The 53,939-nt window shown below is 68.5% G+C and carries 48 protein-coding genes and 1 tRNA gene; 30 read left to right on the forward strand and 19 right to left on the reverse strand.

Going from position 1 to position 53,939, the window contains the following annotated elements; genetic code table 11:
- On the forward strand, positions 1-185 hold a 185-nt coding region (locus EDJALFJO_RS35470; RefSeq protein ID WP_233149778.1), incomplete at its 5' end, for a hypothetical protein.
- A gap of 119 nt (positions 186-304) precedes the next feature.
- Here the strand turns inward: EDJALFJO_RS35470 and EDJALFJO_RS34190 are convergent.
- The 5 genes from EDJALFJO_RS34190 to EDJALFJO_RS09750 all read right to left on the reverse strand — a co-directional run bounded on the left by EDJALFJO_RS34190 (position 305) and on the right by EDJALFJO_RS09750 (position 3,912).
- Positions 305-643: a hypothetical protein gene (locus tag EDJALFJO_RS34190; RefSeq protein WP_088284623.1), complete on the reverse strand. Its 339-nt coding sequence runs from the start codon at positions 641-643 to the stop codon at positions 305-307.
- A 108-nt stretch (positions 644-751) separates the two neighbouring features.
- Positions 752-1,447: a response regulator transcription factor gene (locus EDJALFJO_RS09735; RefSeq protein WP_088284625.1), complete on the reverse strand. Its 696-nt coding sequence runs from the start codon at positions 1,445-1,447 to the stop codon at positions 752-754.
- Positions 1,444-2,901 carry a cell wall metabolism sensor histidine kinase WalK gene (locus EDJALFJO_RS09740; RefSeq protein ID WP_158220363.1) on the reverse strand — a complete coding sequence of 486 codons (1,458 nt, stop codon included), beginning with the start codon at positions 2,899-2,901 and terminating at the stop codon, positions 1,444-1,446. The genes EDJALFJO_RS09735 and EDJALFJO_RS09740 overlap by 4 nt, the downstream gene beginning before the upstream one ends.
- Positions 2,902-3,004: 103 nt before the next feature.
- Positions 3,005-3,274, reverse strand: a complete 270-nt coding sequence (locus EDJALFJO_RS09745) for a hypothetical protein (RefSeq protein ID WP_143448412.1) — start codon at positions 3,272-3,274, stop codon at positions 3,005-3,007.
- A gap of 137 nt (positions 3,275-3,411) precedes the next feature.
- On the reverse strand, positions 3,412-3,912 hold the full coding sequence (locus EDJALFJO_RS09750; protein WP_198950169.1) for a nitroreductase/quinone reductase family protein: 501 nt from the start codon (positions 3,910-3,912) through the stop codon (positions 3,412-3,414).
- 715 nt (positions 3,913-4,627) lie between these two features.
- On the opposite strand from EDJALFJO_RS09750, the gene EDJALFJO_RS09755 reads away from it, so the two are divergent.
- The gene (locus EDJALFJO_RS09755) at positions 4,628-5,887 is read left to right on the forward strand and encodes a hypothetical protein (protein ID WP_143448413.1); all 1,260 of its coding nucleotides are present in this window, start codon (positions 4,628-4,630) and stop codon (positions 5,885-5,887) included.
- A gap of 301 nt (positions 5,888-6,188) precedes the next feature.
- Here the strand turns inward: EDJALFJO_RS09755 and EDJALFJO_RS09760 are convergent, their stop codons facing one another.
- On the reverse strand, positions 6,189-6,392 hold the full coding sequence (locus tag EDJALFJO_RS09760; RefSeq protein WP_088284633.1) for a hypothetical protein: 204 nt from the start codon (positions 6,390-6,392) through the stop codon (positions 6,189-6,191).
- 114 nt (positions 6,393-6,506) lie between these two features.
- Between EDJALFJO_RS09760 and EDJALFJO_RS09765 the strand changes: the two genes are divergently transcribed.
- From EDJALFJO_RS09765 to EDJALFJO_RS09780, 4 genes are all read left to right on the forward strand, one after another.
- Positions 6,507-8,051: an IS1380 family transposase gene (locus EDJALFJO_RS09765; protein ID WP_369812508.1), complete on the forward strand. Its 1,545-nt coding sequence runs from the start codon at positions 6,507-6,509 to the stop codon at positions 8,049-8,051.
- 248 nt (positions 8,052-8,299) lie between these two features.
- Positions 8,300-9,391, forward strand: a complete 1,092-nt coding sequence (locus tag EDJALFJO_RS09770; protein ID WP_088284637.1) for a hypothetical protein — start codon at positions 8,300-8,302, stop codon at positions 9,389-9,391.
- Between the two features lie 29 nt (positions 9,392-9,420).
- Complete coding sequence (locus EDJALFJO_RS09775; protein WP_088284639.1) at positions 9,421-10,959, forward strand: hypothetical protein; 1,539 nt, start codon at positions 9,421-9,423, stop codon at positions 10,957-10,959.
- Complete coding sequence (locus EDJALFJO_RS09780; protein ID WP_088284641.1) at positions 10,956-12,260, forward strand: AAA domain-containing protein; 1,305 nt, start codon at positions 10,956-10,958, stop codon at positions 12,258-12,260. Before EDJALFJO_RS09775 ends, EDJALFJO_RS09780 begins: the two co-directional genes overlap by 4 nt.
- On the opposite strand, the gene EDJALFJO_RS09785 is transcribed toward EDJALFJO_RS09780, so the two are convergent.
- On the reverse strand, positions 12,253-15,009 hold the full coding sequence (locus EDJALFJO_RS09785) for an ATP-dependent DNA helicase (protein ID WP_088284643.1): 2,757 nt from the start codon (positions 15,007-15,009) through the stop codon (positions 12,253-12,255). The genes EDJALFJO_RS09780 and EDJALFJO_RS09785 overlap by 8 nt on opposite strands.
- A gap of 99 nt (positions 15,010-15,108) precedes the next feature.
- Here EDJALFJO_RS09785 and EDJALFJO_RS09790 point away from each other — a divergent pair, with 99 nt between their 5' ends.
- Genes EDJALFJO_RS09790 through EDJALFJO_RS09800 form a run of 3 tightly spaced genes read left to right on the forward strand, consistent with a single transcriptional unit; the run spans position 15,109 to position 20,813 of the window.
- On the forward strand, positions 15,109-16,938 hold the full coding sequence (locus EDJALFJO_RS09790; RefSeq protein WP_088284645.1) for a site-specific DNA-methyltransferase: 1,830 nt from the start codon (positions 15,109-15,111) through the stop codon (positions 16,936-16,938).
- Positions 16,938-19,682 carry a DEAD/DEAH box helicase family protein gene (locus tag EDJALFJO_RS09795; protein ID WP_088284647.1) on the forward strand — a complete coding sequence of 915 codons (2,745 nt, stop codon included), beginning with the start codon at positions 16,938-16,940 and terminating at the stop codon, positions 19,680-19,682. The genes EDJALFJO_RS09790 and EDJALFJO_RS09795 overlap by 1 nt, the downstream gene beginning before the upstream one ends.
- A 57-nt stretch (positions 19,683-19,739) precedes the next feature.
- On the forward strand, positions 19,740-20,813 hold the full coding sequence (locus EDJALFJO_RS09800; RefSeq protein WP_088284716.1) for an integrase core domain-containing protein: 1,074 nt from the start codon (positions 19,740-19,742) through the stop codon (positions 20,811-20,813).
- Positions 20,814-21,218: 405 nt separating this feature from the next.
- Here the strand turns inward: EDJALFJO_RS09800 and EDJALFJO_RS09805 are convergent, their stop codons facing one another.
- On the reverse strand, positions 21,219-22,901 hold the full coding sequence (locus tag EDJALFJO_RS09805; protein WP_088284649.1) for a UvrD-helicase domain-containing protein: 1,683 nt from the start codon (positions 22,899-22,901) through the stop codon (positions 21,219-21,221).
- A 3-nt stretch (positions 22,902-22,904) separates the two neighbouring features.
- A complete protein-coding gene (locus EDJALFJO_RS09810; protein WP_088284651.1) occupies positions 22,905-24,515 on the reverse strand; it encodes an ATP-dependent endonuclease in 1,611 nt (536 codons plus the stop codon).
- Here EDJALFJO_RS09810 and EDJALFJO_RS34900 point away from each other — a divergent pair.
- The 3 genes from EDJALFJO_RS34900 (at position 24,444) to EDJALFJO_RS09830 (ending at position 27,521) form a co-directional block, all read left to right on the forward strand.
- Positions 24,444-24,731: a hypothetical protein gene (locus tag EDJALFJO_RS34900; RefSeq protein ID WP_198950171.1), complete on the forward strand. Its 288-nt coding sequence runs from the start codon at positions 24,444-24,446 to the stop codon at positions 24,729-24,731. The genes EDJALFJO_RS09810 and EDJALFJO_RS34900 overlap by 72 nt on opposite strands.
- A gap of 921 nt (positions 24,732-25,652) precedes the next feature.
- Positions 25,653-25,829, forward strand: a complete 177-nt coding sequence (locus EDJALFJO_RS34195; protein WP_158220364.1) for a hypothetical protein — start codon at positions 25,653-25,655, stop codon at positions 25,827-25,829.
- Positions 25,830-27,116: 1,287 nt separating this feature from the next.
- A complete protein-coding gene (locus EDJALFJO_RS09830; protein WP_088284659.1) occupies positions 27,117-27,521 on the forward strand; it encodes a hypothetical protein in 405 nt (134 codons plus the stop codon).
- Between the two features lie 77 nt (positions 27,522-27,598).
- Here the strand turns inward: EDJALFJO_RS09830 and EDJALFJO_RS09835 are convergent, their stop codons facing one another.
- Positions 27,599-27,994: a hypothetical protein gene (locus EDJALFJO_RS09835; RefSeq protein ID WP_088284661.1), complete on the reverse strand. Its 396-nt coding sequence runs from the start codon at positions 27,992-27,994 to the stop codon at positions 27,599-27,601.
- Positions 27,995-28,172: 178 nt separating this feature from the next.
- Between EDJALFJO_RS09835 and EDJALFJO_RS09840 the strand changes: the two genes are divergently transcribed.
- Positions 28,173-29,384 carry a helix-turn-helix domain-containing protein gene (locus EDJALFJO_RS09840; RefSeq protein WP_233149781.1) on the forward strand — a complete coding sequence of 404 codons (1,212 nt, stop codon included), beginning with the start codon at positions 28,173-28,175 and terminating at the stop codon, positions 29,382-29,384.
- 44 nt (positions 29,385-29,428) lie between these two features.
- Here the strand turns inward: EDJALFJO_RS09840 and EDJALFJO_RS09845 are convergent, their stop codons facing one another.
- The 3 genes from EDJALFJO_RS09845 to EDJALFJO_RS09855 form a co-directional block, all read right to left on the reverse strand.
- On the reverse strand, positions 29,429-30,907 hold the full coding sequence (locus EDJALFJO_RS09845) for a hypothetical protein (protein ID WP_088284665.1): 1,479 nt from the start codon (positions 30,905-30,907) through the stop codon (positions 29,429-29,431).
- Positions 30,907-31,200, reverse strand: a complete 294-nt coding sequence (locus EDJALFJO_RS09850; protein WP_088284667.1) for a hypothetical protein — start codon at positions 31,198-31,200, stop codon at positions 30,907-30,909. Before EDJALFJO_RS09850 ends, EDJALFJO_RS09845 begins: the two co-directional genes overlap by 1 nt.
- 167 nt (positions 31,201-31,367) lie before the next feature.
- Positions 31,368-31,871: a hypothetical protein gene (locus EDJALFJO_RS09855; RefSeq protein ID WP_143448417.1), complete on the reverse strand. Its 504-nt coding sequence runs from the start codon at positions 31,869-31,871 to the stop codon at positions 31,368-31,370.
- Positions 31,872-32,192: 321 nt separating this feature from the next.
- Between EDJALFJO_RS09855 and mobC the strand changes: the two genes are divergently transcribed.
- Complete coding sequence (gene mobC, locus EDJALFJO_RS09860; RefSeq protein WP_088284671.1) at positions 32,193-32,567, forward strand: plasmid mobilization relaxosome protein MobC; 375 nt, start codon at positions 32,193-32,195, stop codon at positions 32,565-32,567.
- Positions 32,564-34,183 carry a hypothetical protein gene (locus tag EDJALFJO_RS09865; RefSeq protein WP_088284673.1) on the forward strand — a complete coding sequence of 540 codons (1,620 nt, stop codon included), beginning with the start codon at positions 32,564-32,566 and terminating at the stop codon, positions 34,181-34,183. Before mobC ends, EDJALFJO_RS09865 begins: the two co-directional genes overlap by 4 nt.
- On the opposite strand, the gene EDJALFJO_RS09870 is transcribed toward EDJALFJO_RS09865, so the two are convergent.
- Positions 34,122-34,721 carry a hypothetical protein gene (locus EDJALFJO_RS09870; protein ID WP_143448418.1) on the reverse strand — a complete coding sequence of 200 codons (600 nt, stop codon included), beginning with the start codon at positions 34,719-34,721 and terminating at the stop codon, positions 34,122-34,124. The two genes, EDJALFJO_RS09865 and EDJALFJO_RS09870, sit on opposite strands and share 62 nt — an antisense overlap.
- Before the next feature lie 147 nt (positions 34,722-34,868).
- Here EDJALFJO_RS09870 and EDJALFJO_RS09875 point away from each other — a divergent pair, with 147 nt between their 5' ends.
- Positions 34,869-35,708, forward strand: a complete 840-nt coding sequence (locus EDJALFJO_RS09875; RefSeq protein WP_143448419.1) for a serine hydrolase — start codon at positions 34,869-34,871, stop codon at positions 35,706-35,708.
- Positions 35,709-35,730: 22 nt separating this feature from the next.
- Here the strand turns inward: EDJALFJO_RS09875 and EDJALFJO_RS09880 are convergent, their stop codons facing one another.
- From EDJALFJO_RS09880 to EDJALFJO_RS09890, 3 genes are read right to left on the reverse strand one after another with little or no spacing between them, the layout of a single operon-like run.
- The gene (locus EDJALFJO_RS09880) at positions 35,731-36,093 is read right to left on the reverse strand and encodes a DUF6547 family protein (RefSeq protein WP_088284679.1); all 363 of its coding nucleotides are present in this window, start codon (positions 36,091-36,093) and stop codon (positions 35,731-35,733) included.
- A complete protein-coding gene (locus EDJALFJO_RS09885; protein ID WP_088284681.1) occupies positions 36,090-36,587 on the reverse strand; it encodes a DUF4913 domain-containing protein in 498 nt (165 codons plus the stop codon). The genes EDJALFJO_RS09880 and EDJALFJO_RS09885 overlap by 4 nt, the downstream gene beginning before the upstream one ends.
- Positions 36,584-36,790 (reverse strand): helix-turn-helix domain-containing protein, encoded by a 207-nt coding sequence (locus EDJALFJO_RS09890; protein WP_158220366.1) that lies wholly within the window; start codon positions 36,788-36,790, stop codon positions 36,584-36,586. Before EDJALFJO_RS09890 ends, EDJALFJO_RS09885 begins: the two co-directional genes overlap by 4 nt.
- 166 nt (positions 36,791-36,956) lie before the next feature.
- Between EDJALFJO_RS09890 and EDJALFJO_RS09895 the strand changes: the two genes are divergently transcribed.
- From EDJALFJO_RS09895 to EDJALFJO_RS33350, 8 genes are all read left to right on the forward strand, one after another.
- A complete protein-coding gene (locus EDJALFJO_RS09895) occupies positions 36,957-37,250 on the forward strand; it encodes a hypothetical protein (protein ID WP_143448420.1) in 294 nt (97 codons plus the stop codon).
- A 224-nt stretch (positions 37,251-37,474) separates the two neighbouring features.
- The gene (locus tag EDJALFJO_RS09900; RefSeq protein ID WP_143448421.1) at positions 37,475-38,053 is read left to right on the forward strand and encodes a hypothetical protein; all 579 of its coding nucleotides are present in this window, start codon (positions 37,475-37,477) and stop codon (positions 38,051-38,053) included.
- Positions 38,050-39,240 (forward strand): hypothetical protein, encoded by a 1,191-nt coding sequence (locus EDJALFJO_RS09905; protein ID WP_143448422.1) that lies wholly within the window; start codon positions 38,050-38,052, stop codon positions 39,238-39,240. The genes EDJALFJO_RS09900 and EDJALFJO_RS09905 overlap by 4 nt, the downstream gene beginning before the upstream one ends.
- A complete protein-coding gene (locus EDJALFJO_RS09910; protein ID WP_088284691.1) occupies positions 39,237-40,718 on the forward strand; it encodes an SCO6880 family protein in 1,482 nt (493 codons plus the stop codon). Before EDJALFJO_RS09905 ends, EDJALFJO_RS09910 begins: the two co-directional genes overlap by 4 nt.
- Complete coding sequence (locus tag EDJALFJO_RS09915; protein ID WP_143448423.1) at positions 40,715-42,130, forward strand: hypothetical protein; 1,416 nt, start codon at positions 40,715-40,717, stop codon at positions 42,128-42,130. Before EDJALFJO_RS09910 ends, EDJALFJO_RS09915 begins: the two co-directional genes overlap by 4 nt.
- 173 nt (positions 42,131-42,303) lie before the next feature.
- A complete protein-coding gene (locus EDJALFJO_RS09920; protein WP_158220367.1) occupies positions 42,304-43,914 on the forward strand; it encodes a type IV secretory system conjugative DNA transfer family protein in 1,611 nt (536 codons plus the stop codon).
- The gene (locus tag EDJALFJO_RS09925; RefSeq protein ID WP_088284698.1) at positions 43,911-44,945 is read left to right on the forward strand and encodes a transglycosylase SLT domain-containing protein; all 1,035 of its coding nucleotides are present in this window, start codon (positions 43,911-43,913) and stop codon (positions 44,943-44,945) included. The genes EDJALFJO_RS09920 and EDJALFJO_RS09925 overlap by 4 nt, the downstream gene beginning before the upstream one ends.
- 254 nt (positions 44,946-45,199) lie before the next feature.
- Positions 45,200-47,677 carry a hypothetical protein gene (locus tag EDJALFJO_RS33350; RefSeq protein ID WP_143448424.1) on the forward strand — a complete coding sequence of 826 codons (2,478 nt, stop codon included), beginning with the start codon at positions 45,200-45,202 and terminating at the stop codon, positions 47,675-47,677.
- Between the two features lie 268 nt (positions 47,678-47,945).
- Here the strand turns inward: EDJALFJO_RS33350 and EDJALFJO_RS33355 are convergent, their stop codons facing one another.
- On the reverse strand, positions 47,946-48,482 hold the full coding sequence (locus EDJALFJO_RS33355) for a hypothetical protein (RefSeq protein WP_143448425.1): 537 nt from the start codon (positions 48,480-48,482) through the stop codon (positions 47,946-47,948).
- 124 nt (positions 48,483-48,606) lie between these two features.
- On the opposite strand from EDJALFJO_RS33355, the gene EDJALFJO_RS09930 reads away from it, so the two are divergent.
- From EDJALFJO_RS09930 to EDJALFJO_RS09960, 6 genes are all read left to right on the forward strand, one after another.
- Entirely contained in the window at positions 48,607-48,942 is a 336-nt protein-coding gene (locus EDJALFJO_RS09930) for a helix-turn-helix domain-containing protein (protein WP_143448426.1), read from the forward strand.
- A 78-nt stretch (positions 48,943-49,020) separates the two neighbouring features.
- Complete coding sequence (locus EDJALFJO_RS09935; protein ID WP_088284702.1) at positions 49,021-49,503, forward strand: hypothetical protein; 483 nt, start codon at positions 49,021-49,023, stop codon at positions 49,501-49,503.
- Between the two features lie 624 nt (positions 49,504-50,127).
- Positions 50,128-51,021 (forward strand): DUF2637 domain-containing protein, encoded by an 894-nt coding sequence (locus tag EDJALFJO_RS09945; protein ID WP_088284706.1) that lies wholly within the window; start codon positions 50,128-50,130, stop codon positions 51,019-51,021.
- Positions 51,018-51,884, forward strand: a complete 867-nt coding sequence (locus EDJALFJO_RS09950; protein ID WP_088284708.1) for a bifunctional DNA primase/polymerase — start codon at positions 51,018-51,020, stop codon at positions 51,882-51,884. Before EDJALFJO_RS09945 ends, EDJALFJO_RS09950 begins: the two co-directional genes overlap by 4 nt.
- Before the next feature lie 84 nt (positions 51,885-51,968).
- Positions 51,969-52,202: a helix-turn-helix domain-containing protein gene (locus EDJALFJO_RS09955; RefSeq protein ID WP_088284710.1), complete on the forward strand. Its 234-nt coding sequence runs from the start codon at positions 51,969-51,971 to the stop codon at positions 52,200-52,202.
- A gap of 28 nt (positions 52,203-52,230) precedes the next feature.
- On the forward strand, positions 52,231-53,568 hold the full coding sequence (locus EDJALFJO_RS09960) for a site-specific integrase (RefSeq protein ID WP_088284712.1): 1,338 nt from the start codon (positions 52,231-52,233) through the stop codon (positions 53,566-53,568).
- Between the two features lie 24 nt (positions 53,569-53,592).
- Here EDJALFJO_RS09960 and EDJALFJO_RS09965 read toward each other — a convergent pair.
- Positions 53,593-53,665, reverse strand: a tRNA-Arg gene (locus EDJALFJO_RS09965).
- Positions 53,666-53,939 lie beyond the last annotated feature (274 nt).

Here is a 53,939-nt window from a genome sequence, read left to right on the forward strand (position 1 = left end):
AGGACGGCGACGACGACGCCGAGCAGCGACAGGGGCAGCAGCACGGTCGCAGCGTGGACGACGAGCGGGTGCAGGGGCAGACCCATGGGAGCACGGACCTCTCCGGTCGGAACGAGCAGGGACCGTTCGGTCCCGGTGTGAGAAGCCTTTCGCTCCGCTGTGAGCCGGTCCTTAGACCTGGATGAGAGACCTCTCATCCAGCGGCGGGCTCATAGCGCCTGACGGGTCGAGGCCCCGCCCCTGATGGGGACGGGGCCTCGAGCCCGGGGACGGGGCGCGCCCCGGGCCTTCAGTGCGGCTCGAGTCAGCTCCGCGAGCCTTCGTCGTCGGAGTGCTCGCCATGGGAGTCACCCGAGGACCCACGCTCGGTGGAGTCGTCGGAGCCGTGCTCGGTGGAGTCGTCGGAGCCGTGCTCGGTGGAGTCGTCGGAGCCGTGCTCGGTGGAGTCGTCGGAGGGCGTGCCGGACCGGTCGTCGCTGCGCACCGAGGGCGGTGACGTGTCGTCCGAGCCGCTCGTCAGCCGGACCGTGGACAGCGGCGCTGTCGCGCTCGCCGGGGCGAGGGCGACGAAGGTGCCGCCGCCGGCGACGACGGCGGCAGCCACGGCGGCGAGACCGAGAACGAAGGTCTTCCGGGGAGTCATGGGATGGTCCTTTCATAGGGGCAGGCGCCCTTCGGCGCTGCACCAACAGTCAGACCGCGCCATGAGACGGCCGGGAGAGCGCGGTGAGAGCACTCTCATCCCACGCCGTCACTGCATGTCGTCGTTCCGCTCCGCCCCGGTGACGAGCCGATACCCCGCGCCGCGGACGGTCTCGATGATGTCCGTGCCGAGCTTGCGGCGCAGGTACCGGACGTAGACGTCCACGACGTTCGAGCCCGGCTCGAAGTCGTACCCCCAGACCCGGTCGAGCAGCTGTGCCCGGGACAGCACCTGACCCGGGTTGCGCAGGAACGACTCGGCCAGCGTGAACTCGCGAGCGGACAGCTCGACCCGGCGGCCGGCGACCGTCGCGTGCCGCGCCCGCAGGTCGAGCTCGAGATCGCCGCTGCGCAGCACCGTCGCCTCGCCGGCGCCGGCGCCGCCGGTGGCGCGCAGCCGCAGCCTGATCCGGGCGAGGAGCTCCTCGAACCGGAACGGCTTGCTCAGGTAGTCGTCCGCGCCCCCTTCGAGGCCGGCCACGGTGTCCGCGACCGAGTCCCGGGCGGTGAGGATGATGACCGGCACGCTGTTGCGTGCCTCGCGCAGCCGCCGCAGAACGGTGAACCCGTCGAGCCCGGGCAGCCCGATGTCGAGGACGACGAGGTCGTGGATGCCTGACATCGCCTGGTCGAGGGCCGACGGCCCGTCGGGAGCAACCGTGGTCGTGTACCCGGCTGCGCGCAGGCCCTTGACGACGAACTGCGCGATCCTCGCCTCGTCCTCTGCGACGAGCACGCTGGTCACCGCGGGCCCGTCCCGTCGCCGGACCCGGTCGTACCGCCGGCGTCTCCTGCGGCAGGTGCGGCTCCTGCCCGCGCCGGTGCTCGGGCAGGTGCAGTGGGCGGTGCGGTGGACGCAGCGGGTACCAGGGCCACTCCCGGCAGCCGGATGGTGAAGACGGCCCCGCCTGCCGGGGCGTCGCCGACCGACACGGTTCCGCCGTGCGCCGCGGCGATGCTGGTGACGATCGACAGGCCCAGCCCGGAGCCTTCGCCGGTCCCGCTGAACCGTTCGAAGATGCGGTCGGCCTCGTCCGGCGGGACGCCCGGTCCGCTGTCGCGGACCCACAGCTGCACCGTGCCGCTGCCGACCGCGGCGCCGACGCCGATCTCCTCACCCTGGGTGGTGTGCTGGACGGCGTTGACCGCGAGCTGCAGGAGCGCCTGGGTGATCCGCTGTGGGTCCAGGACAGCCGTCCGGCCGGTCAGGGCGTCGACCGTCCAGCGGCGCCGTCCAAGGGCTGCGGCCTTCTCCACGGCATCGATGACGAGCTGATCCAGATCAGTGGGCCGGGTGCGGACGAAGTCCGGCCTGCCGGCCTTGGCGAGCACGATGAGGTCGTCGACGAGACGGCTCATCCGGTCCAGCTCGTCCAGCACCAGGTCTCGCGTCTGGTCCACGTCCTGCCGGTCGGCCGTGTCGAGGACCTCGAGGTGCCCGCGCACGATGGTCAGGGGGGTGCGCAGCTCGTGACCGGCGTCGTCGAGGAATGTCTGCTGGACCTCGAACGATGTCTGCAGCCGGTCGAGCATGGCGTTGACGGTGCGGGCCAGGGCGGACACGTCGTCGCGTCCGCTGACGGGGACCCGACGGCTCAGATCCCGCGCCGACAGGTCCTCGGCCGCCGACCGCAACCGGCGAAGCGGCAGCAGGAGGCGGCCGGCGACCACCCAACCCGCAGTGCCCACCGCGATCAAGGACAACGCGGACAGCAGGGCGTACTGCCTGGCGGCGGCCTCCACCCGGGCCGTCGCCGGCCCGACCGCGACCGCGACGACCAGCGTCCCTACCTCCGGGCGCCCGGAGACGCGGACCTGCAGAGCGGTGAACACCACCGGACCGCCCGACGTGTCGACGGTTCGGACCTTCGTGGGGGCATCGGCGGCCAATGACCGCACCACCGCCATCACCGCCGGCTCGTCCTCGAGCCGGACGGGTCGGCGTCCGGTGGGGACGAACCTCGGTCGTTCGTCGACCAGGGCCAGGAACGTCTCGTGCTCGGTGGGGACCTGCCGCTCAAGGGCGGCCTCCAGGAGCGTGGCGACATCCGCCCCCGCCCGGTCGCCGTCGATGAACTGGCGGAACTCGTGGCTGTCAGCGGTCACCGTACGGATCGCGTCGTCACGGACCTGCCGCCGCTGAACCACGGTGAAGACCCCACCCGCCACGGCCATCCCGGCCGCGGACAACAGCAGCATCGTGACCAGGATCCGGACCCGCACACCAGGGACGCGGCGCCTGACACCCGGGTACAGGCCCCTAGCCATGATCGTCGTCAGTCATCGTCGTCAGTGATCGCCGTCAGTCATCGTCGTCGAGGGTCTCGACGGGCTGCGGGACCTCCTCCGGGTCGTCGGCGGCGTCGTCCGAATCGGGGAGTGCGCTGCCCGACGGCGCACCCGACGGCACCGTGGAGGGTGTGGGGCCGGTCGATGCCGTCCCGCTGGTGGTCGTCGGAGTCACGACGAGTGCCGGTGACAGCACGCCCGGCTCGTCCTGGCCCGGCCCGACCGCAAGGGCGAACACGGCACCGGCAGCAGCCAACCCACCGAGAAGCCCGGCCGCGACCATGACCGCCGTCCGTTGACCGGGCACCATCCGGATCGCCTCCCGCCTCAGCCGAACGCTCTGGCTCCGCCAGGGTAGATCACGCGTCGGAAGCCGTAGAGGGTGCGCGGGGTCCTGCCGAGACGCGGACATGACGGACCTCAGCGGGCTGCCGGTCGGGTCGGTTGTGGTGGTTGAGCGCGTACGCGGAAGACCGGTGTCGCCGCGGCGACAGCAGCGAACGCCTTCAATGGGGCGTGCCGGTCCACTCCGATGTGCGGCCGGCCGCCGGGCGCCACCTGGACGTACCGCTGGATCACCCGGGGCCGCAGTGCCTGTGGCACCTCCTCGAGGGTGACCGCCTCGATCACGCCATGGCGAAGTGTCGCGAGGTGGTCGTTAGCCCGCACGTTCGCGACCCAGTTGACGCGATCGCCGAGCATCGACACGAGGTAGCGCTCGCCGTCCAGTTCGGCCAGTACCAACGGCACGGCGGCAGTGCGTCCGCTGACCCGGCCGGGCACCTCCAGCGTGACGAGTCGGCGTGGCATCACCCCGCGGGCGTGCAGCCACGCGGACAGCCTGTTCTGCCATCGGGCCCAGGCATTCGGCCGGCCACCGCGGTACATCCAGCGGTGGTAGTCCCCTCGCGCCATCGTCATGCCTCCGGTCCTGTGCCGCTTCGAGCCCGCTGTTCCGTGGCCCAAACTTCCACGTGACGCGGCGCAGAGGCCCGGCCCAAGGTCGCGGCGTTCTCACCGGCACGCGCATGATCGGCTCGAAGCGAACCACCGGAGAGTACGGTCACAAGGCCGTTCGAGTCGGTGACCGCGGATGCAGAAACCGAGTGCTCACGTCCGGTCATGTGAGCCTGTGTAGGCGTGAGGGGGGGTGGCCGGCCGGTGTCATGGGGCGAGCGCCGCGATCCTAGGACTCCTGGCAGGCTCGGTGTGGCTGACCTCGAGCGACGATGATCGTGCGGTTTGAGCGGATCCTGTTGTGACCACCAAAGTGACCACTTGACCCGAAAACGATGCATGAAGCCAATGATCGACGACAAAGGTGCAGGTCAGACGTGCCCCCGAGAGGACTCGAACCTCCGACACACGGTTTAGGAACCGATGCTCGTCCTGTTTGGGTGGGTGGTCGTAGGTGGGGTCCGGGTGGGTGTTCGTGCTGTTCAGAGGCCAGATGGCGTAGGAACGGCTCCGGTCCTGGAAGGTCGCTGCGGGAGGACGTAGTGACCACCAAAGTGACCACCGGCGAGAGCAGTGCTCTGGACGCCGGGAGGGGGTCGTTCCGTTCCCCGTCAACCGGCCCGCTCGCCGACCTGGACGTCGGCTTGGAGCGGGCTCGATGTCTGGAGCCTCGGACGTGATGACTCTTTCAGCTTCCACCCAGATCGTAAGTCACCAAGACGACGGTTCGTCGCTGGCTGTGCCGGCGGCGGCCGAACGCGGCGCCCCCTGCGGCCAGATCGGCCCGGATGACGGCGCGCCGGGCGACACGGTCGTCGGCGCCGAGCGTGACCTGCTGGTCGTGGAAGACCGGTTCGCGATCGTCCCGGAGTGGCTACTCGACGCGGACGTCTCCGACGTGGCGGTCCGGTTGTATGCAGTGCTGCTGCGGTACGGGCAGACGTCGGGGGCGAGGATGCCGAGCCGGCGGCTGCTGGCGCAGCGGCTGCGGAAGCGGTCCACCGACACCGTCGACCGGGCGATGAAGGAGCTCGTCGCGGTCGGGGCGGTGGTGGTCGAGCGGCGCCGGCGTGGACCGGTCAACCTCACCAATCGGTACGTCGTCCGGACCGCCGCGCCTGGCGCGAGCGCCAGCAAGCGGTCCGGGGCTCCAGGGGTCTTGTCGGGAGGAGCCGCCTGCTCGGGCATGCGAGGTGGCGGGGGAGGGGGTGGCCGCAGATCTGCGGCCACCCCCTCGCAGCTGTCGGTCCCCCGCACGGCCGCGACCGCGGGTGCCCGCGCGGGTGTGGATGGGGGTGGCCGCATTTCTGCGGCCAGGGGTAGCCGCATTTCTGCGGCGAGGGTGGCCGCAGGTGTGCGGCCCGACCCAGAGTTCTTGACCCAGAGGAAGAACCCTCCTCCCCGCCCCTCCACACCGTCGACGGCCGGCGGTCGCGGGCCGCGGCGTTCGAGCGAGCTGGCCGAGAGGCAGCGTGCCGCGGTCCTGGACGTCCTCGGCCATCCTGACTTGGCGGACATGGCCGCCCGGTGTCACGACCTGCGTGCCGAGGTCGGGCTGCCGGCCCGGTTGTGGACCGAGAGTGCCCTGCTCGACGTCCTGGCCGACGCCGTCCTCGAGCGTGGCATGACTGCGAGCATCGCTGTCCCGGCCCTGCTCGCGTTGGCCGCCGACCCAGCCACCCGCAGCCCAGCACGCCTGGCCTGCCCCGGCCCCTGGTGGGAACTGCCCGCGACCGGCAGGACAAGCGACGTGGCGGACGCCGCGGCCTCGAACGAGCTGGCCTTGCTGGAGGCGCGGCTGGCGGAGGCTGACGGTGACCGGGTTCGGCTGCAGCGGCTGGCCCGCGAGCAGCTCCGGGAGGAGCGGCACCCGGTCACGCGCCTGGCGGTGGCCCGTCGCGCCTGCGCGCTGCTGCCATGCAACGTGGCGCGGCCGTGAGCGCCGAGCGCCCCGCCGGTGCGCAGGTGTCTCGGGGCGGCCCGTCGGCACTGGGCAAGTTCCCGATGACGCACCACGTTGAGTGCGTCGCGTTGCTTACGAAAACCGGCGTTGACCTGCGGTGATGCGATTTGGGTCGTCGGGGTCGACTCCGCAAAACCGGCCTTAAGGCTCGCTTTGGGCTCACTTTGAGATCGCGGGCTCGGCTTCTGACGCCTCGATCGCGCCGCCATGACTGGCCGCCGTGATGGGCTGAGGGCGCGTAGAACGGCCCATAGACGCCTCAGACCCGGATCCGCAGTTAGCCGCCGGGGCCGTTGCTGATCAGTGTCTTGAGTAGGTCGGCGGTGGCTGAAGGGGCGTGCTGAGCGATCAGGACCGAGGTTGTGAGCACGCCTATCACCTTGATGAGGGTGATGAAGTCGGTCGGGGGACGTCCCATGAACCACCAGGCCCCGAGGGTGGTGATGGTGATGACGATGAAGGTCGTCAGGGCGTGGTTCATATCGACTCCAGAGGGCCGGCGGCTGTGTCTGGAGCCAGGCTGATGCAGGGGCAGAGCTAACCCTGGTCATTCATGATCGGTCGCGTGTTGTGACCGTGTAACGGCAGGAAGTGCCTGTCCCGCAGTGGATTCTGGACTTGTCTAAGGTCCCAGAGCACCGCGAAGAGAGGCACTTCCCGCGTGAAGGCTACATCGAGGCGTCCGTGGTCGGTGGTGACCGCGGACGGGACCGGGGTCGTGTCGCACGCCGGGGTCGCGTTGCTGCGTGAGCTCGCCGAGCGGACCGGGTTGCGCGCCGAGTATGCGCTCGCGGTCGACGGGGTCCGGTCCCGCGGCGGGGGCCACGATCCGGGGCAGGTACTGGTCGACCTGGCGGTGATGCTCGCCGACGGCGGGGAGGCGATCGGGGACATCGCCGGCCTCGGGCAGCAGCCCGACTTGCACGGCCCGGTCGCCTCACCACCCACGGCGTGGCGGGTCCTCGCCGGTGTCGACGAGCGACGGCTGGACGGCCTGCGCAGGGCCCGGGCGGCGGCCCGGGAACGGGCCTGGCTGGCCCGCGCAGAGGTCACCGGTCGGGTGCTGCCGCCGTCGCGGGCGGCGGGCCGGGACCTGGACTACGTCGTGGTCGACATCGACGCCACCCTCGTGGACGTCCACTCGGACAAGGAGCTGGCGTCGGCGAACTTCAAGTCCGGGTACGGCTTCCATCCGATCCTGGCGTTCTGCGACAACACCAACGAGGCCCTCGCGGGCATCTTGCGGACCGGCCGCGCCGGGTCGAACACGGCCGCCGACCACATCGCGTTGCTCGACCTGGCCCTGGCCCAGCTGCCCGACGCGGCCCGGACGGGACGGATCCTGGTCCGCACCGACGGCGCGGGGTTCTCCCACGCCTTCGTCGACCACCTCGTCGAGACCGGGCTGGAGTACTCGACCGGGTACGCGGTCACCGACGACGTCCGCGCCGCGCTCACCCTGCTCCCGGCGTGGGCGTGGACAGCCGCGGTAGACGCCGATGGTGGCCACCGTGACGGCGCCGAGGTCGCCGAGATCACCGACGTCCTCGCCGAGGTGCAGCGGCTACGCGCCGCCGAACGCCGGCGCGCCCGCGCGAAACAGGTCGCCCTCACCGGCGCCAAGCCGCCCAAGGCCACCCCACGACGTGAGTGGCCGACCGGGATGCGGGTCCTTGTCCGCCGTGAACGCCCGCACCCGGGCGCCCAGCTCGACGTCTTCGAGGAACGCGACGGGTACCGCTACCAGGCCGTCGCGACCAACACCCGCGTCGGGCAGCTCGCGTTCCTCGGAGCCAGACACCGCGCCCACGCCCGCGTCGAGGACCGGATCCGGCAGGCCAAGGACGCCGGCCTCGGACGCCTCCCGTCCCGCGTCTTCGCGATCAACCAAGCGTGGCTCGAGCTCGCCCTGACCGCCGCCGACCTGCTCGCCTGGACCCAGACCACCCTGCTGGTCGACGATCCATCGCTGGCGCGGGCGGAGTGGAAGACGATCCGCTACCGCCTCCTGCACTCCGCCGCCCGGATCACCCATGGCAGCCGCCGCGTCTACCTACGCCTCCAGCACGACTGGCCTTGGACCCTCGCCCTGCAACACGCCTTCACCGTCCTGCGCCGCATCCCCGTCCCGAGCCGCTGACCCAGCATCTGCGCTGCGTCGCCGTCATCGTCCGCGCCCCGCCGCGAGCCCCGCACTCGTCCCGAGCCCCCTGGAGAACTCGACCACCACGTCGAGCGGCCAGACCTGCCCACGGATCCCAGTCACGGCGACAAGATCAAATCGACGCGCTCAGGCCGCCTCGTGAATGACCGGGGCCAACCGGCTCGATTCCGCGGCCTAGTGTCGGACGAAGTCGTTAGCCTCTCCTGGGAAGGTGGAGGTGAAAGGTGACAGGCCAGAGCGCAGAAGCGCCGAGCGTCGACGAGATCCGTGAGGAAGCTCGCCGCAACACCCGAGGCAGGTTTGAGCAGTGGGCGAAGAACCCCACCTGCGACGCGAACACTCTCTCGGCCGTCCACAATGTTCGCCTGGACGAGGCAGCGAAGGCTGTTGGCCTCGAGGTGAGTTTCGGTCAGTCGCCATTCGCGATTGCCAGAGGGAACCGGTTCGAGGCTGGGTTGTTCCATGACGATGCCCAGAAGCTTCGCCAGGCGTTGGAACGCAAGAAGTGCTTGCCGGACGGATCCTCGGGACTCCTCGATCTCCGACTCAAGCTCAACGGCGGTACTCGGGTAACGACGATCGATCAGGCCCTTCGGAAGACCGAAGACTGGCTTCGGCGTATCGCTGCCGACCCTGCATCGGCTGAGTCGATCGTCGCGGCGCCAATGATCAAGATCCCCAAGGGCGTGATTCTCCCCGAGGCGCTCCTCATCATCGACGCGGTCACTGTGACGACCACGGTTGATGGTCGGCCGCGGGTGACGGTCGGCGAGGTCAAGGTCTTTCCCGACCGCGGCGGACACACCGACCCCCAGCAGCTCGCCTCCGCGCGCGCCCAAGCCGGCGTCTACGAGCACGCGATGCGGCTCGCTGTTGACGCCCTCGGGCTTACTGACGAAATCGAGATCTCGACCCACGGGTTCCTCGTCTTCACCTGGCCGGGTTCGAACTCACCGTCCGTCCGCGCCAATGAAGACCTGACCTATCAGGCCATCCGCGCCGAGCGCGGATTCGATCGGTTGGAGCAGGTCGCTCTCGGAGTGGTCCGCGACGATGACTTCTCTGCAGATAACCCCGCGTTGATCAAGCGTGTGCTCGATGCGCCTACGGACTACTCGGAGGCCTGCTTGTCCTTCTGTGACCTGGCGCCACGGTGCCATGCCAGAGCCACGGCGGCAGACGACCCAATCCTCCTCGGCGGTGAGGTCGCCCGGTTCCTCGGCGAGACCACCATCTCGCGAGCACTCGAGCTCATGGCCGGGGTCGAGCCTGCCGACGACCGCGAGGCAGACCTCCAGCGCCAGTTGGTCGGCTAATGACTTCAGTACGAGCGATCGCTCGCAAGTTGGAAGCGTGGCAGGCCGGTCGTCCGCTTCAGCGGTACGACACGATCCACCACGCGATCATGCCGCCCGATCAGGCCATGATCGTCGCCTTCGTCCGGATGGCCGGTGAGTCGCGGCCCTGGGGCATCGCCTGGGGCACAGTCGGCTCGCAACCACGCATCGAGTCCGTGCCCGACGGCCGTGTCCGCGACGACGTCGCCGTCCTCTGCGCGACGTTCGCGGAGGAGCTGCTGGAGCACCTTCGTGTGCACAACTGGACCTTCGACCCGGTTCCTCAGAAGCCCGAGCTGGGGGACTTACGTCAGGTCTGGCTGCCAAACGGCCAGCACATCGCGATGCTGCACCAACTCAGCTACACCTACTCGCAGACCAAGTTCGGCGGCGAGAATCAGGACATCCTCCGTGCTCTGGGGCGCGTTGCCGGCTGGATGTTCCGCGACACCTCGCGGGTCGGCAACCAGCATGTCATTAGCGCAAGCCAACTCTTGGGCGACTCATATGTGTTCCCCGCTCAGGATGCCCGCACTGCTCACCTTGGGTACCAACTCGCATGGCTTACCACTCAGGGTGACCGTGACGCCCGATTGTTGGCAGCAACAGAAGCTGAGGGTCTCACCGTCTCCCCAACGCTCGATCCGACGCTTGAGCGCGATGACCTCAGTGAGCTCGTGACCGCGTGGCAGGAAGGTCGCCGCGAAGGCGGTGACGTCAGCGAGGCCGCAGGCGCGATCTCCGCCATCTTGCACGAGGAGTTGCTGCGTCGCTGGAAGCTGACGGAGCAGGCATATGACCTGATGGCCAACAACGACCGGCCGATGAATGGTGGCGTCGGCGAACTCGTGACGAAGGCACACGCTGAGTTCTGGTTCCAGCACCAGCGGATCGAGCTTCGCCTCAACGACCCAAGCCAGGGCCCTGCCTTTGTTGCCCATCCGGAGACCGACTTCCACGGCTCCGCGGCTGCTTCCCGATACCTCATTCACTCCGCAGCCGACGAGGCGTACGTCGGCTATCTCATCCACGACGACCCAGCGCTGTTCCGTGAGGCACTTGACGACGGCCGCGCCTTCGAATCCCACGTGGTTGGGGTGTACGACGTTGGGGTCGGCCGATCGACCGTCCCCCGATGGGTAGTCCGCCTGGACCCGACGCTGCCGCACCGACTCCGCGAGAATGCCCGAGTGGCTCCCCACGGCTCCCGGGGACATGAGGCCACCATTGTCGAGATCGGCGCGACAGACGGCGATCTTCTGGTGACGGTGGAGTGGACCGGTCGGAAGACCAAGCCGCTTCTCGGGCCGATCATGGCGAAGCCCGCCGACAAGGCGTGGGTTGGGGTCGATGTCGCCTTCGTCCAATCGGATGCCGCCAGCCTCACACAGCGGCGAAGCCAGCGCGTCTGGTCGGCCGCGGATGGCCCCGGCGCGTGGCTTACGCATGGCAAGGCATCCGCGCCGATCGAGATCAGCGGCGATGACGGTGCCACCGACCTCGTCTTCGATGATGTCGCCCAGATCGCCGGGGAGGTGACGGTATGAGTCTCGACGTCATTGACGAGGAGTACGCCAAGCTGCGTAAGGACCTCACCATCTACATCTCCGGCGGGGGCCGGCTTGCCGTCGTTAAAGCTCCACCGGGATCGGGCAAGACGCACACCGTCATCGAGGTTCTGTCGGCCCTGGCCGCGGGCGGCATGCAGATTGCCGTGGCCGCCCAGACAAACAGCCAGGCCGACGACATCTGCCTGCGATGGGCGAAGGAGCACCCAGACTTGCGGGTGGCTCGTTTCTCCAGCAGTGGGCTCCGGGCGCCCGACGGTTTCCCGGCGAGCATTCTGTGGGTGACGGACAAGAAGGAGTTGCCGCACGGACCCGGAATTACCGTCGCGACGACGGCCAAGTGGTCCCTCACGGACCTGTCTGCCCCGTATGACCTGCTCGCGATCGACGAGGCCTGGCAGATGAGCTGGGCAGACCTGATGCAGTGCGCACTCGTCAGTGCAAAGTTCCTGATGATCGGTGATCCGGGGCAGATCCCGCCAGTTGTCCCCATTGATGTACGACGCTGGGAGACCTCGCCACGTGCGCCACACGAGGCAGCGCCGGAGGTCGTACTCGCGGAACCGACCTTGGAGTCAGTCCGCTTCGTTGGGTCGTTGCCGGCCTGCCGGAGGCTTCCGAACGAGTCCGTCGACTTCGTGAAGCCCTTCTACGACTTCGACTTCGAGGCGTACGTCGCCGTCGGGGCCCGGGGCCTGCAGCTGTCTAGCCCTTGGGGCGATGCGCTCGCGGCCGGCAGACCGCTCGCACTGACCATCCCCACTCCGGACCACGGACCGCCGATCGAGGTCGATCACGAGATAGCTGCTGCAACGGCGAAGGTCGTCGGCGAGCTGCTTGGAGGAGGGACAACGCTGAGGTTCGGCGACGAGAAACGGCCACTCACGCCTGCCGACATCGGCGTCACGAGCAGCCACCGCGTCATGAACTCGGCGCTCTCTGCTGCCCTCGGGTCGTGGGCCTACCAAATTCGAGTCGACACGCCGGAGCGCTGGCAAGGGCTCGAGCGGCCAGTGATGATTGCCGTTCACCCCTTGTCAGGCGTCGCCGATCCGTCGGCGTTCGACCTGGAGACGGGCCGCCTCTGCGTGATGGCCTCCCGGCACCAGGTCGCGTTCATCATGCTGACCCGCGATCACGTGGGGGAGACGTTGCGCAACTATGTTCCGAGTGCGGAGCAGGCGCCAGGGCGACCCGACACCGTCGGTCGAGGACACGACGCTCACCTCAAGTTCTGGACTCAACTTGAGAACGCAGGAAGCGTCGTGCCGCTCACTTGAGCTTTGCGGCGCCGCACACCGTCTTCACGTCGCAGGCCACACACTTCGACCTCTCCGGCTTTGGCGTGAAGTCGCGCTTCCTCAGCAACCCAGCTGCCTCGGTCACGGTCTCCTCGGCCTGCTTCACCGACTCTTCGGTGATGTCGACTGTGTGGCGAGTGGTCTTGCTCATGTCGTGGATGAACGCAGCTCCCACGGTGAGGCCCTCGCGGCGTCCGGCGTCCGCGTAGACCTGCAGTTGGAGCGGGTGGATCTCTCCTCCGGTGGCGGTTTTGTAGTCCACGATGGCGAGGTTGTCGATCACGCCGTCGTGCTCGTCGTAGATGACGTCGGCGCGCCCGCTGACCACCACGCCGTCGAGGTACAGCTCGAACGGTCGTTCAGTGGCCCAGGTCCGTCTGATGTCGTCCTGGTTCTCCTTGACGTATTTGAAGACGAGCAGGCGGGCTTTCTCGCGCATCTCCTTGTGAGCCGCCTTGTTGGCGAACGGCAGGAAGAAGTCAGACGTGAGGAGATCGTTGATCTGCTTCGGCGTCGGCAGCTTCCCAGTCGCACGAGCGTGCTCGGCGATGACGCGCATGATGTGGTGCACCGCGTTGCCGTACCCGATCTCGGACTTCACCGGGGGCATGAACCCAAGCTCGTTGCGCAGGAGGTACGACTGGGGACAGGTGATGTACGCCTCGAGTTCTGAGTAGCTCACCGCAAGGTCGGGAATCTCGATGCCCCGCGGTTCGGCTTCCGTTGGTAGCCCGGCGCTGGACGCGAGCGCCTGAGCCTCCAGGATGTACGGCGAAGCCTTCGTCGCGTTCTTGGTGACCTTCGAGTGCGACGACAGTGACACCCAGTCGCGAGCGCGGGTTAGCGCCACGTAGAACAACCGGCGCTCCTCGGCGTCTGAGCCCTCATAGCGAGCAGCCTCAAAGAGATCGCGGGGGACGAGCCAATCCTTCACGCGGCCCGAACGGCTGGACGGGAACCGCCCCTCGGTGAGGGAGGGCAGGAACACCACGGGCCACTCCAAGCCCTTCGCCCCGTGGACGGTGCCTAGCGCGACACCGTCCCCGAGCAGATCCTCCTCGCCGTCGAATCCGTCGTAGCTGCCCGTGGCATAGTTGACGAGGAGCAAGGCGAAGTTGCGGTAGAACCACTCGTTGCCGACCGCTCCGCCGACCTGTTCGGACGGGTTCTCGGGGTCTCGCCGAGAACGCCGAGTGACCGACTCGTAGTCGGCCAACACGTTCGTGAAGCGGGCGAGCGTGCCCAGGCGGTTGCGCTGCTGAGCGTCCGAGAGGTCCCACTCCGAGATCCGGAGCAGCACCGTCAGGTCGTAGAACTCCCGGACGAGGCTCGGGTCGAAGTCCGGCGGGTCCTGCGTCGTCTTGGACTTCCACCTGATCAGGTGGCCCTGCAGCTTCTGCATGTCTTCGTTGCTGAGCCCGAAGACGCTCCGATAGTCCTCAAGCAGGTCAGGCAGAAGAGTCTTCTCGCGCTTGATGAAGCGCCCCGGTGCCCAGTCGACGCCTGAGAGCCAGGAGAAGGTCTCGCCAAAGACCGCGGCTTCGGGCTGTTGGAACAAGCCGGTCCGACCGCCGGGTTGGACAGGAATCTTCGAGATGTCGAGAGCATCGAGGATTCTCGTGTAGGCGTTGCGGCCTCGGACGAGGATCGCGATGTCCTGGTAGCGCACGCCCTGCGCGTGGAGCGCCTCGATATCGAGGGCGATCGCATCGGCCTCGTCCTGCTCGGCGTCGTGGCCGACCGCGATGGAGACGGCGGGCCCGGCGTCCGCTCGGAACAACCCCATCTCCTTCACAAGGCGCCCTGGGATCGACTGCGCGAAGCCGTTTGCGAGCTGCACGATGCCGGGTCGCGATCGGCGGTTGATCAGGAGGCTGAATTGGGCGACGCCGGGATAGCGGTCCTTGAAGGACACGATGTTGTCGACATTGGATCCGCGCCACTGGTAGATCGCCTGGTCGTCGTCACCCACCACGACGACGTCGGCGGTGCCGTGGGGCTTCGAGAGCAGGCGGATGAGTTGCTCCTGCGCCGGGTTGACGTCCTGATACTCGTCAACGATCAGGTGCTTGAGGTCGGCGGTCACAGCCGCGCGGATCGTGGTGTCCTCAAGTGCGCGCACCGCCTCGACGATCTGCGTGCCGAACGACATGAAGCGGTAGCCGTCGAGCATCGCGTAGTAGAGCTCGGCCGACTCGCGGAACGGGCTCTCGGGCAGATCCTCGACCCGCATCAACTCGTTCTCGACGATGTCGATGTTCTCCTGGAACGCGGTGATCCCTCGGAACAACTTCTCGCCGGCGTCCAAGCGGCGAAGCCTCAACCGATTGGCCTCCCGATACAGGAGGTTGGTGAGCTGGTTCGGGTCAAGGGGTGTGTACGTCTCGTACTTGGCCACGTAGGTCTGCAGAAGCCGGAAGCAGTAGCCGTGGATGGTGCCGACGTACAGCCTCCCGAGCTGATCGGTGGCAGTGTCGCCCATCTTGGCCGTCACCCGCTCCCGGATGCGCTCCTTGAGCTCGGCTGCCGCCTTCTCCGTGAAGGTGAAGGCCACGATCGATTCAGGGGCTTCACCGTCGGCCATCAGCGAAGCGACCCTCTGAGACACGACCTCGGTCTTGCCCGACCCGGCCGCCGCGATGATCTGGACGTGCCCGCCCCTGTGGGCCACCGCGGCCGCGGCATCACCCTCGAGCGTAGGGATTGTGTCGGTACGTTCTGCTGACATGGGCCAAGGCTAGGGGGACGAACCCCGCAGAACCTGCGAACGGTCGGGGTAGTCGGCACTAGCCTTCAGGTTGCACGTCAGACGAGAGATTGGGAGCACATGAGCGACGAGGTGGCGAAGATCGAACTGGACTCGCCGGATCTGGCGGCTGAGAAGTTGGCAGCCTTCCAGGACCTGTTCCCTGGGGTGATTGCCGATGGCGTCCTTGACGCCGGTCGGCTGGGAGAGCTGCTCGACACCGAGGTTGCGGCGCCGGCGGACGGGCGCGAGCGGTTCGGACTCATGTGGGCCGGCAAGCAGGAGGCAGTGCGCTCGTTGCTGGCCCCGAGTCGCGGTGCGCTGCTGCCCGAGTTTGACAAGTCGACGAACTTCGATGAGGCCCGCCACACCTTCATCGAGGGTGACAACCTCGAGGCGTTGAAACTGCTGCAGAAGGCCTACAACGACAAGATCAAGTTGATCTACATCGACCCGCCTTACAACACCGGAAGCAACGACTTCATCTATCCAGATGATTTTTCCGACACGCTCCGTGCCTACCTCGAGTACAGCGGTCAGCTCGACAAGCAGGGCAACCGGAAGTCATCCGGTGCGGATACTGCCGGTCGTAGGCACAGTCGCTGGCTGTCGATGATGTACCCCCGCCTTGTTCTGGCTCGGAACCTCCTCACCCAAGACGGCGTCATCTTCATCTCGATCGATGACAACGAGGTGGCCAATCTTCGCGCTCTGATGGACGAGATCTTTGGGCCGGAGAACTTTATTACGTCATTCATCTGGGAGAAGCGCACGACCCGCGAGAACCGGCGAGCCTTTTCGATTTCCCACGACTACCTGTTGTGTTACGCACGGGACAAGACTATGTTTGAGGCGATTCGAGGTCTGCTGCCTATTACAGCCGAGGTAGAGGATCGATATTCGAATCCCGACAACGACTACCGCGGCGTATGGCAGTCCGTCTCCCTGAACGCGCAGGCCGGGCATGCGACGAAGTCCCAGTTCTATGAACTCACAACGCCAGGTGGCCGAAAACTCTGGCCGCCGAAGGGACGTTGTTGGACCGTTACGGCTCCCCGCCTCGAAGAGCTGATAGAGGATGGACGGATCTGGTTTGGAGCCGACGGGACTAATGTCCCGCGCCTAAAGCACTTCCTTTCGGAGTCGCGCCAGGGCCTAACCCCGCACACGTTGTGGCGGGCTGACGAAGTGGGGACGAACGACGCCGCCAAGAAAGAGCTTCTGGAGCGGGTCGAGTTCTCCAGTTCCGAGAGCGTTTTTGATACACCGAAGCCAACCAAGTTGATTCGACACCTCTTGGCGCTAGCAACGAAACCCGATACCGGCGACCTGGTCCTCGACTTCTTCGCAGGCTCCGGCTCGGCGGCAGACGGCGTTCTCCAACAGAACGCAGCAGACGGTGGCAACCGCCGGTTCATCATGGTGCAACTTCCGGAGCCGACCGGGTATGACGACTACCCGCTGGTTTCGGACATCACCCGGGCGAGGATCGCCTCAGCTGCTGAGGACGTGGCGCCTGACGCTGGCATTCGCTCGTTCCGCCTGAGCGAAAGCTGCTTCCGCGATGCGACCACAGCTGACCCGCAGGATCTCTTCGACCTGCGCGAGTCGACGCTCGACGACGGCGACCATGTGATGGAGGAGCTCGCGGGTGAGGTGCTCCTAAAGGAGGGTGTCGCACTCGATGCCGAGTGGGCCCGCGACAAGGCTGACCTCGCTGAGGTGATTTTGGCCGATGGTGTCGCCGTCGTTCTGAGCCTTGAGATCACTGAGGCAGTTGCCAGCGCTGCCATCGCTCTCAAGCCTCGCGTTCTTGTCTTCCTCGAAGACGGCTTCGCGGGACGCGACGCAGTCAAGACCAACGCATTCACGAACGCCAAGAACCTCGGCATCACGGTGAAGACCGTCTGATGGCTGTAGAGATCAAGTTCGACGCCAATCAGCAGTTTCAGCGCGATGCGATCGACAGCGTTGTTGAACTGTTCGCCGGCCAGGACTCGATGCAACAGGGCGTGGCGGTTCCCGGGTTCGGCGAGGAGGGCACACTCGAGTCATTCCAGGAGCTCGTGTTCGGCAACTCGCTGGCGCTGGCACCTGAGACTGTTCGCACGAACCTTCGCCGTGTCCAGGACCGGCCGACCGACCTTGACGATGGCTCTGTCGCGCCGGCAGTTGCAGAGCCCCTGCGCCGCGCACTCGAGTCTGGGGAGATGCCCCTCGAGTTCTCGGTCGAGATGGAGACGGGAACCGGCAAGACGTACGCATACCTGCGCACCATCGCTGAGTTGCACCGCCAGTACGGCTTCAGCAAGTTCGTCATCGTTGTACCGAGCGTGGCGATCCGCGAAGGCGTCCTGTCCAGCCTCAGGCTCCTTCGGGAGCACATCAGGGACATCTACGACGGGCTGCAGTATGACTACTACGTCTACGACAGCAACGCGCTCACCCGCGTGCGCCAGTTTGCGACGGCGTCCCACCTCCAGATCATGGTCATCAACATCGCCGCGATGACCGGGGACGCGAACAACCGCGTGATCCACCGACCCACCGACGCGATGAACGGTTACGCGCCGATCGAGTTCTTGCGGGCCTGCCGGCCCGTCGTCATCATGGACGAACCGCAGAGCCTGGACGGGCCGACTCAGAAGCCAGCCATCGACGAGCTCCAGCCTCTGTTCCGCGTGGGGTACTCAGCGACCCCGCCGACTGAGAAGAGCGGACTCCCCAAGGCCCACCTTGTCTACCGTCTGACGCCCGTGGACGCCTATGCGGCCAGGCTGGTGAAGAGGATCGGTGTCCTTTCGATCACGAAGGACTCCAATCTCAACGAGGCGTACGTGGAGATCGCGAAGATCAACGCCACCCCGACGGGCGTGACCGCAACTGCGGTTATTCACAAGGCAACCCGCCAGGGAACGAAGCCCACTCGCGTCACCCTCCGTAAGGACGACGACCTCTTCGAGCTGAGCGGCCGCCGCGATCTGTACCAGGGCTGGTCGGTCGAGGACATTCACGCCGAGGCAGGCGTAGTTGAGTTCGGTAACGGCCGGAAGGTTGCTGCTGGGTCGTCGACCTCCGAGGCAGATGAGCAGCAACTGCGGCTCATGCTTCGCCAGGCGGTCGAGAGTCACTTTGAGAAGGAACTCCAGCTCCTTCTGCAGAAGCGGCGCGGTCAGATCACTTCGCGGATCAAGCCTCTGACGCTCTTCTTCATCGAGAAGGTTGACCACTACGCCCCTGACGACGCCAAGCTACGCGTCTGGTTCGAAGAGGAATACGCGTCGCTTCTCAACGACGGGCGATTCCGTGCGTTGACTATGCCCGCGGTCAAGGACGTGCACGAGGGCTACTTCGCCGTCACTGCGCGAGGCGTCGCCAAGGAGGCTCGCGCGGACTCCAAGGATGCGGCTGATGCGTTCGAGCGCATCATGCAGCGGAAGGAAGAGCTTCTCGGATTCGATGAGCCGCTACGGTTCATCTTCAGCCACTCCGCCCTCGCCGAGGGTTGGGACAACCCGAACGTCTTCACGATCTGCAACTTGCAGGACGGCAAGTCGCCCATGCGCAAGCGACAGCAGGTTGGTCGCGGGCTTCGGCTTCCTGTCATGGAGAACGGCGAGCGTTGCCACGTTGAAGAGGTCAATCTGTTGACCGTAATCGCCAAGGAGTCGTTCTCTACGTTCGCTTCCGCGCTCCAGAAGGAGATCGAGGAGGAGACGGGGGTTGCATTCACGGGCCGAATCGTCAACCTTCGCGACAGGAAGAAGCTGCGTCTCAAGGAGGAAGTCCTCGGGTCGCCCTTGTTCGCGCAGCTCTGGGAGCGGATCTCGCCGCGGACCTCGTACAAGCTCCACTTCTCCTCGGACGCTGTCGTGGCTGACGCAGTCACGCGGATCAACGCACTGCCAGACCTGGAGCCGGTCAAGTTCCGGGTCTCGAAGGACGTTGTGGAGATGGGCGCGGCCGGACTTGCCGGCTCAGACCTTCGCGACCGCGGCGCGATCGAGCTCGTCGGCGAACGCAAGGTGCCGGATGTCGTGGGGGAGTTGTGCCGAAGGCTTCCCCTTTCGCGGGCAACCATCGTGCGCATCCTTCGCGGATGCGATCGGTTGGACCAGGTGGCGCTGAACCCCGCGGTCTTCATCGACGAGGTCGCCGAATCCATCAACCACGCGCTGTACAACCAACTCACCGACGGCATCGTCTATCAGCCCGCCGGTGAGTCCTGGTCTGTGGAGCTTTTCCGCGAGCGTCATCAGGACGAGACCGTGGCGCCGCGGGTCGTCCGAGTCGACAAGAGCGTCACGGATCACGTCGTCTGCGACTCGGACGTCGAGGAGCGGTTCGCCAAGTTCCTGGATGAGCGCCCGGACGTCCCCCTGTTCGTGAAGTTGCCAGAGTGGTTCAAGATCCCGACGCCGTTGGGCAACTACAACCCTGACTGGGCGTTTGTCCGTGAAGAGCCTGCGGGTCAGTTCCTGTATCTCGTGCGCGAAACGAAGGGCGGCTCAGACCTCGAGAAGCTCCGGTTCGAAGCCGAAGGTTGGAAGATCAAGTTCGGCGAGGCGCACTTCAACTCGTTGAAGGTCGACTACTTCTTCGGGCACGACCCCGAGGTTCTCGTTGAGCTCTCGCCCGAATATTCGGCGTCATAGGTCCTGAAGGGTGCCAGTTCACGATTGTGGCGCTGACCAGCGCTGATGCAGGGTGAGATGATCACGGTCGTGGTGTTCCAGACGGTCGGGTTGCTGGTCTTGCGGCGGCTGGTGGGGTGGCTCGGGTTGGGGTCGTCTCCGGACGCGAAGGACGTCGAGCTCGCCGTTGTGCGTCACCAGCTGGTCGTGCTGCAGCGTCAGGTCGCCCGGCCGCGCTACCAGCCGTCGGACCGGCTCGTGCTGGCGTGGCTGGCGTCGATGCTGCCGCGGGAGCGGTGGTCGGTGTTCCTGGTGACTCCGACGACGCTGCTGCGTTGGCACCGGGAACTGGTCGCGCGCCGCTGGACCTACCCGCACACCGGCACGCGGCGCGGCCTTGCCCCGGAGGTCGTGGACCTGGTGCTGCGGTTGGCGGGGGAGAACCCGCGGTGGGGTTACCAGCGGATCGTCGGCGAAGCCCGCCGGCTCGGCGTCACTGTGTCTGCCACGTCGGTGCGCAGGATCCTGCGCCGTCACGGGCTGACACCAGCGCCGCGCCGGCACGGCGGACCGACCTGGGTGAGCTTCCTGTGGGCCCAGGCGGCAGGGACGCTGGCATGCGACTTCTTCAGTGTCGAGACCATCGGCCTGACCCGGTTGTACGTGCTGTTCGTGATCGAGGTCGACCGGCGCCGCGTGCACGTCCTGGGTGTCACCGCTCACCCCACAGGGGAGTGGGTGACCCAAGCCGCACGGAACCTGCTCCTGGATCTCGGCGAGACCGCGGAGCGGTTCCGGTTCTTCGTCCGGGACCGGGACACGAAGTTCACGGCGGCGTTCGACGCCGTCTTCGCCGGCGCCGGGATCGAGGTGTTGAAGACCCCGCCGCGGGCACCGCAGGCGAACGCTTTCGCGGAGCGGTGGGTCCGCACGGTGCGGGCCGAGTGCCTGGACTGGGTCCTGCTCGCCGGGCCGCGACACCTGCAGCGTGTCCTGACTGTGTACGTCGAGCACTACAACAGGGTCCGGCCCCATCGGAGTCTGCAACTGGCTGCACCGGTCGAGGCATGCGCGCCAGCTGCGGCCGGCGACCGGGTCGTGCGCCGAGACCTTCTCGGCGGTCTCCTCCACGAGTACCACCGCGCCGCCTGAAGCCCCCGGCTCGCGGCGTTCTTCGAGAGATGCCTGTTGGCTCCATGCCCCAGGTCGGCACCGCGGAACGTCGCCCGGCCTCAGCGCAGGGTTCAACTCGCCGTCGACGATCCCGCCCCGGCCCCGACGGTCAGCAAGTCACGCGCGCGCGCCTTCGCAGTCGTCGGCGGCCCCCGATGACCCGCCAACTCGCGCCGCCAATCTCGCCGAATCGCGAAATGGCACCCTTCAGCCCTGCTGAGCACGACACATCGCAGGTCACGGCAACGCGTCGCTCACGTGCAGTCGACGGCGAGGAACGACTCAGGAGTGCAGCCGGTGCGGCGTGATCTGTCGTGCCACGTTGATCGGCGGAGGCGGCGCGCTTGATGCATTGTCGGGCCGCACAACCAGACAATCTTGGCCTCACCGGGCGGCGATGGCCTGCCAATCAGCGGTCTTGAGGAAGCGATGCACGCCTGCCGCATCGGTAGGGGATGCTGCCCTGAGTTGTGCGTAGTACGGCGTAGCTTGCTTGGTGCGCACTTTGCCGTGCCTGTTGGCGATCCGGGTGGCGTGCGTGACCACTACACCGTGGCGGGCACGCGAGAGCATCACGGAGAGCACGCGAGCGTCCTCAAGCCTTGCGGCCTGGGTGCTCGAGCGCCAGTCCGGGATGATCCCGTCCTCTGCGCCAACCACGACGACCCAGTCGAACTGCTGCCCCTTCCCGATGTGGCCGCTCAACAGATGAAGCCCGGGAGCCGTAAGGAGGGTGTCCTGGTCGCCGACCTTGATTCGGTCACGGACCTGGGCTGCCGTCATGCCATCGCGGAGCTTGTCGAGGCACCACACCAACGCTTCCGCCAAGAACCGCCGCGTGTCAGGATCGGCAATTGTCTCGAGCTCGGCCGCCTCCCGGAGATACTGAACTGGATCGGCGGATGCGAGCGCTTGGGCGGCATTGAGGCGCAAGAGCATGACTTTCATGTGCTTCGCCGTCTCGGTGTCGAGTACTCCGTCATCCCAGCGATACACCGGAAGGCCAGATCGCTCGGCGATCGCGTCGACCGTCTCGCGGCGCGGCCCGTTGCGGCATATGACCCCGATGCGTTGCTGTGGCGCTCGCTCGAGGATGTAGCGAGCGAAGGCCACCGCCCATTGCCCTTCCTGGGCGGGGTCGTTGAAGGCGATTCCCGCCGCCAGGCCCCCACCCGGCCACGACTCCGGGCGAGCCGACGAGAGCGTCAGTCCACCGGTCAGGCCACTTAGTGAGTTCACCATCGTCAGCACGGCAGGCGATGAGCGGTGCGACTCGGCGAACTCGACGACGTCAGGGCACTCGGCACGGATCGCGGCGTCGATCTGGGCGGGCTGCGCGCCGGCGAAGCCATAGATGCCCTGCGCAAGGTCGCCTGCGTACGTCGTCTTGCCGAGACCGATCCGGTTGACGATCCTCAGCTGCTGCGGTGTGAGGTCTTGGAACTCGTCGACGATGACTGCACCGAAGTGACTCCGGTATAGGCCAGCCACGGCGTCGTTCGCCAGGATCAGCTCGGCAACCCGAGGAAGGTCGTCGTAGGTTAGGCGGTTCTCAGTCAGTCTCTGACGCTCAAGCTGCAGAGCCCCCCTCGCGCCGCGCGCCTGGAGGAACGCCTCGACCCTGGCATCGTCGAGCGCCTGCTGCTTGGCGAGGCGCAGCGCGTCCTCGGAGGGCGTGATCCAGTCCCACCCCCACCCCCAACGCAGGCACTGCTCGCGGATCCAGTCCGACTCAGGCAGTTCCATCTCGGGATCAAGGCCGATCACGCGTGCATGTGCGCGGAAGATGCGAGCCGAGAGGCCGTGGAAGTTTGTCACGAAGACCCGATCCCGAAGTATGGGCGACGGCAGATAGGACCGAAGCCGATCGCGGATGTTGTCTCGGGCACGGTTAGAGAAGGTCGTAACGAGAATTCTACGGGCGCCACGCGTCACATTCCGGTCCAGGAGCCCTGCAACACGAAGTGCCAGCGCCTCGGTCTTGCCACATCCGGCAGGAGCGACCACAAGCAGGGCGAGACCTTCGTGATCGCGGATCTGTTGCTGAGCAGCGGTTGGGGTGACCATCGGCTATGCCGTGAACTCGTCTAGCAAGCGACTGATGCTCAGGATGGACTTGGCCGTAGCTGCTGTGAACAACCGTGCGACAACCATGGCAGCCCGCACCTTGTAACCCTTGCCCTTACGTCGACAGAAGGCGGCAACGTCCTCCGCCGTCCTCGTGCCACCTGGGCCAGACGCGCCGCAGTTTGCTCGCTCGTTGTTAGTGAAGAGCGTCGAGGCTTCAATCGCCGCCCATACGACATCTGCGCCCAAGGCGTTCACGTACTCAGCCTCAAGGTCGGGATCGGAAACGTAGGTGGAATGCTTCTCCAGGTCAGCCTCGGGAGCGCCTAGATGCTTAGCAGTCTCGGCCGCCGCATCCCTATCGATGAGCAGCGACATGGGGATGTCGAAGCCGCTCTTGCCGAACAGCTTGATGATCGCCCCCATGTCGCCAGACCCATCGGTCTCAACGAGCGAGACGCCAAGGCGATCAAGATTTCGCCCGGTCAGGTCACCGACTGCTTCCATGAGAATCCGGTCAGACACACCCTCCACCGCGATCACTCGCCGCGCGGTGAGCGGCTCAAGCTTGTCGCGAACCCACCAGTGCACGACCATGCGCTCATCGTCTGAGAGGAAGTTGGCATCAGGCTGGACCGCCTGGCCACCAGCACGCACGGCGACGATGCAGTCGGGCTCGAACGCGCCAACGATGTCCGCGGAGTGCGTGGCGAGAATCTTCTGGTTCGGCCCATTCTGCAGCAGGCGGGCGAGGCTGCGCTGACTGGTCGGGTGCAGATGAACCTCTGGCTCATCGATGCCAACGACGTTCGCGCCAACACTTGCCAGGTCGTACAGCGCCAGCGCGTACAGCGCCCGCATCCCATCCGACTGCTCGGAGAGGTCGCGTGGAACACCGGCTTTGATGACTTGGAGACGGACGTCGCTCAGCACGTCACTGTCGGCCCTAGCGCCCGGAACCAGGAGCAGGTCATCCTTGGCCACAGCATCAGGAAGCGCCTTGCTCAACTGTCCCGCGAGATCACCGCGAAGCGACCCGAGCACGGCAGAGCTTTCCAGCCTTTCCTGCAGTTTGCTGGCCAGATCATCAAAACCAGCCCGCTCCGCCCCGAGCTCGACCTGCTCCAGAATCTCGTCCAGCACTGAGCGTCGATCTTCTCTCAAGTCCCGACTCATCGCGGTCGCGCCAAGCAGCTTCCAGCCAATCGCCGCCGACTGCTGACGCGATAGCTGGCGGTTGTGTCCAGCACCCTGTGCTCGGCGCTCGACGACGAGCGTCTGGTTCGCGTCGAACGTGGCCTCAAGCCGCAGCGTTAGCGACTTACCGCCGGCGCCATCGATGTTGATCTCGTCCGGAAACACTGCCTCGTCATCAGCGGTGAAGTCGACCAGATCCGCCTCGACGACAAGAGGCTGCGCCTCGTCGCGCAGATCATCGACCGACAGCCAGGAATAGAGCTGGGCGGTGCTCGCACCGAGCAACAGGTTGAGGCAACGTAGAACGGAGGACTTCCCCACGTCGTTAGGCCCCACAAGCACCAGGTGCTGACGCACCTCAAGGTCAACGTCTTGAAGGCGACTGTGATTCGTGATGGCGAGTCGGGCGAGTCGCATCTATTCAGCTCCGCCCAACGGCTCCTCGAGGTCAGCGTCGGTATTGGGCTGCCGAACCCGATCGCTCGTCTGGGCAACAACGCTGGCCGCGTACTCGGGCATGCGCCCAGTCGACTTGACACCCTGGTCCAAGGCCGCGACTCCGTCGATGTTCATGTCTGTCGCGATCGCAAAGTCGATGGGGTCGCCCAGCTTCAAGTGGCCGATGCTCTCTAGACGGATTCGGCGACTAGTTCGCTCGGTGGTTGAGCGTCTCGCGTACGGCGTGCGCTGAGCCACAGTTGCCCCCTTGTATCCCGATGAGTGCCGGTTCGACGCCCGCATCGACGGCTGTCACCGGACGCTACCGATCCGTGACCGGGTGGGTTGCATTTCACCCGAAATGCTGCGAGCCGCCCCCCACTTCGACCGTCTGCCCGAGCGCCGGCATCCGTCGAATAGCCGGTTTGTCCCCGTCAGGTGATTGGGTCGCCAGTGTCCGGGAAGGCTTCGGCCAGCAGGCTAGCCCGCGGCCGAGTGGGGGCCTCGGGGAAGGAGGAGCCTGCCGTCAGGCGGAGAGTGGATGGACGACGGGCATGGGGAGCGCTGGCCGCGAGGCGACCGAGCCGGACGCGACCGCCGCGCCTGCGGGCACGGGCCGCGGGATGCGGCTGCTACCCGGGCAGGTGCGCAACGGAACTCGTTTGGACGGAACTGCGGTGCCGCGGACGCGCTATCCGGAGAGACAAGTAGCCTGACCCGGCTACCTCAGATAGGGGAGCAGGTCCTTGAGGCCTGAGCGTGGTAGTTCAGGTCAGTCAATGCTCGCGAAGACCCTATTCAACTTCCCACGCCGGGCCTTCGTCGATTCGATCTTCAAGGAGAGACACTGTGCCTCGAGTTATCGGCGCTGTCCTGGCGTTCGCCGTCCTGGCCGGGTGCGGAGGTGGGGGCGCGCCGAGGGTTGCTTTGGCCTCGGACTCGCCCAAAGTGAATGCCCCGACGTCGACCGCGATCGTGAATAGTACTTACCCATCTACGGTCGAGTTACGCGACGCTTTCCTTGCTGCGGGTGGGCTCTGTCCGTCCTACAGCGAGCAGACGGACGCCACGGAGGCCTCAAGTCAGGCGGACTGCAACGAAGAGATCGTATTGAGCGTGTATCCGACGGACGCCGCGAAGGACCGCGTCATCGAGTTCCGCAAGAGCACTGCCGATGTGATCGGGATGAGCATCCTCGTGGGGCCAAACTGGATCGTGAATGCCCCTGAGGACACATTGCGGACTGTCGCGCCCACCCTCGGCGGCGTCCTCATGGTGGAGTCGGCTTCGTAGGTTCGGCATGACAAGAGCGGGAGTTGAGAACCCCGCGGCCCGCCTCGTTGCTATGCGGCGGTTCGGCTGCGTCGTCGCCAGTCTGGCGACTGACGCAGCCCCCGGTTACCGGGTCGGGCGCGCTCCGGGTCGTCGGTGCCGGCCAGGACGCCCTGGACGTCGGGGCCGTGGCCGGTGGTGTCGACGCGGATGGACGACGACGCCGACCGCTGGACGTGCCGTCCAGGTCGTGCCGAGCGGCGAGCACCCGGCCGGCCGTTGAGCACCGAACGTCTGCTGCGGACGGGGCGCCCGGTCGCCACCTCGTCGCACTGCTTTGTCGTCTCGGCCCCCGCGAAGCCGCCGGGTACCTTCCGCAGGGTTGGTGGCCTTCGTCGACGTCGACGAAGACGGCCGCCCGCCGACCTGCTGGTGTGGGTACCCGGCGGTCGTCTGCCTCGGCTCGACCAGTCGGTACTGCAGCGCCGTCCACCCGCCCTGCCGGGTGAGTGGGGGAGCCGCCTCAACTGGACGCCCACCCCGTGCGCCCTGCCGTCGCGTTGCCACTACGGGCGCCACCAGCCCGGCCACGTCGGCGCTCCGGCGGTCGCTCTGAGGTCCTCGCCGCCCCGACGCTGACGCGGCCTGACCCCGCGACGCGCCTGCTCCAGGTGCTCCGGTAGCGCCATGACCGACGGGACTTGAGCCGACGCGAATTCGAGGAGTATCTGCATGCCGCCGCGGCCGCCGTCGGCGACGCACTCGCCGACGCGACGACGACGCCGCGGTCACCGCGCACGCCGAGCACCGTCGCCGCGCCGAGATCCGCGCCCCGCCCGGCGCGTACGCCACAGGCGGCCGCGTCGCTGCACCCGACAGCGACGCACCCCCTGCCCGTCGTCGCCCGGCTCAGCAGCGGCGTCTGCACCGCCGGCCCCACCCGCGACGACCCGGCCCTCAACCTCGAATGCGAGCTCCACGCCATCCACCGGCGCAGCACGGCTGTCAGAGACGACCTCGCGGGCCTCGCTTCACGAGAGGACGCCCGATGATCACCCCGACGGCGCCCCCGGACATGGCTACCTCAAGAAGTCCGTCATCACCGAGCGGACCCGCGTCCGTTCCGCGCTCCTCGAGCAAGAGGGCGGCGTCGTGGCCGAGCTCGAGGCCCTCCACGCCCGCGTCGGCTGGGGCCCCTGCCTCGGCTGCGACCACGACGGCGCAGTCGACCGCGGCGTCCTTCGAGGGCGACCGGATGATCGAACGCGGAAGGACGGCGGGTTCGGGCGACACTAGAGACTCGTACAGATGTTCGAGTTGTGGCACCCTGGATTGGTGGCTGAGAACCGTGTCTATGACGCCGGTCGGCCGGCGTTCCTGGCCGGCGACCCCGCCGCGGTGCTTGCTCGCCAAGCGTCCGTGCCCACGTCTGGCAGCCGGCGCGACCTGGGCGGAAGCCACGTCTTGGAGCAGCAGCGCCGGTTGCGCATCGCGCGGGGGACCAAGTCAGACGCAAAGCCGGCCGCCAAGCACTGCTGGATCGACGAGGACCCGCGCTGGCCGGGCCGATGGCCGGCGCTGCTCCTGGCCTGGGTCCGCGACGAGAACGACGCCTCTGGTGGCTGGGCCGGGAGGGTGGCGTTCGCGCCAGGCCCGCAGGCCGAGCTGGTCGTAGCGCTCGTCCCAGCCGCCTACCTCTCCGCTGAGGCCTGATCGCCGAATGTGTCGCCAGCAGTCAGTCAGGCACGCGCCTCGTGCTCCTGCTGTGGGGCCCGCGAGGCGATCTATCATCACCTGTCAGGTTCGGGCTCGGCGTGTTCGGGCAGTTCGAGGGCTGCAGCCATCGCCGCCGCATCCTCGACCAGCCATGACACTGCGACGACAACTCCGGCAATCGTCCGCGAGGGCCAGTCGATCGCGACCGCGTCCGCAGCGCCGGGAACCAGCCGTACGCGGAACGGCCGCATGTCGCGACGCGAGGTGGCGGCAAGAACGTCATGCACGGAGGCCAGGTCGCCGCCGCTCAGCGTGAGACGCACAGCGCCGTCGCCCTGTAGTGACGCTGAGACCGTGCTGAAGTGCATGCTCGCGCCCGTCACGGCGGCGAAGACCGCGGCCACCATGTGGCCCTCGGCGGTGCGTCCCTGTTCGTCCGCCGGTCCGTCCGCGCTGTCTGTCCCGTCCACGATGTCTCCCCGTGCTCGACGTCTGTGGCGGGTGCGACGGCAGCGCGAAGATCATGACTGGCAGAAAAACTGACAGTCGGTGGAACTTGTCCGCAGTTTCCTGGGTCCACGACGGTGGCCCGGACCTGATCTTCCGGGTGGGCATCGTGAGACGATGCCTCGACGGCAGGGGGTAGTCATGGACGAGCAGCAGGCAGGGGTCGGACGGCGCGTAGCGCGTGCTCGCAGACGCGCGAGTTTCACGCAGGACCAGTTCGCCGGCCTCATGGGTCGCTCGGCATCGTGGGTGTCCAAGGTGGAGCGAGGGGACCTTCCGCTCGACCGGGCGAGCGTCCTGGCCAAGATCGCTGAGGTTCTCAGCGTCGAGGTCGTGGAGCTCACTGGGCAGCCGTACCGGCACGAGACGTCCGAGCTCGACTCCGGGCACGCCGCCGTACCGGCACTCCGACTTGCCCTGCAGCACGCCTCGCTGCCCACGCTGGGTGCAGGTGCGGATCGTCCGCCACGGTCGCTCGCCGACCTGCGCGCGGTCGTCGAGCGGTGTGAGCAGCACCGACAGGCCGCGCAGTTCACCGCGGTCGGTGACCTGCTTCCGGACCTTGTCGAGGATCTCCTCGTCGCATCGCGCACATCAGACGGCGTGGAGCGTGACGAGGTCGACGAGCTCACCCTGCGCGCGTGCCACATCGCCCGGGTGACATCGAACCTTCTCGGCCACCACGACCTGGCCTGGCTTGCCGTCCAGCTGCAACTTGCTGCGGCTCAGCGCGGTGGTTCGCCTGCGCTGCTGGCAGCCGCGGCCTGGGACCTGTGCGGTGTGTGGCTGCACGCCGGTGCGATCGCCGATGCGAAGGCGGTCGCGACGTCCGCGATCGATGAGCTCGACTCGGCGGCCGGCGGTGACGACGAGACACTGCTCGCGCTCTACGGCGCGATGCACCTGCGCGCGGCCGTGGCATACAGCCGGCTCTGGTCGACCCCGGACGCTCGCACGCACCTCGAGGCGGCCCGGGAGGTCGCCGCCCGGGTGACTCTGCCGAACGTGTTCCAGACGATGTTCGGTGCCGTCAACGTCGGGATCCACGCGACCGAGGTCGAGCTCGAGCTCGGCCACCCAGCGGACGTGCTGCGTGAGGCCGCCGCCGTCGACCCGTCCCGGATCGAGTCCGGCGAGCGGCAGGCGCATTACTGGGTTGTGCGGGCGGTCGGCTACGGCATGAACCGTCGCGACGAGGACGCGCTCAAGGCACTCACGGTGGCGGACAACATCGCGGCGCAGCACGTCCGGAACCGGCCGATGGCGCGCGAGCTCGTGCGAGACCTGCTCGACCGCGAACGGGTGCAGCGTGCGCCGCTGCGCAGCATGGCGGCGAAGATGGGCGTTGCTTGATCGCTCGCTCGTCCTCCTGCCAGCTCAGAACTTGACGACGCGCGTCAGCGGCGTCGTCGTGGAAGTCGCTGCTCGTGCCGCCCGGGGAACACCGCGGGGTGGTTCGGGCGCGGCGCTGGCTGCAGTGCGGCGTCCCGTAGGAGCACGCTCGCCCGCGGCAGACGCCCGGCCGCGACGAGCTGTGGAGGGAGGCTCGGGCCCACTGCGCTCCGAAGCCGGCCGGCCGCCTCGACGAGCTCGCCGGTAGTCGCCTCGACCTGGACGCGCCAGCGCAAGCGCGGCGGGACGGGCTCGAAGGGCTGCTCCGGCTGGCTTGACGGGGTCAGGAAGTGCCCTGCGGTCAGGCCGGTGCGGAGATTGTCGGCGGTCATCCGGACGATCGTCGGGAGCCGCTGGGCCGACCGGGTCAGGTATCCGATCAGCTCCGGATCTGGTGGCGCTTGCACCCACCCGGGCCCCTCGGCGTTCAGCACCTTGGCTACCTGTGCGAGCTGGGTTGGCGCCTGCCAGTTGCCGTCGGTGGTCGCTGAGATGGCGGTGTGCGTCCATTGGGCCGCGAACAGCACCTGCTTCGAAGCGAGCTCGTCGAGGGCCTTCGCCGCCGGCGGTGGGAGGACCGTTGACAACCGGTGGGCGACGGACGCCATGCTGCCGGCGAGCGCGCGCTGCTGCGGCGCGGTCAGCGTCTGTGCGCCGTCCAGCAGTTCGATCGTCCGGTCCAGGGCGGCGCCGATGTGCCAGGGCGAACGCAGTGCTGCTGCGCGCGGGGAGGCCGGGCGCAGGTCGTACGCAGGCAAGAGCGGGCCGGCCTCGCTCAGCCGGAGGACGAGGCTGGACATGACCCGGAGGTCGTCGACGGCGGAGGTCCGCAGTCGTCGAGCCGCGGCTGCGAGCGAGCGTGCCCCGTGGATTGTCGCTCCCCGCTCGAGCTCGGCCGCGAGCTGGTCGTTGAGGATGGTCACGGTGCCGGCGATCGCAGCGACGTCTGCTGTGAGAGACCAAGCGACGTGGTTGCCCAGCAAAGCGGCTACCGCCCCTGAGGGCGTGAACGGGTCGCCAGCGGTGCCGCCGATCGGCTCCCCAACAACGATGTCGTCGCCCGGCCGCGTTCTCTCCCAGGCCTGGACCGTGAGCTGCTCCGGTCGTGCCCGTGAGATCGAGTGCGCCGCTTTCTCGCTGGCATCGGCGGCGGCGACCCATGCTTGCGCCGCTGGATGCGTGGGTGGTGCACGTAGGACGTCGGTGGGTGCGGGGCCTTCGAGTCGTGACGCCGGGGTGCGTCGGAGCATCTCAGTGAGGCCGCGCACCGGGTGCCGCAGCATGTCGTCGGCGCCGAACTCGACGGACTCGTGAGTGGCGCCGACGATGTAGAGCCCCGAGAAGAACAGGTTCGTCAGGACCTGGTCCCGGGCGCGGGTTGCCATGACGAGGTCGCCGGCGATGTCGGAAAGGCCCGCATGCCCGTGCTGAAGGAGCCAGTGCAAGGCGTAGCCAGTCTGCGCGTAGCCGTCGGACGTGGCCATCAGAAGCTCGCGAGTCGTGCTGCCGCCCGGCTGGTCGCGAGGGTGTCGCGGGTGCTGCCCTGGCGCTCGACGTCCTCGAGGAGCAGCTGCCGCGCGTGTTGGACCGTCCCGGGCAGGACGTCGACCGAGTCGAGCGTGCAGCCGGGCGGTAGGTCGTCCTGCAGTTCGCCGACGGCGTCCAGTGCAGCGATGCGGACGTCGAACGGTTCGGTCTCGTCGGCGGCGAGGCCGGCGAGGATGGCTCGGGCAGCCAGGCGGCCGGGGGTCTCTTGCCAGATGCGGGGCCGGCTCATCGGATTCTCCCTCGTGGTCAGGTGGGGAAGCCTCGTCTGCGACGCGTCGGCGGCCAAGCGCCGCCTGTGGACAAGAGGCTGCTCCGGCCGCCGTCCCTGTACCTGTGGATGGCGATGGGTTGAGTCTCGGTGCCGCCACCGACACGTTGAACGTCGCGCCGACGGGCCTACGCGCCGTCCTGCGGCAGCCGGAAGCTGTCGAGAGCTGCTGTGGCGCAGCCTTCGCAGAGCTGTGCGACGAGAATGAGTGCCTGCCCGACGAGGAGCGCGGTCCTGTCGTCGAGCCCCACCGGCACCTGATGGCAGCGGTCGCACATGTGTCCAGCGGTCGTCGTCCGTGCGACCGTCGTCTCGGCGCACACGGGGCACGCCGAGACGCCGGGCGCCCGGGCCAGGACGACGACCGGCACGGCGGCGTCGTGGGCGGCTGTGTGCCGACAAGGCGCCGTCCGTCGCGTTACCGCCGAGGCGAGACTCAGAGCCCGTTGCCGCAGGACCCACGGGTCCTGCTCGGCGGCGTGCCCCCAGCGCGCTGGTGCGATGCGCTCAGCCCAGTCCGCCGCGTCCCAACCCGCGGCGGAGGCCTGGTCGGCAAGCGCGCTCGGCAGGGCGCCGGCGGCGGCGTCGAGGACGAGGGTGTGCTGCTCGCAGAGAAGCCACCACTCGGTCAAGGCGAGGCCGGAGCATGTGGCTTGGAGGCACCGCTCCATCTCGCATCACCTGCCCGCCGTCCGGTGACGGCCAGGATCCCACGCGACAGCAGCGGAGCCCATGCTCGCCGCCGTCCGTGCCCGCCCGCCCCGATGGCCTCCTGACCGGTCGAGAATTGAGCAAGGAATGCCTAAGCGCTGCTTAGGCGGAAGGACTGACAGTCCCACCGTTTACGGTGGGACTGTTGCCGACCGGCGCGGTCGGCCCGCTCCGCGGGGAGGTGCGCTGTGCCGCAGGCACGCAGGCGAGCACGGGACGCGGTCCCGCGTGAAGCGAGCATCATGTTCCGGCTCTCCGGCGAGGAGCGGGACCGGCTTAGGACAGCCGCCGGCCTGCAGGGCCAGGCGCTCGGGCGGTTCGTCGCCGAGGCGGCGCTCGATCGGGCGGACGGCATCCGGCGGCGGTTCGCTCGCCTGGCCGTCCCGCCGCGTGAACTGCTCGCCGTCCAGATCGAGCTTCGTGAGGTTGCCCGCCAGGTGCGGGCGGTCGGTGTCAACGTCAACCAGGTGGCGGCGGTCGCTAACTCCGAGGGTGTGCCGCCGGCGAACGCCACAGCGGTGCTCGCCTTCTGCGGGCGGGTCCTCGGGTCGGCGTCCGCTGCCCTCGACCGGGTCGACCGCCTGGCGGCCGCCCTCGGGGACGAGGCGAGCGAGTGATCGCCGACTGCGGGCGAGGGAGCAACGTCGGCGGGCTGATCCGATACCTCTACGGCCCGGGCGAGACGAACGAACACACGAACCCCCGGCTCATCGCCTCCTGGCTCGGCGATGACCCCGCCGTCCTCGCCCGCCTCGAGCCGGGCGGGGCCGGCGCCCAAGGGCGGGACTGCGCCGCCCTCTCCGCCCAGCTCCGCTACCCGGTCGATACGTTCGGCGGGCCTGACCAGTACGTGTGGCACGTGCCCATCGCCGTTGCCGCCGACGAGGGAGCGTTGACCGACGCCCAGTGGGCGCTCGCCGCCCGGCGCGTCCTCGAACGGACGGGCGTGGCGCGTGCGGCGGACCCTGCCGCCTGCCGATGGGTCGTCGTCCACCACGGGCTGTCGGCGGCGGGGAATGATCATGTCCACCTCGTGGCGACGCTCGTCCGCCAGGACGGGCGGACCGAGAAGGCGTGGAACGACTGGCCGCGTTCGCGAGCGGCGGTCATGGAGGTCGAGGCGGAGCTCGGGCTGCGCCCGACGCCCGGGCGGGACCGGACGGCGGACAAGGCGGTCTCGCGGGCGGAGGTGCAGAAGGCGGCGCGGGCGGGGGCGGCGGAGCCCGCCCGGGCGTGGTTGCGGCGGGAGGTCCGGACGGCGGCCGCCATGTCGACGTCGCGGGCGGACTTCACCGCCCGTCTCGAGGCGGCGGGTGTGGCGGTGCGGTGGCGGGAGTCGACGGTGCGGGCGGGTGAGCTGACGGGGTACGCCGTCGGGCGCCCCGGCGACGTGACGTCGGAGGGCGGGCAAGTCTGGTTCGGCGGCTCGAAGCTGGCGTCCGACCTGGCGCTGCCCCGGCTCGAGGCGCGGTGGCGTGAGGGTGGCGGGCCCAGCACTCGTGGCAGCGGCGGGCAGGCGGTGCCGGCACCACGTCGTCCGCTGACTGCCGAGGAACGGGCGGATCTGCTCGTCAGGACGGCGCGGGCTCTTGAGCGGGCGGCCGGTGAGCTCGAGACGGTCGGCGCGCCGCCCAGGGCCCGCCGACGAAGTGGCACCGCGCCCGTGGTGGAGGGCAGGGTGCGCGCGAGGGCTCCCAGCGACGCAGCTGGGCTCCCTGCTCCTCTGCAGGCGCAGGCGATCTCGGCGGCGGAGGTTGCCTCGTCGCTCGCCCGAGTCGTGGAGGGACGCGAAGGCGGACCGCTCACGGATGCCGCGGCGCACCTGGCCCGTGCCGCTCGTGGGCCGGACGGTCGACGTCCCGACATGCGACGGCGGGTCCACGGGCTACGGGACGTGGCGGCCGGCGTGGCACTCCTGGGAGCTGCCGTGCCGGGGGACGCCGGCGCGGTTCTGACGATCGCGGCTCATCTCGCCCGGATCGCTGATGCCCTCGACCGGCTCGGCCGCCCGGGAGCGGCGGACGCGGCGATCGGTCTTCGGGCCTGGGCTTCGATCCGTTCAGAGCAATCGACGGGGCGACGCGTGCAAGAGCGACCGGCGGGACGGCAGCCCACGGCGACCGAACCTGAGACGCGCCGCAAGAGGGCCACGACTACAGGGCGACCTGCGACTACACGGGGCCAGGAGTCTGCTTCGGGCCGGCGCCCGCGACCGCCGCAGGCCCGCCGTTGAAGTCGGTCAGGCAGTGAGACATCCACGACTCCAGCAGTCCCTCTGTGCGCGCCCACTGCTCCGCGCGTGGGGCGAGCCCTCGCAGCGACTTCATGGCCTTGGCCGCTGAGACCTGCCCGAGCAGCTGGCCCCACCACCAGCAGTGGAAGCCCGTGGTCCGGAAGAAGACGTCCTCGTTGAGGAGTCCGAAGTCGAGCGCGTTCTCCGCCCGCTCGAAGAACCAGATGATCCGGTAGAAGTCTGCGAAGGGCGTGCCCACACCGGTGGCCGACGGGTCGAGAACGCCGCCCGGGTCGAAGTCGTCGTCCGTGAGAATCAGCCACGTCGTCCGGCCGAACTGTTCGGTGCCACGGTGTCGGAGCAGCACTGAGAGACGGTGGAACGCCTCCGCCGTGTCCCCGCCGACCACGACGTCCTCGTACAGCTCCAGCGAGCGTTCGATGCGGCGGTCGGCATCGCGCTGGCGGCCCTCGACAGCGAAGGTACGCAGTTGGTAGGCGCCGACGCCGAGCGCCCCGACGACGCCGACCGCGTTCACGACGTCAACCCAGCCCACCCGAGCCTCCCCGAAGATCACCGACTTGCGGCGGAACAGTAGCAATCGGCATGGAACGTGCCGAGCCGTGCCCGACGTCCTTGCGGTGGGTCGTGTGATCGGAGAAGCAGCGTGGGGGAAACTCTGACCGTGACAGATCACTCTGGTGGGGACTGGACGGCGCTCGCCGAGCGGCTCGACGGGATGGGCGAGGTCCGGTGGTCCGTGTGCGTCCGCGACGGCGACGGCCAGGTCGTCTTCGCCCACCGGCCGGACGACGTGCTGTCCACGGCGAGCGTCGGGAAGCTGTTCCTGCTGGTCGAGGTGGCTCGTCAGCTGGACGAAGGGCTCCTGCCCGCCGACGTGCCGCTGCAGCGGACGGATGAGCTCGCTGTCGGTGACTCGGGGCTGTGGCAGTACCTCAAAGTGGAGGCGCTGGCACCGGAGGATCTCGCGGTGCTCGTGGCTGCCGTCAGTGACAACCTCGCGACGAACGTGCTGCTGCACCGGGTGGGTCTAGATGCTGTGCATCGAGCCACCGCGAACCTCGGCATCGCGCGGTCTGCGCTGCATGACCGGGTCCGCGACCAGCGCACACCGGCGACCGCGGAGCGGCTGTCTTCGGGCACCGCGTTCGAACTCTCCGGGGTGTTCGCTGAGCTGGGATCGGCGAACGCCTCGTTGGTTCGGGAGCGAGATCGCCTACTCGGCTGGCTCTCGGCGAGTGTGGACCTATCGATGGTGGCGTCAGCGTTCGGGCTCGATCCACTGAGTCACGGCGAGCCTGATCGTGGTCTGACCCTGTGGAACAAGACCGGGACTGACGCCGGGGTGCGCGCGGACGTCGGCTTGGTGCGGACTGCTGACGCGGCCTTCAGCTATGCAGTGATCGCGAACTGGCGGGCGAGCGATCCGCGCGACGAAGTCCTTGGGACGATGGCTGAGGTCGGTCGCGCTATGAAGCAGCGCCTCGACGCATCGGTCCGGTGATGGCATACGTCGATACGGTTGCTCAGGCCGTGGTGGGCCAAGGCCAGCCGTCCAGCCTTCCCACGAAGTCGTGGAACGGGCTGCCCTCGTAGCCTTCGTCGAACGGCGGTACCTGTTCCTCGTGGAGGACGACAAGCGTCTCGTGGACTCCATGGACGAACTGCTCGCTGAGGATGCTGGCGAGTAGTTCTCGGTCTTCGGGTGCAAGGCGAGCCAGGAGGTCGTTCATGGCTGCTTGGTCCTCCATGCCGTCCCCGAGGCCGAGCGCGTTCGGGTTCCATACTCCCCGCCTGGCTCGGTCTGCGCTGATCTGCCCTTGTCCCTCGAGACAGGACTTGACGAGGCGGTCAATCACATCCCGGTACTGCTTCCGCGCTGCGGTCACTGCAGCATCATGCCTGGCCCCGTCTTGAGCCGCTTCAGGTCCGGTGGGGTCGTGTGCTGGTGCTCCGCGGCGGAGCACAACCTGAGCGCCCCGTCAGGAGTCATGAGCGAGAGCAGTTGCGGATCCAGACAATCACGGAGCCACGATGCCCGTTCGGCCGATTTGGGCCACATCGCCTCCCAGGCAAGCCACACCGATTCGAGGCGCATCTCGGCCTCCGGATGTTCCTGGAGCTTGAGGCACCACCGGTGGTGCTGTCCGCGTGAGACTCGGGGCTCGAGCCACATGACGACCCAGGTATGCCAGTCCTCGTAGACATTGTCCGCAGGCTTGACGGGCGGGGCCTCAACAGCCTGGACGAGCTCGGCGAGGTCGAGGTGGACGTTGTCGAGCCGCGCTTTGGTCTCGTCGTAGAGCGCGCGTAACTGTTCGAGCTCGCGGGCGAGGTCGGCGACGTCGTCGGCGAGCGCTTCTGGTGTGACGTCGTCCGTCATCGGGGCGCGTCACCGCCGGTCGTCCCGAGCCAGGTGAGCACCGCTGTCCGCGAGAACCGCCATGAACGTCCGATGCGGCGGCCGGCGAGGCGGCCGGCGTCGACCTCGGCCTTGACCCGCTCCTCGGACAGGCGCAGGAGCTTGGCGGTCTGCGTCAGCGTGAGCACCTCCGGGTCGCCGGGTGATGCGAAGCGGTTCTCCATGCGGATCCCTCCATCGGGGCCGGAAGCGGGCACGCGCTGCCAACCCATTGGCCCGCAATGCATTCCGTAGCGGCGGGGCTTGTGGGGGCTTGCTCGGGCGTCTCCAGGCGGCTACCGTCGATCTAACAGTCCCACCTGTAACGCCTAACTGTCGAGAGGATCGACGATGACGGTTCTGACGCTTCTCCACGCTGCTACTGCCGGCGGCACGACCCTTCCTGTCCCCAAGCCGGTCGCGCCACCCGGGGTCGGCGAGCCGGTGGGCATGATCTTCAACTTCGCCCTGTGGGCCGTCTACGCGGCCGCCGTGATCGGGTTCCTGGTCGGCGCCTTCCGGCTCGCTCTCAATGCGCGCCAGCACGGCGACTCGAGCGAGGGAGCCCGGTCGATCGTCATGGCGCTCATCGGTGCAGGCCTCGCTGCCGGCGGGTACGCCCTCATCTCGGCGCTGATGCCGTGATGGGCGCCAGCATGCTTCGGGAACGTCGACCGGTCGACGACTCCAGCGCAGCCGGTGCGCCTGCGCCCCGCCGGGCCGCCGGCGTGCTGGTGGCTGTCGTGCTGGTGTGCGTGATCGGCTGGGTGTCGGTCCATCTGGCCAGTCCGCCCTCGGGGACCAAGGCACCGACGACGTTGAACGGCTCGACGCAGGGCCCGTCGGCTGCGCAGGCGCCCGGCGCCGCGGTGACTGCCCACGACGTCACCTGGGTGCCGGTCGCCGGCATGCCCCTACCGGTCTCCGCGGTCGACGGGCCGCAGTGCGCAACGACCACGAGCGCCGCCTGCTTCTCCCGGACGACGCGCGGCGCAGCGTTCGCGGCCGCGCACCTCGTGGTCCGGACGTTCCCGTTCGTCGGCCCGCACTCGTTCGAGACCACGATCGGCCAGCAGGTCGTGGGAGAACATCGTGCGACCTTGCTTCGCCTCACACAGCAGGCCTACACGGACGCGGCCGCAGCGGCGGGGATCGACGACGGCGCGTCGTTGCCCGTGCCCAGCACCGACGCCGTGGCCGGCTATCAGATCGTTGCCCCGGCCGATGAGGCCGCGGCAGTCCCGCTGACCACCGTCCAGGTCGGCCTTGTCGTCCGCCAGGCCGACGATGGTGGCGCCCCGACGTTCACCGAGTTCGTCATCACCCTGCGCTGGATCGATGGCGACTGGCGGCTCGAGGCCCCGGCGTGGGGTGACTGGCGCAGCGCCGCCTCCACGGTCTCGGCACCGGACACCGCCGTCCACCCCTACGACGGCGGCCCGCGATGACCATGTGCCTGACGCCCGCGGGCTGCGCACTGGAGGTCGTCGACTCGGTCTGGGCCGACCTTGCCGACCAGATCCGCACTGCGGCCGGGGCGATGCTGACGGACCTGTTCGGCTGGTGGACGGCGACCGGCACTACGTCGGTCGACCAGCCGGTGCTCCACACAGCGTCGACCTTCGTGCTGACCTGGATCGCGCTACCGGTCGCGGTGCTCGCGCTGCTCGCGACCGTCGGCTGGGGCCTGCTCTCGGGCACCCAGGACTGGGTGCGCAACGTCGTCCGCGGCAGTCTCGTCTTCGGCGCGACGGCCTCCGCGTCGATCGTCGTGGTCGCGCTGCTGCAGGACTGGTCGGAGAGCCTCGCGGCGGGCGTCCTCGATGCGGTCCCGACGAAGGACCTCGGGGGCCGCCTCGTCACCGTGCTCACGCTGCCCGGCGTCACTCCGGCAGAGGTCGCGTTCTGGTCGAGCCTGATGCTCCTGGTCGGGGCACTCCAGTGGCTGCTCATGCTCTTCCGGGACGGCGCGGTGCTGGTACTCACAGCGATGCTGCCCCTCGCAGCCGCCGGGCAGTTCGCCCAGGCCAGCCGTACCTGGCTTCCGCGCATCCTCGGCTGGCAGCTGGCGCTGATCTTCTTCAAGCCCGCGGCCGCGCTCATCTACTGGCTCGGTCTGTCGCTGCTCGGACGCTCGACCGGCGTCCAGAACGTTGCCGTCGCCCTCGTCATGCTCGTCACCGCGACCGTGGCGCTACCGACGCTCCTGCGGCTGGTCACGTTCGCCGTCGACGGGATGCCCGAGGGCCAGCGCGGCCTCAGCTCCGTAGCCACAGTCGTCGGGATGGGAGCTACCGCCGCCCAGCTTCTCGCGACCCGCGGAGCATCCGCGGGCGGCAGCGCCGCGGGCTCCGGAGCGGGTGCAGCGGGCCCGAGCGGTGCCGCGACGGCCGCGGCGCCGGCACCAGTCGGGGCTCGTTCCCTTGCCGCCGGCGCCATCAGGCCGGCCGGTGCATCGAGCTCGGGCGGTGCTGGGACACCTTCCGGCACGGCGGCCGGCACACCCGTGGCTACGTCCACCCCCGGCGGCAGCGCCGGAGCCCGCGCCGCGGGGCCGCCGCCGGGTGCGCCACCCGACAGCACGGCCGGCCCGAGCGGCTCGACCCCACCCGGAACCTCAGGAGGTCCGCGATGAGCACCGATCGTCTCTACGGCAACTGGCTCCCTGCCGCACAGAGGTTCACCCTCCGCGGCATCGGCTGGAAGGGCGTCTCCCTCGCCGTCGGCGCGTACTTCGCTGCGGTCCTTCTCGCCCAGTACTCGCTGCGGGTGGGCGTCGCGCTCGTCCTCACGGCATCGGTCGGCATCCTCTTGGCGGGCGTCCGGATCGGTGGCACCTCCGTTGCTGGGCACGGCGTCGCAGTCCTGCAGTGGCGGACGGCGCAGCGCGGTGGTGCGATCCGGCACACCGCCGTCACCCCTCACGGGTGGGCGCTGCCCGGACCGCTCGCGCAGACGCGCATGGTCGACGTCCACGCCGGCGGCGGACCGTACGGCGCCGTCCACCACCCGTCGAGCCGTCGGCTCGCGGTCACGCTGCGGCTGGCATCTACGGCGGCAGACCTCAACGACGACGCAGAGACAGACGCGGCCGTCTCCAGGTGGGAACGCTTCCTCGAGGGTCTCGGCCGGCATCCGGAGGTCGCTGCTGCGGTCGCCGTCGTCGAGACGGCACCGGCCTCAGGCGCCGAGCTCGAGGCTTCCGTGCTCGGCAGCGTCTGCGCAGAAGCGCCGCCCGACTGCGCGGCGCTGATGGCGACCGTGGTCGCTGCGAGCCCGGCAGTCGCAGCACGCACCGAGACCCGCCTCACGCTCGTCTTCGACCTCGCAGCCTGGGGGCCGCAGATCCCTCGATCGCAGCGAGGCAAGGGCATCGAGGCCTACCTCCCGCTGCTCGACCGGTCGGTCACCGGGCTCGAGAGTGCCCTCGACGGGTGTGGCGTCACCGTCCTGGGGCGGGCGACCGCCGCCCAGCTGGCGGCCGCCGTCCGGGTCGCGTTCGACCCCGCGGCCGCCGGTCGCATGGAGCTCGCGGCCACGGAGCGACCGGACGACGTCCCGGCCTGGCACCTGGCCGGGCCGGCGACGGCGGTCGAGTACGCGGAGGCGTACGCGCACGACTCCGGTCTGTCGGCGTCCTTCGTGTGGACGGCGGCGCCGCGGCAGTTCGTGCCGTCGACAGTGCTGGACGCGCTTACCCGGCCGGGCTCGTTCCGCAAGCGCGTCGTCTCGACCTACGTGCCGACCCTCGCTCAGCACGCGATGACCGCGGCGAGCGCCCGCCAGCGCGGGCAGCGTCTCACCGCAGCGTTCTCCCGGATGCCCGTCATCGGCCGGGCCCGCACGGCGCAGGACGAGCAGGACTCCCGCGCGGCTGATCAGGCGGCCGCCGAGGTCGCACTCGGTGCCGGGTGGGTCGCCCAGACCGTCAGCGTCACGGTGACCGTGCTCGACGAGGTCGACCTGCCCGCAGCGATCGCCGAGGTAGAGCAAACCGCCGGCCGGTCCCAGCTGCGGCTGCGGCGGATGGCTCGGAATCACGCCGCGGGCTTCCTCGCAGGGCTGCCCGCCGGGCTCGACCTGCACGAGCTCACCCGGCGGTGGGCCCGATGATCCGCTGGAGCCCCCTCACCGGGCGGCGAATCGTCGACCCGGGGCCCTGGGCCTACGCAGGGACGACGACGCAGATGGCCGGGCTCTTCCCGTTCGGTGCCGGCTCGGGGGCCCCCTCGACCGGCGTCCCCGTCGGGCGGCACCTGGTCACCCACGAGGTCGTCTGCTGCGACCCCTTCGCCTGGCAGCGGGCCGGCCTCACGACCAACCTCGGCATGATGGTCATCGGCTCGCCCGGGGCCGGGAAGACGAGCCTGGCCAAGCGGGTCGTCCGCGGACTCATGGCCACCGGCGTCCGGCCCCTGGTGCTCGGTGACCCCAAGGGCGAGTACGTCCCCGTCACTCGCAGCGCGGGCGGTCAGGTGATCCGCGTGGGGCGCGGGCTCTCGCGGATCAACCCGCTGGATGCTGGCCCTCTGGGCCAGGCGATGGCCCGGCTCGACGGCGTCGCCCGCGAGGAGCTCGCTGCCGAGATCCGCGGCCAGCGGCTCAACGCGCTGCTCGCACTGTGCGCGCTGCAGCGCCGATCCGGACTCGCGGACTGGGAGGCGGCTGTCCTCGGCGCCGCCTTGGACGAGCTCACCGCGTTGAGCGGCGGCCAGCACGGTGGAACCTCGCCGACCATCGCCGACGTGCTGAAGGCCGTGAACGACGGCCCGAGCGCGTTGTCGCGCGCCGCGCAGGTCCCGGTCGAACGGTTCGAGTCGGCGAGCGTCCGTCTTCGGCAGACGCTGTACGGGCTGCTCGAAGGTCCGCTCAAAGGTGTCTTCGACGGGCCGACGACGACGCCCATCGACCTCGACGCCTCGGCCGTCTGCATCGACCTGTCTGGGGTAACGGCCGCCGGTGACACCCTGATGGCCGCAGCGATGCTCGCGACGTGGTCCTACGGCCACGCGATGATCGAGGCGTCGGTCGCGTTGGCCCGCGCTGGACTTGCGCCGCAGCGGCAGTTCCTCGCCGTCCTCGACGAGATGTGGCGGGCGCTCCGTGGGTCGTCCGCCCTCGTCGACCAGGCGGACGCACTCACGCGCGTCTACCGGCACAAGTCGGTCGCGCACCTGATGCTCACGCACTCCCTCGACGACCTTGCCGCCGTCGGCACGGACGCCGACCGTGCCAAGGCCCGCGGATTCCTCGACCGGTGCGGGGTCACGGTGCTCACGGCCATGAGCGAACGCGAGCTCGAGGAGATCGGGCGGCTCCGCCGGCTCACCCGCCGCGAGATGGCCACCGTCCAGTCGTGGTCGTCCGCGACCTCGTGGACGCCAGGGGGCAAGCACTACGGCCGCGGCAAGTACCTCATCAAGGCTGGCGACCGTGTCGGCATCCCCGTGGAGATGACCCTCGTCGGCGATGAGGAACGGCTCTACAACACAGACCCCGGCGCCTCGATGGGAGCGACGTCATGAGGACATCGACATCGCGAGGCAACGACGACCCCTGGACCGCTGGCCTGCTCGTGGCTGCCGGCCTCACGACGGTGGGTGCCGTCGCGGGCTCACTGGTGTGGGCATCTGGGCGGACCGTGTCGTGGGCTTTCGGCCATGGCGGCGGTCCTGGGCTGGGGGAGGCCGCTCGACGGGTGCTCGGCGGAGAGCCGGTCGGGGCGCTGTGGCCCGGCGTCCCGACCGGTCCCGTCGTCGGGCTCGCTGTGCTGGCCGGGATGCTGCTCATTGGGCTCGGTGTCGGCGCATGGACTGGCGTCCAGGGGCGCCGGCGGCCGCGTGACGGGTTCGCCGGGGCGCGCGCGTTCAAGGGCCTCACCGAAGGACGAGTCGCGCGGCGGACGGCGCGGCGGCTGCGGCCCTCGCTGGCCGGTGCGCGTCACCTGCAGCCGAACGACCTCGGCATGCCGATCGGTCACCTCGACGGCCCGGGCGGGGGACCCGTGCGCACGACCTGGGAGGACGTCGCACTGGCCATCTGCGCCCCGCGGACCGGCAAGACGACGAGCATCGCCGTACCCGCCGTCCTCGACGCACCCGGCGCGGTGGTCGCGACGTCCAACAAGGCCGACCTGTGGCAGCACACCGCACGGGTGCGCGCCGACGACACGGGGGAGCGGGTCTGGACCTTCGACCCGCAGAGCATCACCCGCCGTCCGCAGACCTTCACCTGGAACCCGCTGGCGGGCCTCGCGAGCGTCGAGCACGGTCGTCGACTGGCCGGCCACTTCGTGCAGGAGATCCGCCGATCGCACGACAGCGGTGACTTCTGGGACCGGGACGCCGAGGACCTGCTCGCCGGCCTGCTGCTGGCTGCCGCTCTCGACGGTGCCGCTCTGCGCCAGGTCGCCGTCTGGCTGACGTCGACCGCGTCCGTGGCGCCGTACAACATCCTCACCGAGCACGGCTTCGTCGAGCTCGCCGAGTCGATGGCAGGCCGAGCCGGGGGAGCGGCCGAGACCCGGGAGGGCGTCTACGCCACCGCCCGCGCCGCCGCGGCCTGCCTCACCGACCCCGTCATCATGCGCTGGGTCTGCCCGCAGCCTGGGCTGGAGACCTTCGACCCCGAGGCGTTTGCCACGTCCCGGCAGACGCTCTACCTGCTCTCCAAGGACGGCGCCGGTTCCGCTGCTCCGTTGGTCGCGGCGTTCGCCGACCGGGTCATGCTCGAAGCGGTCAGGGCTGCGGAGGGGACGCCGTCCGGGCGGCTCGACCCGCCGCTCGTGGCGGTGCTCGACGAGGCCGCCAACATCTGCCGCATCACTGAGTTGCCGCGGCTGTACTCGCACCTCGGGTCGCGTGGCGTCGTCCCGCTGACGATCCTGCAGTCGCGCACCCAGGGCCGGCGGGTCTGGGGCGAGTCTGGGATGGACGAGCTCTTCGGCGCGGCCACCGTCAAGGTCATCGGCGCAGGCATCGACGACCAGCCGTTCGCCGAGGACATCTCCCGGCTCATCGGTGACCACGACGTGCCGGTCAAGACCCGCGGCGTCGGAGGGACGTCGTGGAGCACCCGCCGGGACCGGGTGCTCCCGGCCGACAAGGTGCGCGCGCTCAAGCGGGGTTCGGCGGTGCTGCTCGTGACCGGGGTGCGGCCGGGGATGCTCCGGCTCGTGCCGTGGATGCTCGGGCCGCGGGCGGTGGACATCCGTGCAGCTGCGGCGTCGGAAGCTGCTGAAGCTGCCGCGATCGCGACGGATCGGCGGACGGCGGTCGCAGGTTCGGGGTCGACGGAGGCGGGCCGGTGAAGAAGGCACTCGTGGTGGTCGTCGCCTGCGTCACCGTGCCGTGGCTCGCCCTCCTGGGGCTGGTCGTCGTCTTCACCAGCTCGGCGCTCGCAGACGAGCGAACCAGTTGTTCGTCGTCCTCGGCCGTCGACCTGCAGGGCCGCCGCGGTGCGGACCTTGCGGCCGCGGCCGCCGCCGGAGCCGGGTTCACCGGTCCGGACCTGGTCATCGCCGTGGCTGTCGCGGGGGCGGAGTCGTCGTACGACCCAGTCGTGCGCAACAGCATCGGGGCCTCCGGTCTGTGGCAGATCCTCGAACGCGCGCACCCGGACCTCTTCGCGCGCTACGACTGGCGCGACCCTGCCCAGAACGCGCAGATGGCCCAGGCGGTGTGGCAGGCAGCGAAGCGCTCCTGGACGCCTTGGACCACCTTCACCTCCGGCGCTTACCGAGGGCACCTTCTCGAAGCGCAGGCAGCGGTCTCAGCACTGGGCGGAGCGGCGAACGAATCGAGCTCCTCGAGCGTCACCATGGTGAGAGACACCCCCACGATCGCCGCCGGCAGCGACGCGGGCTCACCCCCCGTCTGCCCGCCCGCTGCCGGCGGTCTCCCACCCGCACCGCGCCCCTTTGTCGGACCTGACGGTTACGTCGACGACCCGACAAGCTCAGGACGCATCACGCGACGGATGCTCCATGTGTACGAGGAGGTCGACCGCGCCTTCGGCGGTTGGCCGTGGGGTGTCGGTTGCTGGGATCCGCACGCGTGGAACCCGACAAGCGACCATCCGAAGGGGAAGGCATGCGACTTCGCCGTAGGACGCATCGGTGAGTACCCAACCGTCACCCAGCGTGCTGACGGTTGGCGCCTAGCCCGCTGGCTCCAAGTCAACGCGGCTGCCCTAGACCTTGCCTACATCATCTGGGACGGGCGAATCTGGTCGGTCGCGCGGACGTCTGACGGCTGGCGACCCTACAACGGCGGCGGCATCTACGACGTAGGCACTCCGACGGGTCGTCACGCCGACCACGTCCATGCCAGCCAACGCTAGAACTGGGCTACGGCGCATGAAGGGTGCCCTTGCCTCGCGATCACGCAACTAGGACGTGTCTCGGCCCCCACTCTCGTTCGGAGTCCAACGGACCTGCCTGAGCCGCGCCCGCGTGGTAGACCACCGCGCCAACACCACTCGGCCCGGTGATATGCGGGCGGTGCGTCACTGCGAGATCCGACACGTGCGGAACGTGGTCAGCCAGGTTGGCGGCAACTCTGTCGTGTTCTACGCCTACCCCATAGGCTCACCACGTGTCGATCATTAAGGAGTCTGCCAGGAAGCTCTTCGCTGCACATCGTTCGACGGTTCTAGCATGTGCAGTCTTTGTGACGCTGCTCATCTTGCTCACCGTCGCCACTGCGATCTTGACGGATCTCTACGTGGGTTCGAAAGAGCGTTTGAGTGAGCGCGAAGCCGCCAAGGAGCGGCTCGCTGCGAGCGAGGAGAATTTGCGTTCGCACGTGACGTCGCACCTTTCAGGAGTGCGGGTCGCTATTGCGATGAACCAAAAGGCTCGGCAGTACCAAATCAGCGTGAAGGTACCAATTGCTACGGACCAACCCTTGTTCCATGATCTACTGGACGGCGAAACGCAGCTTTCGTCTGACATGGTCAAGCTGGTTGCACCCCAAGGGTTCTCCTTTGTCGGAAGAGGATCATTGTCCCTTCCAGCTGGGGCGCAAGTCGCCGAGTGGAAGATAGTCGGCTCGGCATCTCTGGCGAACTTTGTCTCCGAGCGTGGATCGGCAGCGAAAATAGAGATCGGTTCGGAAAATGCCAAGTCTGTGATAGCGGGGCCCGTAACCTATGAAGTGGACGTCCGAGCGTCGAATCCTGGCGGTGCCAACATCGAGGTCGGCGGCTCGGCCGAGGTCGTTCAACTTAGTAGTCTGAATGCGGTACTGCTGCTGCCCGCGGGAGAAACTGCAACCTTAGGAATCCCAGTATCGCAGTTCGATGCCGGAACATACTCCGACGATGCCTATGTCCTTGGCTTCAATTGGAATGACCTAAAGTCGGGATTGCGCTGGGCCGCCCTATTCGTGCTATCGCTGCCGCTCGCCATGCAAATCATGGATGTGAAGGGTCGGAAGCGACGCGTCGTTGGTCTTGTGGCCGCTGGCCTCGCTGCTCTGCCAATTGCATGCTTGATCGCGGCCAATCAGGACGGCGATCTACTCTGGGCCGCGGCGCCAGCATTGTGGGGGATGGTTTGGTGGGCCTCCCTGACATACTTCCGACGAATGGCAAGCCATCATGGCCGGCGCGAGAAGATTTGGGTGGCTGTGACCTTGTCACTCTTGGTGGCGGGTTCGTTCGCAGCGAATGGCTGGCCGGACCTCGCGCTATTCGGAACCCGACTTTCGATCTTGGTCGCCGTCGGCTCCCTCCTTAGTCTCTTCGCGGCCATCTTGACCGACTATGCGTCAGGCGGGATGTCAATCACCGCAAGATGGGGCTGGGCCATTCCTGCACTTGCCGTGGGTGGCGCGTTCTGGATTGCCGAGCAAAGTGTAGACGGGTGGCTGTTCTATGCGGCAATACTTTTGTTCATTGCGCTACCCAGTGCGGCCATTCTCGGTCTCGTCGGCGTTCCATTGCGTCGGGCGAAATGGTTCGGGCCAGTCGCGGTCCTGATCCTGGCAACTCCGCTGGACTTCTTGTCGAGGTTCTCTACGGATGATCTTTTCATAGACGAGCGATCCTTGATGGCTCTCGGCCACTTGGGACTAGCAGCCGGTGTTCTCCTGGCAATAGCAAAATGTGCCAAGACAAATACGCCTGAAGGTGTTTGGTCTGTGGGTGTATGTGTGGCTGGAGTCGCCATTCTGACGTCCATGCCCACTGATTACTCTGTCGGCCCGTTCAGCCTGGTCGTGCTTGTTGGTGGGCTTCTGGCGGTCCTTCGTTGGGGAGCGAGTGGGTCGCGTTCCCTATCGCATCTATATGCCCTCTCTCGAGAAGACCTCCGGCGGAGTGTTCTTGGATTGTCCGTTGGAAGGTCTCTCACTCGAGCACTTGCGGAAGCGCCGCGCAGAGCCCAAGCGAAGCTCACCACGGGTGATGCTGCTCCCGAGGAGCTTCTGAAGATGGCCCGCGCTCTGGATGCGACTGTGGTATCCGAGGACGTCGCCAATGAGCGAGCACGGGCACTCGGGTCCGCTGCTGCTGGCTCACCGCGCCAGAATGCGACCGTGGGCTCCGGTATCGGTCTGCTCTGTGGTCTTCCGGTCTTGGTTCTTGAGTTCTGGGCGGCAGGGAGGTTCGTCGAAGGGTCCCTAGCGGTGGTTCTAGTGACCTTGCTCTACCTGCTTCGGTGGGCGTTCTATGGCGCGCTCTATGGGTACTTCTATGTTCGTTTGCGTGGCAATGCCCCGCTGTCAAAGTCCATTTTCCTGCTCGCGGCCGTGGTGGCTGCCGAGGAAGTCCGACTTTGGGAGTCCTTTCACATCTTCGAAGTCTGGGAGATCTACGCCGTTCATGCAGCTGCCGTCGTGGTCACATTCCTGTTGCTAGGGATGGCGTGGGAGAACCTAATTGCCAGGCGAAGTGGACTCTCGTGGGTGACGATTCGCGACTTCAGTCGGTTTAGATCTTTTGCAGTACCGGTCGCTACCGCGATCCTGACCGCAGCTGTCACGTTGGGTGCATCGGCGGCGCAACAATACATAGATTCCGTTATTCAGCCACGGAGCGCCGGTAGCGCTGCTTCGTCACCGGCTAAGTAGGCAGTCCTGTGCTGCATCGGGTCCCGGTTGTGCCGCAAGATCGGCATTCGCGTCGGGCGACCCTGTGGCAGCGCGACGAGAGGATGTAGACCTGATCAGTGCATAGAACGCCGTGTCGATGTCGAGGAAAGTGATGCCAGATGCCGCGAGGCCTTTTCTGGCGGCTCCGCTTGCACATGGCTTCGTTGGCAGCCAGGTGTCACTTGAGCCGGGCACACAGGAAGGTTGCGCGTACACAGGTGTGGGCCGAGCCCGCCTCTTGTAGCCGTCACCTTGGAGGGATTAGCCCACGCTGCCGAGCGCGATGAATCTGTCCGCGGACTGTTCCCGGAGTTACCTCGACACCCGTTTCTGTCAATCTCCTGTGAACATAGACCGCTGGCCGTCGGGCATCCCATCCGCCGCGACTCAATGCCTCCGCGTAGAGCTCTGCGACGCGCTCGAGTGCAGCGGACGGAGGAGGGCTCGTGTTCTGGCTGAGAACCTCGCGCACTGCCTCGCGTGCGGCAGGGCTGTCCATGGCGGCTGAGACTGCGCGCATAAGCCGGGCGGCGTCCGCGATCTGCGTGACCTTGAGGGACCGGATCGCTGCGTAGTCGACCTCGCGTACGCCCTGCGGGCCTGGCCTGCGGACGCCGTCTTCTTCGGTAAACGAGCTGATCGTCAGGCCGGCAAGGACGACCTTGCCGTTGACCCGCGCCAGGTGAGCGCCGAGAACGAACGGGCCGCCCTCGTCCGGCCAGGGGATGGTGACTGGCTCGTCGGTCAGCCATTCCACCTGCTGCTCGGGCGTCTCCCGTGTCACACCTGAACAGTAGCGGCGTCGCTCGAGGTGCACCTCAATGCATCTCGTGTCAGTTCGTGTCGTTTCATGCACGACGCCATTTCGGACGTTGCGTCGTGACAGGTGAAACAGTTAGAGTCACATCGTGAACCAGCCCAGCTCTCAGCGCTCAGCGCGTCGGGTGACCGTCGCCGGCGGGCCACCCGACCCGCGGATCGAGATGACGCTGCGCCCCGAGCGGGCGGCCGAGATCCTCGGCGTCTCGGTGCGGGCCGTGCACAAGGCCATCGAACGTGGCGACTGCCCAGTGGTCACCATCGGCCGACTCCGGCGCATCCCGACCGCGCAGTTCCTCGCGACGTACGGATTGTCGGATCCCGCGACGTCCGGCCGGCTCCCGAGCAACCCGACGCCGATCGCTCAGCCCCGCCTTTCGGGAGCGGCTGCGTCGCCGCACATCGCGGTGGCTCGCCGCCGCTGACGTGTACAGCCCTCGACGGTGCTGCGAACACCGCCGAGGGCCACGGACATGCACCTTCTCTGACAAGGAGCGCACGTCATGACCGACAGTCTCACCAACGGCACCGACAAGATGACCGGCCCGGCGCTCGGCGCAGGAGGCGGCACGGCGGCGCACGGCAGCAGCCCGGCCCAGCTTGCACGCACCGCCGCCGAGGCGGTGCGAGCACTGAACCACGCGACCATGGACCCGGACGGCGGGTATGGCTACGCCGGCGACGTCTACGACGTCCTGGGGGACCTGTGCGACGTCGCGGACTACCTGTCCCAGGCGGTCACCCAGGCCGCGCGCTGGTTGACGCAGGCCGACGCGGCGGGGCGTCTCTCGGACGTCGACGACCGCTCCGCGCGGGGCACGCTGCTGACCGCCGCCGAGGCGGCCTCGATGCTCGCGTCGGCAGCACGCTATGCGGCTGTCGCCGGCAGCGACCTGGCAACCGCGCAGTGCGCAGTCGGCCGACTCGCGACCGATGACAGCGCGCCATTTCCGTACCTTCCTGCTGACACGGCAGGTGCGCGATGAAGCCGCCGGCTCTTCCCGTGCCGGCGTGGGTACAGACCGTCACCCGCGCCGACCGGCGGTGCGAGTGCACCGGCGCCTGCGGTACTGCGCACGGCCTTCCCACCGTGGCCGGGCCAGAGGCGGACTCCGTCCGGCCGCCGGACGCCGGCAGCGCGGTCACGGTCGGTCGCTGCGGCCGCGGCCCTGGTCGACCGGTCGTCCAGATCGTCGCTGCACCCCGGGACCCCTCGACACCGCTGGCTGCCACGTGGCGCCTACCGGTCACCGACCTCGCCGCGTGGTGCCCGGACTGCTTCTCGGCGGCGTTCCGTCGCCACGCCCGCGCACGCGCCGGGACCGCTGCCGCGGCTCCTGGTCGGACGGACGCGCAGTGAGCCCCCGCCGCAAGAAGCCCGCGCCGCACCCGTTGACCTGCCGGTGCCGCGGCAACGGCTGGGTGTGCGAGGAGCACCCCGACCAGCCCTACGGCTTCGAGCTTCCGGTCAGTTGCTGGTGCGAGGCACCCGGCATGCCCTGCACCGGGATGCCCACGCCGCCCGCTGTGCCCTCCACCGGACCGCTGCCCGCCGAGGCAGCGCCCGAAGACCTGCTCACCCTGTTGGCCGACACGACCGGAGCTGCCGCGTGAAGCCCCGCCGCACCATGAACGCTGGCCGCCGCTGGGCCTACGGCGGAGCCGCCCTCGGCGTCAGCTTGTCCGTCGCCGCGAACGTCGAGCACGTCCTCGTGCAAGGCAACGACACCGCGCCAGGCGCAGTCGTCTCCGCAGCGGCTTGCCCGGTGATCCTCCTCGTGGCGCTCGAGGTCATCGCCCGCACCCGCTGGCCCGACGGGCTGCGCTGGGTGCTGCTGCGTTGGCTCGCCCTGCCGACGGTCGCCGTCGTCGCTGCATCCATCAGCTACCTGCACATGCGCAGCCTCCTGCTGGTCTACGGCGAGTCGACCTGGGCGGCCACCGTCGGACCGCTCGCGGTCGACGGGCTGATGGCCGTGGCAGTCGGTGCTCTCCTCGTCCCGTTCGACGACCCGTCCCAACAGCCCAGTAGCCGCGTGGAGCCTTCGATGGCGGCGCCTACGTCTCCGGCAATCGCTGGCTCGGTGACCACGGCGGACGATGACAGCGGTACGTCGATCGCGGCCGCGCTGTCGAGGGTGGCCCGTCCCCGTCCTGGGCTGCAGCACCAGGCCGCGTCGCGGCGCACGCCACGACCGCCGTCCGGCGGGGTCGAGGCCGCCCGCAGCGGGCTGCTCGAAGCGTTGGCGGCTGGCCCGGCCCGCCAGGCGGACCTCGTGCGCGCCACCGGACTCCCGCGTCGCACCGTCCGTGACCATTTGGCCGTGCTCGTCGGTGCCGGGGACGTCGTCCGGTCCGGACAGGTCTTCACCCGGCCGACGTCGATGGTCGACACGGCGGAGGCCCCCAGCGTGTCGGAACAGAGGCGGGAGTCGGCGGGGGAGCCCGACGACGTCGACATGGCCGATGGTGAGCTCGAGACCGCCACGGCAGGTGTGCGATGAACGACCTCGAGCGTGCGGCTCACGAGTACGCAGACCGTGGCTGGTCAGTGTTCTGCTGCAAGCCGGGGGAGAAGGTCCCCGACACCGTGCACGGCTTCAAGGACGCCACGACGGACCATGACCAGATCCGACGCTGGTGGACCGACCGCCCGGACCGGAACGTTGCCATCGCCACCGGCGCCGCGAGCATCGACGTCCTGGACATCGACGTCCGCCCCGGCCGTACCGGCTACACCGCGTTCCACCGGCTCAGTGCCGCAGGGCTCCTCGCTGGCTACTCCCGCGTCGTCTCCACGCCTTCGGGCGGGATGCACGTCTACTTCAGAGGTAGCGGGCGCGCCGGCGGCAGTGTCCCGACAGCTCTGGTCGACTTCAAGGCCGAAGGCGGGTACGTCCTCGCGCCGCCGTCAGTCGTCGGCGGCCGCCCGTACACCGTCGAGGTCGACCTGCCCGGCCCACACGCCAACCTCGACTGGGACGCAGCCAGGCAGCTTCTCGCGCCGCCGGCGCCAGCACCGGCGCCGACCGGCGCGCAGCCGCGGCGGACGCCGACCACCCCGCTCGGCATCGACCACCTGGTGCGTCACGTGCAACGCCAGGAGTCGGGTTCGCAGAACCGCAACCGCGCCCTGTTCTGGGCCGCTTGCCGGGCCTCCGAGGAAGGCCTCGACCTGCGTCCGCTCGCCGAGGCGGGCCTCGCCGTCGGGCTGACTGCGACCGAGGTCGGCCGCACGCTCGCCTCGGCGCAGCGCACCGTGGCGGGGACATCGGTTCCCGTCATCGGAGGGATCTCGCCTCGAAGCGCCGACGGCAGACCACCTCCCACGCACGCGGCTGTCCGGAAGTCGTCGTCCCGTCGTTGAAACCTCGCCAGTGCAACCCCTCTCACAGCTCTCCCCGAGTCGCTACTCCCGAGCGCTCCCCGGCCGCACAGAAGGGCACCTGCCATGTCGAAGAACCAGCTCAGCCAGGAGGAGCTGCTCGCGCTCCCGGTCACGGTCGACATCGTCACCGCCGGTCGGGCGTTCGGGATCTCCCGGGACACGTCGTACGAGCTGCTGCGCCGCGGGGAGTTCCCGTGCCGCACCCTCAAGGTCGGGCGGCTGCGGCGGGTCCCGCGGGCAGAGATCCTCCGGGCGCTCGGCGTCGAGGAGAGCGCCATCACGCAGGCCTCGGCCTGACGCACCGGAACCGCATCGAGGAGCGCGCGTGCCGAAGTCGTGGAGCGACGCCGTCAAGCAGTGCCACGAACACCCGCGCAAGGTCAACGGGCGCTGGTGCTCCTGCCGCAGCGGCGGATGGCGCTACCGGATGGGCCTGCCGGACCCGGTCACCGGGCTCGTCGGGAGGCCGACCTGGTCGGAGACCTTCCCGACCAAGGACGCCGCCGACCGCAACCAGCGTGCGGTCCGGCAGGCCATCTCCGACAACACCTACGTCCAGGACCGCGGCTACACCGTCGCGGAGTACCTCGAGCAGTGGCTCGAACTCAAGAAGACCCTGGGCCGCAAGCCCTCCACGGTTCAGGGCTACGAGGGCGTCATCCGCGTGCATCTCATCTCGAAGCTCGGCAGGCACCGGCTGCGCGACCTGCGCCCCGACCACGTGCAGGGCATGCTCGACCTGATCGCCCGCGAGCCTGCACGGTCCTGGGGCAAGCAGCACGTGACGCCCACTGCCGGCACGCTGGTGAATGTCAGGGCGGTGCTGCGGGCGGCGCTCAACGACGCGGTGCGACGCCAGCTCATCACGCGCAATGTCGCAACGCTGGTGGCGCTCCCTGCGGCGAAGCGACGCAAGCCCGTCGCCCTGACCGACGACCGGCTCCGGCTCTTCCTCGAAGAAGCAGCGGGGCACCCCTTCGAGCTGCTGTGGTTCGTCGTCTCCGTCTACGGCATGCGCCGCGGCGAGAGCTGCGGCCTGCGCTGGCGCGACGTCGACGAGACGCGACGCGTCATCGAGATCCGGCAGACCATCGTCGACGTCGAGGGCGCGCATGAGTGCGACACCTGCGGTGGCAGCCACCGTCGGATCCTCTTCGACACCCCGAAGTCGCTGGCCGGCGAGCGGATCTACCCGCTTGTCCCGGCCGTCGCCTCGGCACTGGCCGAGCAGCGACGGCGGCAGGACGCCCAACGCGAACTGCACGGCCGGGACTACCGAGACCACGACCTCGTTTTCGCGCTTCCGGACGGGTCACCCATCCGTCCCGACGCCGTCAGCAACCAGTTCCGCGCGGTAATCAAGCGCTCAGGAGCTGCGGAAGGGCTGGACCGGGTGCCGTCGCTCAAGGCGCTGCGCTCGACCGCCGTCACCAACCTCCACGAGGCCGGGACGCCGCTCGAGGTCATCAGTCGGGTCACCGGCCACTCCGGCGGCGAGGTCACGCGGACCCACTACCTGCACGTCTCCGCCGAGCGCACGCGCCTGGAGTTCGGGGCGCTGGCAGACCGCATCGGGCCCAAGTGGTCCGGACGTAGTGACCACCAAAGTGACCACCGGGCCTCTGAGGAGCCCGCCGAGGATGAGGGGGAAACCGTGAACTAGTAGGTCAACGGCCTCTTGATCTTGTGCCCCCGAGAGGACTCGAACCTCCGACACACGGTTTAGGAAACCGATGCTCTATCCACTGAGCTACGAGGGCGCTGCTGCTCGGGGCAGGCTTGGTGAGCCGGCGGCCGGGCGGTGCGTCGGCGGGCCGGCGCGGTGCCAGGTTACCGGACCGGTCGGGGCGCTCGCCCGGGCGTGAGGGTTCGCTCGTTCGGGGGACGGCGGGCACCCGGTGGCGGGAGGATCTCGCCGTGAGTGACGGTGTGGCGGTTCTCCGGGAGCGGTTGGGGCTCGTCGCGGCGCAGCGGGTCGCGGCGCGGCGGTCGTTGCGGCTGTGGCGCGGGCTGTACTGGGCGGCGGGGATCGGG

Source organism: Kineosporia sp. A_224 (assembly GCF_002198655.1).
Lineage (GTDB): Bacteria > Actinomycetota > Actinomycetes > Actinomycetales > Kineosporiaceae > R-H-3.

Coding starts and splice junctions, on each gene's coding strand:
- EDJALFJO_RS09755 (WP_143448413.1), top strand. CDS start 4,628: ATGACTCTTTCAGCTTCCACCCAGATCGTAAGTCACCAAGACGACGGT.
- EDJALFJO_RS09805 (WP_088284649.1), bottom strand. CDS start 22,901: ATGGTCACCCCAACCGCTGCTCAGCAACAGATCCGCGATCACGAAGGT.
- EDJALFJO_RS09780 (WP_088284641.1), top strand. CDS start 10,956: ATGAGTCTCGACGTCATTGACGAGGAGTACGCCAAGCTGCGTAAGGAC.
- EDJALFJO_RS09795 (WP_088284647.1), top strand. CDS start 16,938: ATGGCTGTAGAGATCAAGTTCGACGCCAATCAGCAGTTTCAGCGCGAT.
- EDJALFJO_RS09830 (WP_088284659.1), top strand. CDS start 27,117: ATGTTCGAGTTGTGGCACCCTGGATTGGTGGCTGAGAACCGTGTCTAT.
- EDJALFJO_RS09895 (WP_143448420.1), top strand. CDS start 36,957: ATGACGGTTCTGACGCTTCTCCACGCTGCTACTGCCGGCGGCACGACC.
- EDJALFJO_RS09845 (WP_088284665.1), bottom strand. CDS start 30,907: ATGGCCACGTCCGACGGCTACGCGCAGACTGGCTACGCCTTGCACTGG.
- EDJALFJO_RS09910 (WP_088284691.1), top strand. CDS start 39,237: ATGAGCACCGATCGTCTCTACGGCAACTGGCTCCCTGCCGCACAGAGG.
- EDJALFJO_RS09890 (WP_158220366.1), bottom strand. CDS start 36,790: ATGGAGAACCGCTTCGCATCACCCGGCGACCCGGAGGTGCTCACGCTG.
- EDJALFJO_RS09790 (WP_088284645.1), top strand. CDS start 15,109: ATGAGCGACGAGGTGGCGAAGATCGAACTGGACTCGCCGGATCTGGCG.
- EDJALFJO_RS09885 (WP_088284681.1), bottom strand. CDS start 36,587: ATGACGGACGACGTCACACCAGAAGCGCTCGCCGACGACGTCGCCGAC.
- EDJALFJO_RS09785 (WP_088284643.1), bottom strand. CDS start 15,009: ATGTCAGCAGAACGTACCGACACAATCCCTACGCTCGAGGGTGATGCC.
- EDJALFJO_RS09800 (WP_088284716.1), top strand. CDS start 19,740: ATGATCACGGTCGTGGTGTTCCAGACGGTCGGGTTGCTGGTCTTGCGG.
- EDJALFJO_RS09840 (WP_233149781.1), top strand. CDS start 28,173: ATGGACGAGCAGCAGGCAGGGGTCGGACGGCGCGTAGCGCGTGCTCGC.
- EDJALFJO_RS09850 (WP_088284667.1), bottom strand. CDS start 31,200: ATGAGCCGGCCCCGCATCTGGCAAGAGACCCCCGGCCGCCTGGCTGCC.
- EDJALFJO_RS34190 (WP_088284623.1), bottom strand. CDS start 643: ATGACTCCCCGGAAGACCTTCGTTCTCGGTCTCGCCGCCGTGGCTGCC.
- EDJALFJO_RS09935 (WP_088284702.1), top strand. CDS start 49,021: ATGACCGACAGTCTCACCAACGGCACCGACAAGATGACCGGCCCGGCG.
- EDJALFJO_RS09750 (WP_198950169.1), bottom strand. CDS start 3,912: ATGACGATGGCGCGAGGGGACTACCACCGCTGGATGTACCGCGGTGGC.
- EDJALFJO_RS09810 (WP_088284651.1), bottom strand. CDS start 24,515: ATGCGACTCGCCCGACTCGCCATCACGAATCACAGTCGCCTTCAAGAC.
- EDJALFJO_RS09955 (WP_088284710.1), top strand. CDS start 51,969: ATGTCGAAGAACCAGCTCAGCCAGGAGGAGCTGCTCGCGCTCCCGGTC.
- EDJALFJO_RS09905 (WP_143448422.1), top strand. CDS start 38,050: ATGACCATGTGCCTGACGCCCGCGGGCTGCGCACTGGAGGTCGTCGAC.
- EDJALFJO_RS09950 (WP_088284708.1), top strand. CDS start 51,018: ATGAACGACCTCGAGCGTGCGGCTCACGAGTACGCAGACCGTGGCTGG.
- EDJALFJO_RS09760 (WP_088284633.1), bottom strand. CDS start 6,392: ATGAACCACGCCCTGACGACCTTCATCGTCATCACCATCACCACCCTC.
- EDJALFJO_RS09915 (WP_143448423.1), top strand. CDS start 40,715: ATGATCCGCTGGAGCCCCCTCACCGGGCGGCGAATCGTCGACCCGGGG.
- EDJALFJO_RS09745 (WP_143448412.1), bottom strand. CDS start 3,274: ATGGTCGCGGCCGGGCTTCTCGGTGGGTTGGCTGCTGCCGGTGCCGTG.
- mobC (WP_088284671.1), top strand. CDS start 32,193: ATGTTCCGGCTCTCCGGCGAGGAGCGGGACCGGCTTAGGACAGCCGCC.
- EDJALFJO_RS09740 (WP_158220363.1), bottom strand. CDS start 2,901: ATGCTGCTGTTGTCCGCGGCCGGGATGGCCGTGGCGGGTGGGGTCTTC.